General features: G+C 70.0%; 49 protein-coding genes (1 of these 49 running past the window's edge). 21 read left to right on the top strand and 28 right to left on the bottom strand.

Annotation, left to right across the window (positions count from 1 at the left end):
* Positions 1 to 920, top strand: the 3' portion of a protein-coding gene (locus JJ683_RS03030) for an NAD(P)H-dependent amine dehydrogenase family protein (protein ID WP_200171193.1). Its footprint begins 154 nt before the window's first position; the window shows 920 of its 1,074 coding nt (coding positions 155-1,074); its start codon lies beyond the left edge, outside the window; its stop codon occupies positions 918 to 920.
* Positions 921 to 965: 45 nt separating this feature from the next.
* On the opposite strand, the gene JJ683_RS03025 is transcribed toward JJ683_RS03030, so the two are convergent.
* The 4 genes from JJ683_RS03025 to JJ683_RS03010 form a co-directional block, all read right to left on the bottom strand.
* Positions 966 to 2,204 carry an alpha/beta hydrolase family protein gene (locus JJ683_RS03025; RefSeq protein WP_200171192.1) on the bottom strand — a complete coding sequence of 413 codons (1,239 nt, stop codon included), beginning with the start codon at positions 2,202 to 2,204 and terminating at the stop codon, positions 966 to 968.
* 186 nt (positions 2,205 to 2,390) lie between these two features.
* Positions 2,391 to 3,038 (bottom strand): response regulator, encoded by a 648-nt coding sequence (locus tag JJ683_RS03020; RefSeq protein WP_200171191.1) that lies wholly within the window; start codon positions 3,036 to 3,038, stop codon positions 2,391 to 2,393.
* Complete coding sequence (locus tag JJ683_RS03015) at positions 3,026 to 4,762, bottom strand: histidine kinase (protein ID WP_200171190.1); 1,737 nt, start codon at positions 4,760 to 4,762, stop codon at positions 3,026 to 3,028. The genes JJ683_RS03020 and JJ683_RS03015 overlap by 13 nt, the downstream gene beginning before the upstream one ends.
* 108 nt (positions 4,763 to 4,870) lie before the next feature.
* The gene (locus JJ683_RS03010) at positions 4,871 to 5,920 is read right to left on the bottom strand and encodes a Vgb family protein (RefSeq protein ID WP_200171189.1); all 1,050 of its coding nucleotides are present in this window, start codon (positions 5,918 to 5,920) and stop codon (positions 4,871 to 4,873) included.
* 226 nt (positions 5,921 to 6,146) lie between these two features.
* On the opposite strand from JJ683_RS03010, the gene JJ683_RS19375 reads away from it, so the two are divergent.
* From JJ683_RS19375 to JJ683_RS02975, 7 genes are all read left to right on the top strand, one after another.
* Positions 6,147 to 7,475: a M23 family metallopeptidase gene (locus JJ683_RS19375; RefSeq protein ID WP_307810651.1), complete on the top strand. Its 1,329-nt coding sequence runs from the start codon at positions 6,147 to 6,149 to the stop codon at positions 7,473 to 7,475.
* Between the two features lie 47 nt (positions 7,476 to 7,522).
* Positions 7,523 to 8,665 (top strand): NAD(P)/FAD-dependent oxidoreductase, encoded by a 1,143-nt coding sequence (locus tag JJ683_RS03000; RefSeq protein ID WP_200171188.1) that lies wholly within the window; start codon positions 7,523 to 7,525, stop codon positions 8,663 to 8,665.
* Positions 8,666 to 8,712: 47 nt separating this feature from the next.
* Entirely contained in the window at positions 8,713 to 9,363 is a 651-nt protein-coding gene (locus JJ683_RS02995; protein WP_200171187.1) for a TMEM175 family protein, read from the top strand.
* 80 nt (positions 9,364 to 9,443) lie between these two features.
* The gene (locus tag JJ683_RS02990) at positions 9,444 to 10,322 is read left to right on the top strand and encodes an LLM class flavin-dependent oxidoreductase (RefSeq protein ID WP_200171186.1); all 879 of its coding nucleotides are present in this window, start codon (positions 9,444 to 9,446) and stop codon (positions 10,320 to 10,322) included.
* 229 nt (positions 10,323 to 10,551) lie between these two features.
* Positions 10,552 to 11,724, top strand: coding sequence for an SGNH/GDSL hydrolase family protein (locus JJ683_RS02985; RefSeq protein WP_242474354.1), 1,173 nt, complete (start codon positions 10,552 to 10,554; stop codon positions 11,722 to 11,724).
* Positions 11,725 to 11,759: 35 nt separating this feature from the next.
* Positions 11,760 to 13,190, top strand: coding sequence for an amidase (locus JJ683_RS02980; RefSeq protein WP_200171185.1), 1,431 nt, complete (start codon positions 11,760 to 11,762; stop codon positions 13,188 to 13,190).
* Between the two features lie 488 nt (positions 13,191 to 13,678).
* Positions 13,679 to 13,921: a TetR family transcriptional regulator gene (locus JJ683_RS02975; protein WP_200171184.1), complete on the top strand. Its 243-nt coding sequence runs from the start codon at positions 13,679 to 13,681 to the stop codon at positions 13,919 to 13,921.
* A 24-nt stretch (positions 13,922 to 13,945) separates the two neighbouring features.
* On the opposite strand, the gene JJ683_RS19570 is transcribed toward JJ683_RS02975, so the two are convergent.
* A complete protein-coding gene (locus JJ683_RS19570) occupies positions 13,946 to 14,491 on the bottom strand; it encodes a hypothetical protein (protein ID WP_307810650.1) in 546 nt (181 codons plus the stop codon).
* On the opposite strand from JJ683_RS19570, the gene JJ683_RS02970 reads away from it, so the two are divergent.
* The 6 genes from JJ683_RS02970 to JJ683_RS02945 all read left to right on the top strand — a co-directional run bounded on the left by JJ683_RS02970 (position 14,475) and on the right by JJ683_RS02945 (position 23,039).
* Entirely contained in the window at positions 14,475 to 18,905 is a 4,431-nt protein-coding gene (locus JJ683_RS02970; RefSeq protein WP_307810649.1) for a DUF5979 domain-containing protein, read from the top strand. The genes JJ683_RS19570 and JJ683_RS02970 overlap by 17 nt on opposite strands.
* Positions 18,906 to 19,078: 173 nt before the next feature.
* Entirely contained in the window at positions 19,079 to 19,225 is a 147-nt protein-coding gene (locus JJ683_RS02965) for a hypothetical protein (protein ID WP_200171183.1), read from the top strand.
* Between the two features lie 30 nt (positions 19,226 to 19,255).
* Positions 19,256 to 20,068 carry a class E sortase gene (locus JJ683_RS02960; protein ID WP_200171182.1) on the top strand — a complete coding sequence of 271 codons (813 nt, stop codon included), beginning with the start codon at positions 19,256 to 19,258 and terminating at the stop codon, positions 20,066 to 20,068.
* A complete protein-coding gene (locus JJ683_RS02955) occupies positions 20,069 to 20,221 on the top strand; it encodes a hypothetical protein (RefSeq protein ID WP_200171181.1) in 153 nt (50 codons plus the stop codon).
* Positions 20,222 to 20,691: 470 nt separating this feature from the next.
* Positions 20,692 to 22,245, top strand: coding sequence for an acyl-CoA synthetase (locus JJ683_RS02950; RefSeq protein ID WP_200171180.1), 1,554 nt, complete (start codon positions 20,692 to 20,694; stop codon positions 22,243 to 22,245).
* Positions 22,242 to 23,039: an enoyl-CoA hydratase-related protein gene (locus tag JJ683_RS02945; RefSeq protein ID WP_200171179.1), complete on the top strand. Its 798-nt coding sequence runs from the start codon at positions 22,242 to 22,244 to the stop codon at positions 23,037 to 23,039. Before JJ683_RS02950 ends, JJ683_RS02945 begins: the two co-directional genes overlap by 4 nt.
* A gap of 11 nt (positions 23,040 to 23,050) precedes the next feature.
* On the opposite strand, the gene JJ683_RS02940 is transcribed toward JJ683_RS02945, so the two are convergent.
* From JJ683_RS02940 to JJ683_RS02920, 5 genes are all read right to left on the bottom strand, one after another.
* Positions 23,051 to 23,614 (bottom strand): hypothetical protein, encoded by a 564-nt coding sequence (locus JJ683_RS02940; protein ID WP_200171178.1) that lies wholly within the window; start codon positions 23,612 to 23,614, stop codon positions 23,051 to 23,053.
* Positions 23,611 to 23,946: a hypothetical protein gene (locus tag JJ683_RS02935; RefSeq protein WP_200171177.1), complete on the bottom strand. Its 336-nt coding sequence runs from the start codon at positions 23,944 to 23,946 to the stop codon at positions 23,611 to 23,613. The genes JJ683_RS02940 and JJ683_RS02935 overlap by 4 nt, the downstream gene beginning before the upstream one ends.
* A 168-nt stretch (positions 23,947 to 24,114) precedes the next feature.
* Entirely contained in the window at positions 24,115 to 25,569 is a 1,455-nt protein-coding gene (locus JJ683_RS02930; RefSeq protein WP_200171176.1) for a phytoene desaturase family protein, read from the bottom strand.
* A 111-nt stretch (positions 25,570 to 25,680) separates the two neighbouring features.
* A complete protein-coding gene (locus tag JJ683_RS02925) occupies positions 25,681 to 26,787 on the bottom strand; it encodes a lipocalin-like domain-containing protein (protein ID WP_200171175.1) in 1,107 nt (368 codons plus the stop codon).
* Positions 26,788 to 26,827: 40 nt separating this feature from the next.
* Positions 26,828 to 28,147: an oxygenase MpaB family protein gene (locus JJ683_RS02920; protein WP_372435224.1), complete on the bottom strand. Its 1,320-nt coding sequence runs from the start codon at positions 28,145 to 28,147 to the stop codon at positions 26,828 to 26,830.
* Between the two features lie 295 nt (positions 28,148 to 28,442).
* Here JJ683_RS02920 and JJ683_RS02915 point away from each other — a divergent pair, with 295 nt between their 5' ends.
* Positions 28,443 to 29,039, top strand: a complete 597-nt coding sequence (locus JJ683_RS02915) for a TetR/AcrR family transcriptional regulator (protein ID WP_200171174.1) — start codon at positions 28,443 to 28,445, stop codon at positions 29,037 to 29,039.
* A gap of 42 nt (positions 29,040 to 29,081) precedes the next feature.
* On the opposite strand, the gene JJ683_RS02910 is transcribed toward JJ683_RS02915, so the two are convergent.
* The 7 genes from JJ683_RS02910 to JJ683_RS02880 form a co-directional block, all read right to left on the bottom strand.
* On the bottom strand, positions 29,082 to 30,599 hold the full coding sequence (locus JJ683_RS02910; protein WP_200171173.1) for an acetyl-CoA acetyltransferase: 1,518 nt from the start codon (positions 30,597 to 30,599) through the stop codon (positions 29,082 to 29,084).
* A 98-nt stretch (positions 30,600 to 30,697) separates the two neighbouring features.
* Complete coding sequence (locus JJ683_RS02905; protein WP_200171172.1) at positions 30,698 to 32,206, bottom strand: class I adenylate-forming enzyme family protein; 1,509 nt, start codon at positions 32,204 to 32,206, stop codon at positions 30,698 to 30,700.
* An 89-nt stretch (positions 32,207 to 32,295) separates the two neighbouring features.
* Positions 32,296 to 33,474, bottom strand: a complete 1,179-nt coding sequence (locus tag JJ683_RS02900) for an acyl-CoA dehydrogenase family protein (protein WP_200171171.1) — start codon at positions 33,472 to 33,474, stop codon at positions 32,296 to 32,298.
* A gap of 6 nt (positions 33,475 to 33,480) precedes the next feature.
* Positions 33,481 to 34,266 carry an enoyl-CoA hydratase/isomerase family protein gene (locus JJ683_RS02895; protein WP_200171170.1) on the bottom strand — a complete coding sequence of 262 codons (786 nt, stop codon included), beginning with the start codon at positions 34,264 to 34,266 and terminating at the stop codon, positions 33,481 to 33,483.
* A gap of 63 nt (positions 34,267 to 34,329) precedes the next feature.
* Complete coding sequence (locus JJ683_RS02890) at positions 34,330 to 35,988, bottom strand: long-chain-fatty-acid--CoA ligase (RefSeq protein ID WP_200171169.1); 1,659 nt, start codon at positions 35,986 to 35,988, stop codon at positions 34,330 to 34,332.
* Positions 35,989 to 35,998: 10 nt separating this feature from the next.
* The gene (locus JJ683_RS02885) at positions 35,999 to 37,174 is read right to left on the bottom strand and encodes a thiolase family protein (protein ID WP_200171168.1); all 1,176 of its coding nucleotides are present in this window, start codon (positions 37,172 to 37,174) and stop codon (positions 35,999 to 36,001) included.
* Entirely contained in the window at positions 37,171 to 38,052 is an 882-nt protein-coding gene (locus JJ683_RS02880; RefSeq protein WP_200171167.1) for a CoA transferase, read from the bottom strand. The genes JJ683_RS02885 and JJ683_RS02880 overlap by 4 nt, the downstream gene beginning before the upstream one ends.
* 97 nt (positions 38,053 to 38,149) lie before the next feature.
* On the opposite strand from JJ683_RS02880, the gene JJ683_RS02875 reads away from it, so the two are divergent.
* A complete protein-coding gene (locus JJ683_RS02875) occupies positions 38,150 to 38,821 on the top strand; it encodes a helix-turn-helix domain-containing protein (RefSeq protein WP_200171166.1) in 672 nt (223 codons plus the stop codon).
* A 93-nt stretch (positions 38,822 to 38,914) separates the two neighbouring features.
* On the opposite strand, the gene JJ683_RS02870 is transcribed toward JJ683_RS02875, so the two are convergent.
* The 5 genes from JJ683_RS02870 to JJ683_RS02850 form a co-directional block, all read right to left on the bottom strand.
* Positions 38,915 to 40,159 carry a TetR/AcrR family transcriptional regulator gene (locus tag JJ683_RS02870; RefSeq protein ID WP_200171165.1) on the bottom strand — a complete coding sequence of 415 codons (1,245 nt, stop codon included), beginning with the start codon at positions 40,157 to 40,159 and terminating at the stop codon, positions 38,915 to 38,917.
* 62 nt (positions 40,160 to 40,221) lie between these two features.
* Positions 40,222 to 41,052, bottom strand: coding sequence for an SDR family NAD(P)-dependent oxidoreductase (locus JJ683_RS02865; RefSeq protein WP_200171164.1), 831 nt, complete (start codon positions 41,050 to 41,052; stop codon positions 40,222 to 40,224).
* Positions 41,053 to 41,066: 14 nt separating this feature from the next.
* Positions 41,067 to 41,483: a MaoC/PaaZ C-terminal domain-containing protein gene (locus JJ683_RS02860; protein ID WP_200171163.1), complete on the bottom strand. Its 417-nt coding sequence runs from the start codon at positions 41,481 to 41,483 to the stop codon at positions 41,067 to 41,069.
* Positions 41,480 to 41,956 carry a MaoC family dehydratase N-terminal domain-containing protein gene (locus JJ683_RS02855; RefSeq protein WP_200171162.1) on the bottom strand — a complete coding sequence of 159 codons (477 nt, stop codon included), beginning with the start codon at positions 41,954 to 41,956 and terminating at the stop codon, positions 41,480 to 41,482. The genes JJ683_RS02860 and JJ683_RS02855 overlap by 4 nt, the downstream gene beginning before the upstream one ends.
* A 1-nt stretch (position 41,957) precedes the next feature.
* Positions 41,958 to 43,142: a lipid-transfer protein gene (locus tag JJ683_RS02850; RefSeq protein ID WP_200171161.1), complete on the bottom strand. Its 1,185-nt coding sequence runs from the start codon at positions 43,140 to 43,142 to the stop codon at positions 41,958 to 41,960.
* Positions 43,143 to 43,385: 243 nt separating this feature from the next.
* Here JJ683_RS02850 and JJ683_RS02845 point away from each other — a divergent pair, with 243 nt between their 5' ends.
* From JJ683_RS02845 to JJ683_RS02835, 3 genes are all read left to right on the top strand, one after another.
* The gene (locus tag JJ683_RS02845; protein ID WP_200171160.1) at positions 43,386 to 44,915 is read left to right on the top strand and encodes a long-chain-fatty-acid--CoA ligase; all 1,530 of its coding nucleotides are present in this window, start codon (positions 43,386 to 43,388) and stop codon (positions 44,913 to 44,915) included.
* A 62-nt stretch (positions 44,916 to 44,977) separates the two neighbouring features.
* A complete protein-coding gene (locus JJ683_RS02840) occupies positions 44,978 to 46,534 on the top strand; it encodes a class I adenylate-forming enzyme family protein (protein ID WP_200171159.1) in 1,557 nt (518 codons plus the stop codon).
* Positions 46,535 to 46,537: 3 nt separating this feature from the next.
* On the top strand, positions 46,538 to 47,302 hold the full coding sequence (locus tag JJ683_RS02835; RefSeq protein WP_200171158.1) for an enoyl-CoA hydratase-related protein: 765 nt from the start codon (positions 46,538 to 46,540) through the stop codon (positions 47,300 to 47,302).
* A gap of 13 nt (positions 47,303 to 47,315) precedes the next feature.
* On the opposite strand, the gene JJ683_RS02830 is transcribed toward JJ683_RS02835, so the two are convergent.
* Positions 47,316 to 47,795, bottom strand: coding sequence for a TetR/AcrR family transcriptional regulator (locus JJ683_RS02830; RefSeq protein ID WP_200171157.1), 480 nt, complete (start codon positions 47,793 to 47,795; stop codon positions 47,316 to 47,318).
* 59 nt (positions 47,796 to 47,854) lie between these two features.
* Between JJ683_RS02830 and JJ683_RS02825 the strand changes: the two genes are divergently transcribed.
* Both JJ683_RS02825 and JJ683_RS02820 read left to right on the top strand, forming a co-directional pair.
* Positions 47,855 to 48,367 (top strand): helix-turn-helix domain-containing protein, encoded by a 513-nt coding sequence (locus JJ683_RS02825; protein ID WP_242474353.1) that lies wholly within the window; start codon positions 47,855 to 47,857, stop codon positions 48,365 to 48,367.
* Entirely contained in the window at positions 48,364 to 48,906 is a 543-nt protein-coding gene (locus JJ683_RS02820) for a DUF6036 family nucleotidyltransferase (RefSeq protein ID WP_200171156.1), read from the top strand. Before JJ683_RS02825 ends, JJ683_RS02820 begins: the two co-directional genes overlap by 4 nt.
* A gap of 345 nt (positions 48,907 to 49,251) precedes the next feature.
* Here JJ683_RS02820 and JJ683_RS02815 read toward each other — a convergent pair whose 3' ends face one another.
* The 5 genes from JJ683_RS02815 to JJ683_RS02795 form a co-directional block, all read right to left on the bottom strand.
* Entirely contained in the window at positions 49,252 to 49,464 is a 213-nt protein-coding gene (locus tag JJ683_RS02815) for a hypothetical protein (protein ID WP_207279896.1), read from the bottom strand.
* Between the two features lie 116 nt (positions 49,465 to 49,580).
* Positions 49,581 to 50,666 (bottom strand): Gfo/Idh/MocA family protein, encoded by a 1,086-nt coding sequence (locus JJ683_RS02810; protein ID WP_200171154.1) that lies wholly within the window; start codon positions 50,664 to 50,666, stop codon positions 49,581 to 49,583.
* A gap of 10 nt (positions 50,667 to 50,676) precedes the next feature.
* Positions 50,677 to 53,304, bottom strand: a complete 2,628-nt coding sequence (locus JJ683_RS02805) for a glycoside hydrolase family 3 protein (protein WP_200171153.1) — start codon at positions 53,302 to 53,304, stop codon at positions 50,677 to 50,679.
* Positions 53,301 to 54,920, bottom strand: a complete 1,620-nt coding sequence (locus tag JJ683_RS02800; protein ID WP_200171152.1) for an ABC transporter substrate-binding protein — start codon at positions 54,918 to 54,920, stop codon at positions 53,301 to 53,303. Before JJ683_RS02800 ends, JJ683_RS02805 begins: the two co-directional genes overlap by 4 nt.
* Positions 54,921 to 55,051: 131 nt before the next feature.
* A complete protein-coding gene (locus JJ683_RS02795) occupies positions 55,052 to 56,722 on the bottom strand; it encodes a glycoside hydrolase family 13 protein (RefSeq protein ID WP_200171151.1) in 1,671 nt (556 codons plus the stop codon).
* Positions 56,723 to 57,047: the final 325 nt, after the last annotated feature.

Here is a 57,047-nt window from a genome sequence, read left to right as displayed (position 1 = left end):
GAGACCTCGGCGTCCGCGCCACTACCGATAGAGACGCGTTGCTGGCGTTGCGGCCGGACTGCATCGTGCACACAGCGATGACCGACGACCGGATTTTCGAGGCCGTACAGGACCTCGTCTTCTTCCTCGACAACGGCATCAACGTCGTGTCCTCGGGCCCGGTGCTGCTGCAGTATCCGTGGGGCGTGTTGCCGGAGGACGAGGTGGAACGCATCCACGCCGCCGGGGTGCAGGGCGGCGCGAGCCTGTACGTCAACGGCATCGATCCGGGCTTCGCCAACGATGTGCTGCCACTGGTGTTGACGAGCCTGTCGCAGCGGATTGACCAGGTCCGATGCACGGAGATCGCCGACTACAGCACCTACGATCAGGCGATGACCATGACCGAGCTGTTCGGGTTCGGCCGTCCGCTGGACGAGACGCCTTTCCTGCTGCAACCCGGCGTGCTGGCGCTCGGGTGGGGCTCGGTGGTCCGCCAGATCGCGGCAGGACTGGGGCTCACGTTGGACGAGCCGCTGGTTGAACGTCACGAGCGCCTGCCCGCCGACCAGGACTTCGACACCGTGTGCTGCCACGTCGCCGAAGGCACGGCGGCCGCGCTGCGTTTCGAGGTCGTCGGCACCGTGGGCGGCGAGGAGAAGGTGGTTCTCGAGCACGTCACCCGCACGGCGCCCGCGCAGGCGCCGGGCTGGCCGAGGCCCGCACGCGGGGACGGGTGCTACCGGGTCGAGGTGACGGGGCAGCCGTCGATGACCGTCGACCTCCACCACCACGGCGAGCACGGCGACCACAACGACTCCGGCATGATCATGACCGCGATGCGTCTGGTCAACACCGTCGAGGCGGTCGTCGGGGCGAAGCCGGGGATCGTCACTGCCGTCGACCTTCCGCTGGTGACCGGGCGGGGACTCGCGTCGTGATCTCCGCTCATCGCGGGGACCGGGCAGCGTGCACGTCGAGGCCGTTCAGCCGGCGTCGAGAGTCTCGTCGAGCCAGTCGAGTGCGCGCTGGTTGTACAGCGAGCGGTTGATCATCTCGGTGTGCTCTCCAGCGCCCTCGGCGGTGGTGAATCGCAGGAGGGTTTTCGGACAGCTCAGCGCATCGAAAAAGACGCTTGTGCCTGCGGCGAGAGGGTCATTCTCGGCTGCGGTCAGCAGTGTGGGGCAACGGATGTCGCCCACTCGGTCCTTGAGCGTGAACCCGGCCAGAATACGGAGGAACCCGCGTAGGTCTGCCGCGCCGGTCGTCCAGTATCCGCGCTGAACGATCTGCCAGCGCATCTCTCTGTCCGACTCGATCGCGGTGGCGAGCCGGGTGAGCGTCGCGTCGTCGAGACTGTCGAAGGCGACGGTGTCCGCGTCCGGCACCCCGAGGACGGCCAGGAAGCGCCGCATCGAGTCGGCGATGTCCCACTGGCCGGGGTCCGCGATGCACGCGGCCAGCCGGTGTTCGCCGGAGGCGGCCCGGGGGGCGAGGTACCCGCCCAGGCTCCACCCGCTCAGCGCTATGCGGGTGCTGTCGACGATCGGAACCGTCGTTGCATAGTCGACCACGGCGGCGATCACGGCTTCCCAGTCGGGGCGCAGTGGGACTCCTCGGCGGTAGAGCATCGCGCCCTGGCCGGGTCCGTCGAACAGGAGCACGTGGTAGCCGCGTTCGAGCGCCGCCACGCCCGACGCGAAGTACATGTCGGTCATCGTCGCGTCGAACCCGTTGGTCAGGATCAGCAGCGGACGCACCTCGTCGGCGCGCCCGGCCGCGGGCACCAGGTATGCGGGCAGTTCGTCGCCCTCGAACGGGATGCCGGCGGGGCGCACGGGAGGATCCGACAGCTCCATCACCGTGCGGAACGCGCCCATCTGCTTATCGAACGCCGCGAGCAGGCGCGGGTCGACGGGACTGCCGAAGATCGGGTGGTAGGCCGCGGCGTACATGCAGCTCGCCCGCAGGAACTGGCCGCGGGCACTGTGCCGGTGCCCCGCGGACAGCAGCCGCCGCGCTGCGGCGGCCTTCGCATCCCCGGAAGAGACGAACGCGTCGTAGAACGCGGAGTCGTCGCCGTCGCCCACCGCGTTCGCGACGGCGACCACGTCACCCATGTCGGCTCCGCCGGCGGGGATGTACCCCACCGGCCACTGCCCGAACCGGTCGTGGAAGGCGCTGTCGAACAGCTGGTTGCGACGCCGTGCAGGATTGGTACTCATAGTCCGGTGTCCTCTCCTGTGACCGCACGGGCTGCGGCCGGCGGACGGGTGTCGAAGATGCGCGGAACTCGCATGGCATCAGTGTCATCGCCGCGAGGACGGCAGGCCATAGACTCAAGTCCCGTCGCGCGCCGGATACAGCGTCGACCGGACGGATGCGGGCCGCCGCCGACGTGTTTTCGGGCCCTACCCGGCGAGGTACCGCACCACTGCCAGCACGCGCCGGTGGTCGTTCGCGTCCACGGGGATGCCGAGCGCGTCGTAGATGTGCGAGGTGTGCTGCACCACGGCCTTCTCCGAGATCACCAAGTGCTCTGCGATCCAGGAGTTGCTGCGCCCCTCAGCGATCAGGGCGAGGACCTCGCGCTGCCGGGGCGTCAAGTGTGCGATGCGGCCGTCGACCATGCGGGCCCGGTGGACCATCACCTCGATCACCTCCGGGTCGATCGCCGTGCCCCCGTCCACGACTGCGCGCAGGGCGCCCAGGAACGAGTCCAGATCGGAGATGCGCTGCTTGAGCAGATAGCCCACGCGGGCGGGAGTGCCGGCGAGCAACTCGGTGGCGTAGCGGCGCTGCACGTACTGGGACAGGACCACGACAGCGGTGCCCGGGTGGCGGGCGCGGATGCGCAGCGCCGCGGCAAGTCCGTCGTCGGCGTTCCCGGGCGGCATGCGGATGTCCGTCACCACCAGCTCGGGGCGGTGCAATTCCACCGCGCCGAGCAGCGCGTCGGCGTCACCCACCGACGCTGCCACGTCGAAGCCGCCGTCCACGAGCACCGCCGTCACGCCCTGACGTAGCAGCAGGTCATCCTCGCCGATCACGACGCGCATGGCAGTTCCGCCCGCAGGTGCGTGCCGCACGAGGTGGCGCTGTCCACGCGGAGCTCCCCGCCGAGCGCGTGGACCCTGTCGGCGAGGCCGCGCAGCCCGCGGCCGCCGTGCATCGCGGCGCCGCCGATCCCGTCGTCGTGCACCTCGACGGTGAGCAGGTCGGCTTCGCGGCCGATCCGCACCGACATCCGTGCGGCCCGGGCATGCTTGAGGGCGTTGGCCAGCCCCTCCGCGATGAGGAAGTATGCGGTGCTCTCGACGCCTGGCGGCAGAGGTCCACCGGTCGGCTCGGCGTGCAGCACCGTCGGCAGCGGCATCCGGTCCACCAGGTCCTCGGCCGCCGCGCACAGCCCGCGTTCGATCAGGGCCGGCGGCATCAGCCGGTGTACGAACGTGCGCAGCTCGGCGGCCGTCTCGTCGATGCCGTGGCGCAGCGTCAGCACCCGGCATCGCACGGCCCCGTCGGGGGCGGCGGACGCGACACGCTGGGCTTCGAGAGCGAGGAGCACCAGGCTGACCTGCATGCCGTCGTGCAGATCGCGGGCGATGCGGCGGCGCTCGCGGTCCGCGGCCGTGACGATGCGCGCACGTGAGGCGATCAGCGCGCCGCGTTGTGCCAGGAGCCGGGCCAAAAGGCGTTCGCGCTCGATGGCCAGCGCCATCACCCGGCCGGCGGCCTGCACGGTCTCCGGGTCGGCGATCAGGTCGTCGTCGTACAGGATCGCCCCGATCCGCTCTCCGCCGATGGTCACCTCGACGCCGGCCCTGTCCTGCGGCAGCGGCAGGACGGCCGGGGCACCCGCGGAGTCGACCCAGGCCGATTGCTCGGGCATCCAGAACAGGACGTCTATCGAGGCGTCGCCGAGCACCTGGCCGAGGAGGAGGGGGATCCGGCCGTGCGCGCCCCCGGCGTCGCCGAGCCGCACGGCCAGCTCCTCCAATTCGCCCTCGCGCGCGAACCCGCCGCGCAGCATGGCGAGCACGAACGCCACCGGCACACCCGCGATGATCACGAACTGGACGACGGCGGCGGTGATCCCGCCGAGCGCGGGTTCGAGCACTGTCGGCCGCAGCGGCACCGACAGCAGCGCGAGCATCCCGTACGCGAACAGCGGGAGCAGGACGCGTCGGCGCCCGGCGCGGGCATGCACGATGCGGCGCGCGAGGATGAGCGCCGCCGCCACGACGACCAGGCCGCCCGCCGTCCGCTGCACCCACGCCCCCGCGTCGAGCAGTCCCGGCCGGTCGGCGACGAACAGCAGGGAAGCCGCGTCGGGGTCGAACAGGTACTGCGGCGCCTGCAGTATCAGGGCCACCCCGTAGCCCGCAGTGGCCACGATGCGCGCCGTGCGGCCGTGCACCTTGCCGGACGGGAAGGCGAGCAGCAGGTGCACGGTCACGGCCAGCACCACCGTGGCGGTGATGGCGCCGACGGCGATCAGGGCCGGCACCGACGTGTTGCCGAGGCTGCCCGCCAGCACGGCGGCACCGCCGAACGTGACGAGCATGCCCATGCTGTTGCCGGGGCGGCGATGCCAGGCCAGCAGTCCGGCGGCGGCGTAGACCCAGAATGTGAACACGAGAACCAGGTGCGCCCACCACAGGTCACCCGATCCGGGCAGCGAGAGGCCGAGCTGCAGGCAGCCCAGGGCGACCACGCTGCCGGCGGCCAGGAGGAGGGCCCGGTCCAGCGAGCGCAGTCGGGCGCCCCCCGGTCCGCTCATCTGCCGTGCTCTGTCATGCGACCAGCGTAGAACGCCTGGGATGCCTGGTCACGGCATTGCCCACTTCTTGTCGGGACCACCAACCGCCATGATCAGGTGCTTGTGTGATCATGGCGCACCGTCGTCACCCCTCACCACGCGAATCCTGCCGATGGAACCGCCGCGCTTGTTCGTGAACCACAGGTAGGCCGGGTCGGGGCCGGGTTTGATGTCGAACGGTCCTTCAACGCCCGGTGCGGTGAACCGCTCCCAGCTGCCCGCATCCGGGTGGAAGCGGACGAGCGTGTCACCGGCCGAGTCCGCCAGCCAGACCGTCCCGTCCGGTGCCGTCCACACTCCGTCCGGTGAGTGCAGCAGTGGGTCGGTATACCAGGTGACCGCCAGTATGCCGGGGGCCGCGCCGTACGCGGGCGGCGCGATCCGCAAAAGGCCAGGTTCGTTCTGGGTGGTCACCCACAGCCCGCCGGCAGGGCCCGGAGCCCACGCCCGCGGCGCGCCGTACCTCGGCCACGGACCGAACCGGGCGACGGTGGCGGCCGGGTGGTGGGACGACGGGTCGAGCCGGCCGACGGTGGCGGTCGCCGCGTTGACCCACCACACCAGGCCGCGGGCGTCGATGAACAGCGCGGACGGGTCGGCGATGAGTCCGGATCGCACGATCGCCACCGTGGTGGCAGGGTCGGCCGCGCGCGGGTCCAGCGACCCGATCGCGTCGGCCCCGCGCAGGCTGAACCAGAGCAGTCCGGTGGCGGCCGACTTGATCGCGACCGGGCCGCGCAGGTCCGGGTGGCGAACCGCGGTGATGGTGAACGCGGGATCGGCGGCGTGCGGGTCGATGCCGGCCAGGCTGTCCGAGCCCAGGCAGGTGATCCAGATGCGGCCGTACGCGTCGGGGAACAGGTTGGCCGGCAGCCGCATCCGGCCGTGTGGGTCGGCGAAGGTTTCGATCGGGGATGACGTCCCGATGGTGGAGGCCCCGATGGCGGCGGCTGCGTGGGCGGGAAAGCGGGTGTCGTCGGGCGGGCGCACACGTCCCACACGGTCGTTGGCGATGCTCGTGAACCACACGTCGTCACCCGCAGCGATGATCCCGCAGGGTGATTCGATCAGGTTCTCGGGATCGCGGTAGACGTCGATCGAGCCGATTTCCGGGGCCATGCGCTCTCCTTCCACCCGGGACTGCCATTCCACAGTCGTCCCCCGGGCACGGTGCGGCCATGGGCCTACGTCTCCAGTTCGCGAATACCCGGATCGGCGGCAGAAGCGCGACCTGGGTCTATTCCGAATACGTGCGCGAGCGCGCACGCTCGGTGGCATGAGCTGGACCCCGAAGCCTGCGACGAGATGGCCCGCGGCGAGAGTGCGACTATGCCGTCCGCGGTCCGTGATCCTTGCGGCACTCGCCCTGACGCTGCTGGTCGCGGCGGGTTGTTCCAGCGGCGGGGACGCTGCGGACGGTGCTGGAAAGGCGGATAGTGCCGTGCAGTCTGCCGGCGCCGCGTCAGGCGGTGATGCGGCGCCGGTGTCGGAGGAGTCGCCGGCCCGGACATCCGCCGGATACACCGCTCTGACCGTGCAGAACCTCGGTTCGCCCACGTTCCCGTTCATGGGCAGCGACGGGAAGGCGCACGTGGCTTACGCGCTGCAGCTCACCAACGCGGGGCCGGCGTCGGCCACCTTGCAGAAGGTCGACATCGTCGATGCGGCGGACACGAAGCGCGCGCTCGCGTCATTCTCGGGCACCGCTCTCGTCGATCCGTCGTGCGGCTACGGCGACTGCAACCGGCTACGCCTGCTTCCCTCCGCCCCGGCGAAGGACGCCGTCATCCCGACAGGCGAATCCCGGTCGCTGCTGGTCGACTTCACCGCGGACGACGTGGCGGACGTGCCGAAGCGGGTGCTGCACCGGATCACCGCCCTCGCCTCGGCGAACCCGGCTTCCGCGGCGCCGGCCCCAGTCAGCTACACGGTCGCCCCCAAGGACGTGTCGGCACGCACGGCGCGCGTGATCTCGCCGCCGGTACGGGGGAACGACTGGGTCGCGCAGAACGGCTGCTGCGGGGTCGGCTTCCCGCACGTGGATTCGCTGATGCCGTTCGACGGCGGGCTCAGGGGCAGCCAGCGGTTCGCCATCGATTGGATGCGGACCGACGATCATGGCCGCTTCTACGTCGGCGACAAGACCAGGAACGAGAGCTACCAGGACTACGGGCAGGAGGTGCACGCGGTGGCCGACGGCACCGTCACCTCGGTGCTCGACGACGTGCAGGCCAACGCGCCCGGCATTCTGCCCGCGACGGTACCGGAGCTGGCCGCGAAACTCACCGTCGAGAACGTGGACGGCAATCACGTCATCCAGGACCTCGGGGGCGGCACGTGGGCCATGTATGCGCATCTGCAGGAGGGGCCGCTGACGGTGAAGCCGGGCGACAAGGTGGCCAAGGGGCAGGTGATCGGCCTGCTCGGCAACACCGGCAATTCGAACGCCCCGCACCTGCACTTCCAGCTGATGGACGGGCCCAACCTGGACGGCAGCGACGGGGTGCCCTACGTGCTCGACGCGTTCGACTACGCCGGCTACGTCGAGCCCGCGGCGATTCTCGCGGCCGACGACTATCTCAGCGGCGCGTTCTTCGCCCACCACTTGGACGATCCGGCGCCGCGCACCGGCGAGTTGCCGCTGAACGGCGCGATCGTGAATTTCGGCAACTGACGGACCAGGCGGCCGGGGCGCCCCGGCCCGTACGGAGGAGGACCGCGATGCGGGTGGTGGTGCTGGGCGCGGGATTCGGCGGGCTGGAGCTGACGTCACGACTGTCCGAGGAGCTCGGCGACGACGCGGACGTCGTGTTGATCGACAAGGCCGACGGGTTCGTCATGGGCTTTTCCAAGCTCGACGTGATGTTCGGGCGGACCACCGCGGGGGCGGTGCGGCATTCCTACGCCGACATCGTCAAGCCCGGGGTCCGATTCGTCCAGTCCGTGATCCGTTCGATCGACCCCGGCCGCCGACACGTGGAGACCGACGACGGCGGTTTCGAGGCGGACGCGCTGGTGGTGGCGCTGGGTGCCGACCTCGACCCTGCGGCGACGCCGGGACTGATGGAGACCGGGTACGACTACTACACGCCGGCCGGCGCGTTCGCGGTGCGCGACGTGCTGGACTCGTTCCGCGGCGGCCGGGTCATCGTCGGGGTCACGTCGACGCCGTTCAAATGCCCGCCCGCGCCGAGCGAGACCGCGCTGATGCTGCACGACTTCCTCGTGGAGCGAGGCCTGCGCGAGGCCAGCGAGATCTCGCTGGTCATGCCACTCGGCAGCCCCATCCCGCCGTCGCCGGCCGCGTCGGAGGCGCTGCTGGCAGCGTTCGCCAAGCGAGGGATCACTTGGTGCCCCGACTCCATCGTGCAATGTCTCGACGTGGAGCGCAGGGTCGCGGTGTTCGCCGACGGCAACGAACTGCCCTTCGACCTGTTCCTCGGCGTGCCCGTGCACCGGGCCCCGGCGGTGGTGGCCGAGTCCGGGATGTGCGTGGACGGCTGGATTCCCGTCGACCCGCTGACACTCGAAACGACGTTCCCCGACGTCTACGCCGTCGGGGATGTGACGAGTGTCGGCACTCCCAAGGCGGGGGTGTTCTCCGAGCGGCAGGCCGGCGTCGTCGCCGATCGTTTGGTGGCGCGACACCGCGGAGTTGCGGCGCGTGCGACCTATGACGGCACGGGAGTGTGCTACACGGAGTTCGGTGCGGACCGAGTGGCCCGGGTCGAGGTGACGTTCCGCAGTGGCCACCCACCGGTGGGGAAGTTCGACGCGCCCTCCCAGGCGCTGCGAGCCGACAAAGCGGAGTTCGGTGCCCACCGCGCACGGCGGTGGTTCGGAACCGAGTGGGTGAACTACTGAACCCGAGTCGGCATGGGATTCCGGCTCTCGGACCAGGCAGGCGGAGTATGAGCGGCGACATCTCCGGCACATCGGCGCGGCCCGGACGCGCGGAGCGGGCGGGATCTTTCGGCAAGGGGCGGGTCGAGGCGTTCTCCGACGGTGTCATGGCGGTCGCCATCACGCTGCTGGTGCTGGATCTGCGCGTGCCGGAACCCGGTGGCGCGGGTGGATTGGGGCACCGGCTGGCCGCACTGTGGCCGAACTACCTGGCCTACGTCATCTCCTTCGTGGCGATCGGCATCCTGTGGATCAACCATCACACGATGCTGCGGCGGCTGCGGGACGTGGATCATTCGGTGCTGGTGCTGAACCTGCTGCTCCTGCTGTGCATCGTGGTGCTGCCGTTCACGACCGCGCTGCTGTCGAGCTACCTCGTCGAGGAGGACGGCGGGCGCCTGGCGGCAGTCGTCTACGCCGGATCGTTCCTCGTGACGTCGGCGGTGTTCCTGGCACTGCAATTCCAGATTCTGGCGCAGCGCCGCCGCCTGTTGCGCGAGCCGCTGACGGGTGCCGAGCGGCGCACCATCTTGCGGCGTGCCGCGGCCGCGCCGCCCGCATATCTGGTGGCCGGGGGGCTGGGCCTGGTGACGCCGTATCTGACGTTGGCGGTGTGCGTCGCGATGGGACTGTTCTACCTCGCGGCGCCGCCTCGGTGAAGCGTGCGGCGGGGTCATTCGGGCTGGTGGAACCTGGCGAATGCGCCCCGGCGCGGTGGCCGGTCAATAGACTCGCCGGCATGCCGGATCACGGTCACTCGCTGGAGTTCGGGGTGTTTCCCACCCCGGACGCGGACAGGCTCGACGACGTCCTCGCGCTCGTCGCGCTGGCCGAGGCGCTGGGCCTGGACGTGGCGTCGATCCAGGATCATCCGTATCAGCGACGGCACCTGGACACGTGGACCCTCCTGTCGGTGCTCGGCGCCCGCACCAGCACCATCAAGCTGGCGACGAACGTGGCGAGCCTGCCGCTGCGGCCGCCGGTGATGCTGGCCAAGGCGGCCGCCACGTTGGACCGGGTCACGTCCGGCCGTGTCGAGCTGGGCATGGGGTCGGGCGCGTTCCGGGACGCGATCGAGGCGGCCGGCGGGCAGCGGCGCACACCGGGGCAGGCCGTGGACGCGCTGATCGAGGCGATCGGCGTCATGCGGGACTTCTGGGCGGGCGGCACTGTCTTCCGCGACGGCGAGTACTACCCGGTGCGGGGGCTCAAGGCCGGGCCCGCACCCGCGCATGACATTCCGATCTGGGTCGGCGCCTACGGCCCGCGGATGCTGCGCGTGACCGGGGCGCTGGCCGACGCATGGGTGCCGAGCATGGGATACGCCGACCCGTCGCGGCTGGGGCCCTTGTCCGCGACGCTCGATGCGGCGGCGACCGACGCGGGGCGCCGGCCGGGGCAGGTGCGGCGGATCTACAACATCGGAGGGAGCTTCGGCGATGGCGGCGGACTGCTGCAGGGGCGCCCGGTGCAGTGGGTCGAGCAGCTGGCGGATCTGGCGCTGCAGTACGGGATCGGCACGTTCATCCTGGCCGTGGACGACCCGGACACGGTGCGCGCCTTTGCATACGATGTGGCGCCGGCGGTGCGGGAGGCGGTGGCGGAAGAGCGCGGCTAGCCAGCCGTGGATCTGAGGGGCATCTCCCGCGCCGCGCGCTGTTCCCGCACCGCGCGCCCAAAATCCGCCTGCGCGCGTATTGTCGACCGGCGCGCGCATTGTCCCGGCGTGTCGCGGCAATGCGCGCGCGGCGCGAGATTGCCCGCGCGGCGCGGGCACGTGAACTGGATGGGAAGCGAGCGAGCGAACCGTGCCGGTCGACATCGGCCCTGCGGTTAGCATGGGCGAAATGGATTCGTCGACACCGATGCACCGCACGCCCGTCACGGCCGACCTGCTGCACGGCGCACTGGACGTCGAGCGGGGTGAGCGCGGCGTGGTCGCGTGCCGGCTGCCGGCGTGGGCGCGCCGGCGCGCAGACCCGCAGCTGCTCTCCGCCCAGGCGCAGCCGGCCGGGGTGCGCCTGGCGTTCCGCACCACGGCGACCAGGATCGAGCTCACCGCCCACCGCACCCACATGGCCTTCCGGGGCGTGGCGCCGCGACCCCCCGGGCGGTTCGACCTGCTGGTCGGCGGAGAGCTGATGGCGCAGGTGGAGGCAGAGGGCGGCACCGCGGTGCTCATCGACGCCGCCACCGGGGCGGTGGAGTCGGAGCCAGGGCCCACGCAGACCGTCCGCGTCGACGGGCTGCCCGCGGGAGAGCACGACGTCGAGATCTGGCTGCCGCACTACGAGCGGGTCGAGCTCGGCGAGCTGCGCACCGACGAGCCGGTGGCGCCCCTGGCCGGTCCGCGGGGCCGCCGGTGGCTGCACTACGGCAGCTCGATCAGCCAGGGCTCGAACGCGGCGAACCCCACCGGCACCTGGATCGCGCGCGTGGCGCTCGAGGCGGGGCTGGACGTGACCAACCTCGGTTTCAGCGGCAGCGCGATGCTGGACCCGTTCGTGGCGCGCGTGATGCGGGACCGGCCGGCCGATCTGATCAGCCTCGAGGTGGGCATCAACCTCGTCAACGCCGATGTGATGCGGATGCGCGCGTTCACCCCGCTGCTGCACGGGTTCCTCGACACCATCCGCGAGGGGCACCCGGACACGCCGCTGCTGCTCGTCTCGTCACCGCACTGCGCCATGCACGAGGACACCCCCGGGCCCGCGGCGATGGACTTCGGCGACGGGGGCATGCGGTATCGGGCCACGGGCGATCCGGCCGAGGCGCGCGCCGGCAAGCTCACATTGCGCACCATCCGCGAGGAGACCCGATGGATCGTCGAGCAGCGGGCGAAGACCGATCCGCACCTGCACTATCTTGACGGGTTGACGCTGTTCGGCGCGGCGGACGAAGCGCGGCACCCGCTGGCCGACAACCTGCACCCGGGTCCCGAGGCGCACGCGCTGATGGCCGAGCGGTTCTCCGCGCATGTCTTCGGTGCCGACGGGCCATTCACAGCGCCATCGGAGTGACCTCGGGGTGCCCGTCACTCCGCTAACGTGACGTCATGACCGATTCCCAGACGCCCGTCCATCACGTCCACGCCTTCGCCGACGACGCACTCGGCGAGCTCGACGCCACCGGCGTCGCAGAGGCGATCCGCAGCGGGCGGGTGTCGCAGTCCGAGGCGGTGGAGGCGGCGATCCGCCGGGCGGAGTCCGTCGACCCGGCACTGGGTGCGATCGCCTGCGCCGACTTCGACCGTGCCCGGCGAGCCGCGTCATCGCCTGCGGGCGGGTTCTTTTCGGGCGTGCCGACGTTCATCAAGGACAACGTGGACGTGGTGGGCCTGCCCACGCAGGAGGGTTCGTCGGCGTTCCGCGCGCAGCCGGCACCGGCGGACGGGGAGTTCGCCGCGTCGTTCCGCCGGCTCGGGCCGGTGTGCCTGGGCAAGACGCAGCTGTCCGAGTTCGGCATCTCCGCCAGCGCCGAATCGCCGGGCAGGATCGTGCGCAATCCCTGGTGCACCGACTATTCCTCGGGTGCATCGTCGGCCGGGTCGGCGGCGCTGGTGGCGGCGGGCGTGGTGCCCTTCGCGCACGGCAACGATGGAGGCGGTTCGATCCGCATCCCGGCCGCCGCGTGCGGGCTCGTCGGGCTCAAGCCGAGCCGCGGGCGCGTACCGCAGGACGGGCTGTTCGGCCGCATGCCGGTCCGCGTGGTCGCCGACGGGGTGCTCACCCGCACGGTGCGCGACACCGCCGCCTACCTGCGGGAGGTCGAGCGCCTGCACCCCGTGCACAATTTGCCGCCGGTGGGGGATGTGCGCCGCGCGGGCGACCGGTCACTGCGTGTCGCGATGGTGATCGAGTCGCCGTTCACCCCCACCGGTGACGAGACGGCCGCCGCGGTGCGCGGGGCGGCCCGGCTGCTCGAGTCGATGGGGCACCGCGTCGAGGAGATTCCGGCGCCGGTGCCGGAGACGTTCCTCGAAGACTTCAAAACCTACTACGGGCTGCTGTTCCTCTACATGAACGCCACCGGCAAGAGCACCTTCGACCCGTCGTTCGACTGGCACCGCACCGAGTCGCTCACCCGCGGGTTCGCCGGCTACACGCTTCATCGCCTGCACCGGCTGCCGGCCGCGATCGCCCGGCTGCGCGCCTCCACCCGCCGCTCGCGGGAGCTGTATGCGGACTACGACCTGGTGCTCACGCCGACGGTGAGCCATCTGACCCCGCGGATCGGGCACATCGACCCCACGCTGCCGTTCGAGATCGCGATGGAGCGGCTGCTGGCCTGGGTGGGGTTCACGCCGCTGCAGAACGCCACCGGCGACCCGGCCGTCTCGCTGCCGTTCGGGATCAGCTCGCAGGGCACGCCCATCGGGATCCAGCTCGCGGGCCCGCTGGGGTCGGAGGCGCGTGTTCTCGAGATGGCCTACGCGGTGGAGGAGGCGCGGCCGTTCGCGCGGATCCAGGACCGGCTGGGGGAGTAGGGGTTCGAGAGCACGGCCACTCGGTGGCCTGGGCGCCCCCGCCCCGAGCGACGCACCCGTTCGCCTGGTGCGAGGTCGCCGAGATGCTGATCGTGCAGCAGGCCGATGGCATCCCATTCCAGGTGCGACAGGTAGGCGGTGTGCGCGGTGTGCTGAGGCACCGCGATTGTCAAAGTACACCGGGTCGGCGTCGCCCACCGAGGCGTCGTAGTTCAGCACCCACCGGCCCTCCCCTGGGTCGCTGGCGTGTGCCCGGGGCACCTGCGGTTCCAGCATGCGGTGGCGTGGCCGCGGGCGGCTGCACTTTGACGACGGTGGCGCCGGCCTCCGCACGGAACACCGCCGCCTACGGCCCGCGACGTATTGGGGCAGGCCGACGAGGACGAGCTCGGCGAGTGCGCCCGTCATGACCGCGTGCCGTGCATGCGGGCGGGCGTCCGCGGTGGATGCACTGGGGCCGGAACGAACGGACGTGCGGAGGGGGCGGAATGAACGTTCGGGGCGGGCCGGTACCGCGCAGCTGCCTCCCGGTGCGCGTGCCCAGGCAGGAGAGCGCCAAGCGCACCGTGGCGTCGATCCTGGACGCGACGGCGGATCTTCTCGTCGAGGGCGGGGTGGACGCCGTCAACATCAACGCTGTGGCGGAGGCGGCCGGGACGCCGGAACCCGTCAGCTTCAGCGTCGGGTCATGCGAGGCGTTACGGCAGCTCAGCGGGTTCAAAGGAGCCTAATTGTGAATATTGCACCTTGATTGGCTACTGTTCAAAACATTTCTTTTTGTGATCCGTCGTGCGACCCGGTTGTTGTCGGCACGGCGGATCGCTCTCGCTGTCTTGACCGAAAGGGGTCTTCGTGTTTGATCGTCTCTCCCGGAGTCGTAAAGGGGAGGGGGTGGTGTCTCGGTGGACGACGCTCGGGTTGATCTTCACGGTTCTGGCGTTGCTCGTGGCCTCGTTGTCGCTCGCTCCCGTTGCTTCGGCCGACGAAAGCAGGGCTTCGACCACCACCCCCACTGCGTCGCGCACTTCCAGCAGTTCGCCCACTACGACGAAGCCGAGCACTACTTCGTCCGCCCCCGCGACTACGGTGCAGCCCACGTCGACGCCGGTTGGCTCCACGCCGAAGGCTCCTGCGCCCACGTCGAAGACTCCCGTGTCCACGCCCCAGGCGCCGGTGACAGCGTCGAGTGCCCCGACCCGGTCGAAAGCACCCCCGTCCACGAAAAGCGGGCAGCGGGCGGAACGTTCAGCGGCCACAACGCGGGGAGTGAACCCCGGCATTGAAGTGAGCATCACCGACATCCAGGTCGAGGGAAAGAACGACCAGCAGATCACGGTCGGGGACTCCGTGACGGTACGGGGAACCTGGGACGCCAGTGCTGCGCAGCCGCAACCCGGCGACGAGTTCACGATCGGGTTTCCCGATGTGCTCGAACTCCAGAACAACCCTCACATCGAACTCGTGGGCGAGGACGGCACCATCTGGGGAATCTGCGATTTGGCCGCAGCCTCCAATCTCATGACCTGTGTGCTCACCGACGCCGTGACGGATCGCCCCGCCGAAGTAATGGGAGACTTCTTCGTCTACACCACAGCGGTCGAGTACACCACGTCTGACGATGTGGAGTTCGTCGTCAACGGGGAGACGGCGCTGCAGGTTCCGTTGCCCGGCGGTGGCGGAATCGGCGACGGAAAGGATCTCGGCGAAGCGACGAAGTCCGGTGTACTCACGCCGGACAAACAGGCCGTGCGCTGGACCATCGATATCCCGGGCGCCGACCTGGCAGCACTGGACGAGAACGACTCCGGTTCGGTGGTCCTGAGCGATACGCTCTCGGAAAACATGACGCTGTGTACGGATGGCCGGCTCAACGCCAAGTTGCTGTCCGGCCGCCCCGGCGATCTCGGGGAGGTCCCTGGCGGCGTCACCGTGACCCAGCCCGGCGCGGGCGATCCGGTCAGCATCGCGATCGACAACAATGGACCGTTCGCCAGCGACAAGCTCTACCGCGTTGAATATACCTCGTGCACGACCAGCGGCGAGGTGGACCTGCCCACGGAGGACGGCAAGCAAGCCGTCTACGACAACTCTGTGACGATCGGCGATAAGACGGTCGGCGCCGAAGGCGTCGAACAGGACTGGCGCCCGTCGACTGCGCCGTCGAAGAGCGGCAGCCTAGTCAAGGGGAAGCGCTATATGGAGGCCGCCTGGACCATCATGGTCCCGGGCACCTTCATCGCGGCCAGCGCGGACCACACGGTCACCGTAGAGGAGACGCTCGGTGACGGGCACGCCGTCTGCACGGATGGCCTCGACCGGATGGACATCCGGCAGAGCGACTACCTGCCAGGGCAGGACGGCGACGCACCGTCGCGCCCCGTAGTCACCGACAAGTTCACGATCGATTCCGCTGCTCTAGAAGGCGACACGGACTTCACCGTGACCTTCACGCCGAAGGACATCGACGCGTTCGACGCGGATCAGTACTACTACCTGAGCTTCCGGACCTGCTTGACCGGCGACGAGGTTCCGGACTCGTCCGATGTATTCACCAACAAGGCCGTTGTCAACGGCACGGAGGTCACTGCTTCGGTCAGGGGACCGCAGTTCACCGGCGGCAAGAGCGGCGCGCTCAACACCACGGAGAAGGACGTCGCCGGGAAAACACAGCCCGCCGGCACCACCATCGACTGGAGCCTCGAGATCCCCGGCTACGATCTCGAAGATCTCGCGGAACCGGCGGTCATCACGGATACGTTCTCTGAGACGATGACGGTGTGCGAGGCAGGTGCCGACCTCAAGGCGAATCTCAACCTCAAGGTCGTCGCGAGAGACTTCCTGGGCGACAGCGACGTCGCGGCGGAGCGCGATCTCACCGACGCCGCCACGGTCACCCGCACCGACGATGGGATCGAGTTCACCCTCCCGAAACAGGACGGCGATTACGGCCGTGAGACGCGGTACTACATCGACTACACCCTGTGCACCACCAGTGGCGGGTTGGACGAGCGCGGCACAGAGTACGGAAACACGGTTCGTTACGCGGGCCAGGAGCTTTCGAGCAGCGTCCGGCAGACCTGGGGCGGTGGCGGCACCGGCGAGGGCGTGGCGCGGGGCTCGTTCTCGCTGCTGAAGAAGATCGATTCCTTCTCCGAGGAGTTCCCGGAGGACACCGGGTTCACCGTGTTGGTCGAGGAGTTCGCCCCCGGGACGGACCCGGAGACCGACGCCCCGGACAGTTCCTACACGGTCGAGGTGAAGGCGGACGGAACACCGGTCAGCGGGGTCAATGCCCGCGGCACCGGCTGGCAGATCAGGCTGACCGAGACCGATCTGCCGACTGTCGATGGCGTCTACTTCGAGCAGGGGAAGTTCCTGCCGGCCGAGGACGTGACGCTGAATGCGGACCGCACCCAGGCGCTGGTGAAGATCACGCCGAAGAGCAACGTCGAGGTCGAGTTGGTCAACAAGGCCGTCTTGGGCTCGGCGACGATCACCAAGACCGTCATCAATGACGAGGGCGCGGTGCTCACCGGCAACGAGGCCTTCGTCATCCAAGCGGAAATCTCGAACGGTGACGACGACGACGCCGGCACCGAGCTGCGCGAGTTCACCCTCAAGGACGGTCAGCACTACGAGCTCAGCGATCTGCCCATCGGTGCGGAGCTCACCTTCACCGAGGTGCGGCCGGTGGACACCGACCTCGTGACGTGGTCGGAGCCGGTCATCGTGCCGAGCACGCTCACCATCGGCGCCGACGCGGCGGCGAACACGGTCGCCGTCACCAACGAGGCCAGGGTCACGCAAGGCACCTTCGAGCTGAGCAAGAAGCTCACTGGGCGGGAAGCATCGAATGCGGCTGTGCCGCCCAGCTTCGACGTGATCGCAACCTGGAGTGACGCGGACGGAGGCGAGCAGTCTAAGACCCTCGCGCTTCCTGCCGACGGGACCGCAGTGCCGTTCGGCGAGAACCTGCCCGGTGGCACCAAGGTCACGCTGACCGAGACCGTTCCGGCGGATGGCAACGGCCTCGCCTGGGGCGAGCCCGCATTCTCCGGGGACGTCACGATCGGTGACGACGGCACGGCCGTGGTGACCATCGGCAAGAATCCGGGCACGGTCGAGGTGACGAACTTCGTCGACAAGAACGACGGCACCCTGCGCGTGCTCAAGCAGATTGAGGGCGAGGCTGCCGACAACGTCGGTGAGGACGCGGAGTTCACTGTCGAGGCCAGCTGGCAGGACGGTGTGAACTACGAAACGACGACGCTCACCGTCACCAAGGGCGTGGCCACACCGCTCGGCGTGGAACTTCCCGTCGGCACCGTGGTTACTTTCACGGAGACAGGTCGTCCCGATGTCGCAGGCGTCGAGTGGGGCACGATCACCTGGGGCACCGATCCCAGCGGGGAGTCGTGGCTCAGGCCTTCCGGCGACGGCGCCGTGACCGGCATCGTTTCGGATGATCCGACCGAGGGCCGTCTGATCACGCTGACCAACGAGGCCCTTTGGAAGTTCGGCTCGGTCGAGTTCACGAAGTACGTTCTCGACGGCGAGGATCCGATCCCCGCCACCGAGGCCGACCTGCCGGAGGGTGCGGAGTTCCAGATACGGATCGACGGTGTCGACCCGGCGCTCCCGGCGGGGACCGAATTCCCGGCAGTGGGCGATACCGTCACCCTCAACGCCGAGAACGGCTTCAGCTGGAACTCCGGCGACGTGTTGCCACGGGACACCGTGGTCACCTTCTCCGAGGTCGAGGCAAAGCCCCTGCCCGGCATGGACTGGGCACGGCCGTACTACTGGGTGGCCGAAGACGCTGGTGACGCGGAATACCGCAACACCGTGGGAATCGTGCCCGGCGATAGTGCGGTGGTGGAGATCCGAAACCGGCCCATCCCGACGACGGATGTGGACATCGACAAGGTCGTGACCGGGCCCAAGGGCGCCCAGGTGTCCGGGGACGATTCCACGACCTTCCAGGTCACCGCCACATGGACGGACGTTGATGACGAGTCGCGCTCCTGCGTCCTCGATGTCGAGCCGGGCGCGTCGGCCACACCGACCGCCCAGTGCGACGCGGCTGTTGTCGACGGCCGGGTCCAGTTCCCACTCGACACGGAGATCTCCTTTGTGGAGACCGGTGCCCACACCGACGTGACCAACGTCAAGTGGGGCGATGTGCAATGGAGCGCCGAGAACGGCGACGCGGACGTTGTCGGAATCGACGACGAACCGACCGGAGCCGTGGTCACGTTCACCGGTGACGCGAATGAACCGGTGGTGCTGGGGCTGGAGAACAAGACCAGCAGCAACGGGATGATCATCATCCCGATCCCGATTCCGCTGCCGCCGTGGGGCGGATCGGTGATGCCGCCGGGACCGGGCACCGAGTGGCCGACGCCCCCGAGCCCCGGTGAGCCGGGAGAACCCGGCCAGCCGGGCGAGCCGGGTTCGCCGGAGCAGCCGGGTTCCAATGAGCCTGGTTCCAACGAACCGGGAACGCCGGGGCGGCCGGGCACATCGGAGCAGCAAGACAGCACCGGCCACAACGGGGCTCCGGGCAAGCCTGCGCCTGCCAAGCCGGACCAGTCGTCGTCGCTGCCCGTGACCGGGGCGGACGTCATCTGGCTCTCCGGTATATCGCTGGCGCTGGTCGCCGGCGGCACGTGGCTGATGCTGCGTTACCGCAGGCGGCTGCACGGCGAGGAGTAGCTCGCCTGCAGGCGCACGGCAGCGGGGCGGGTACGACCTCCGTGGTCGCACCCGCCCCGCACCACCATCACACCAATCGAATACCGCACACCAGCCGACTGAAATCGTCTCGCGGCCGAACTCGCCGAGTACCAAGATGAAGCTCGGCTACCGAAATACAGGAGAATAAACTCGTGCTCATCCTCCCGCTCTCGCTTGAATTCGATGTCGAGACCACCGGCTCCGCTGTGATCGACGGGCTCGGGCGGCTGTCCGTCCTGCTCTATGACCTTGTCGGCGGAACCGGACTCGGAAGCGCTGCGCTCAACGCGAACAGCTAGTTCGACACGCCTGGCGGAAGGGTCCGATCCATGAGTAAGACCACGGTCTCGTCATCGGATCGGACCCGGCTGGGGGCGGGACAAGTCATCGGCGAGGTGCTCCTCGCGGCCGGGGTGATCATCCTGCTCTTCGTCATCTACGAGGCATTCTGGACCAACATCGTCTCGGGGCGGCTGCAGGACGAGCTCAACCACAGCCTGGAGGAAACCTGGGGTACAGATCCAGGGGCGGCCGCCACTGAGCCGGCGGCCCCCCCGGTCCCGGCGCTCGGTGAAGGGTTCGCGCGCGTGCATTTCCCCTCGCTCGGCGAGGCGTACGCCGTCATCGAGGGCACACGAAGCGAGGACCTGCGGGCCGGCCCCGGACACTACGTGGACTCGCAGATGCCCGGCGAGGCAGGAAACTTCGCGCTCGCCGGACATCGCATCGGCTCCGGTCCGGTGTTCCAGCATCTCGATCAACTCGATGCGTGCGATGCCGTGGTCATGGAGACAGACTCCCAGTGGATGACCTACCGGCTGCTTCCACTCGAGACCACGGCGCCTGAACGGCGCGCCACCGCGGTGAACTGCCTCAGCCGCGCGCAAGTCGATCGGTTCTCCGACGGCGACTACTCCCAGGTCCGAGGACGGTTCATCACCGTGCCCGGCGACATCGAGGTAATCAACCCGCTGCCCGGCGTCCCATGGGTCGAGCCCAACCCCGGACTGGAACGCATCCTGACGTTGACCACATGCCATCCGCTGTTTTCGAACTCCGAACGTCTGATCGTCCATGCCGTCCTCGTCGAAACAATCCCGAAGTCGTCGGTGCGCCTTCCCACGGCATTGCAGGAGAAGTGAATGTACGCCTATCTTTGGAGCCTCCTGCCCGGGCCGCGGCCCGTGAAGGCCCTGCTGGCGATCGTGATCGCCATCGCGATCTTCCTGCTGCTCATGGAAGTGGTTTTTCCCTGGGTGTCCGAGCACATGCCCTACTCCGACGTGACCGTATAGAATGCAGCACCGGCACCGGCGGCCCGCATGCGTCGGTGTCGGATCGTCCCGGCCGGTTCCCGATACAGGGGTCCTGTCTCCAGGGTCCACCTCAGGTCGGGTTGAGTCAGGCAGGGTGGCGAATGACCGTAACCGTCCGGGGCGGACAGCGTTGTTGTAGCCGATAGCCATCCTGGAGAAGCGGCCGACGGCGGTGCACTGCTTCGGGATCGCCGTTGCGGCTACCGCCCCTCAGCCGGGGGCAGGTACGGCGAGGTAGCAGTCGCCGAATTGCTCAAACCGGGGGAGGGAAGGGCAGCAGAGCATAGACGGGAATCGTGGTCGCCGCAGGGCGCCGACAATGCGTCTGCCCGGGTCTTGAAACAAGCACACACGCTTGCTATCGACCCTTGCCGTGCCTACTGTGGGCCGCATCACGTCGTCGGTCGTTCTGTGCCGACGGGCCAGGCACCTTCGGTGATGGGATGTTGATGGACCACGGAATCGGCAGTTGGATCACGATCCACGCGCGACGCACGCCGCATCGCGTCGCGCTCACCGACGGGGACACCGGGCGGCAATTCACCTATGCGGAGCTCGACCGGCGTACGAACGCGCTCGCCGACGCGCTGCGCGCGAAGGGGGTGCGCCCGGGGGACCGGGTCGCGTTCGTGTTGTTCAACAGCCCGCACCTGCTCGAGGTGACGTTCGCGGCGGCGAAGCTCGGTGCCATCGCGGTGCCGGTCAACTTCCGGCTGTCCGCGCCGGAGATCCGCTACATCCTCGACGACGCGGCTGCGTGCGTCGTCTTCGCCTCCGAGCAGGTGATCGCCACCGTCCGCGAGGCGGCGCACGGCTCGTACGTGCGTGAGCTGATCGAGATCCCCTCGGCGGCCACGCGTTCCGGCGGCCGCACGGGCTCGGCGTACGAGGAGATGGTCTCCGCGGGCGACCCGGCCCGCGTCGAGGTCGACGTGGCGCACGATGGCGTCGCGTCGCTGATGTACACCTCGGGGACCACCGGCTTTCCCAAGGGCACCATGCTCACCCACGGCAACCACCTGTGGAATGCGATCAACAGCGTGGGCGTCGATCTGGGGCTGACTCCGCAGGACGTCTCGCTCACGGCGGCGCCCATGTTCCACATCGGTGCGTTCGGCATCTTCACGCTGCCGCTGATGTACCTGGGCGGCAGCGCGGTGATACTCGAATCGTTCACCCCCGCGGGCTGGCTCGACGCGGTGGAGCGGCACCGGCCGACGGTCGCGTTCTGCGTGCCCGCCATGTGGGCGGCGATCGCCGCCGCGGGGCTCGGCGGCCGGGATCTGGAGTCGTTGCGGTACACCATCTCCGGCGGTGCGCCTTGCCCGGTGACGCTGATCGAAAAGCTGCGTGCACAGGGGATGGTGTTCACCGAGGGCTTCGGGCTGACGGAGACGGCGCCGGTCGCCTCGGTGCTGTCGGCCGACGACGTGATCGCCCACGCCGGCTCCATCGGCAAGCCGGTGACGCACGTGCAGATGCGCGTGGCCGACGAGGACGGGTGTGACGTGCCGGCGGGGGAGGTGGGCGAACTGCTGTTGCGCGGTCCCAGCATCTTCGTCGGCTACTGGCAGAAGCCGGAGGCCACCGCCACGGCGCTGCGCGACGGATGGTTCTTCTCCGGTGATCTGGCGCGGGAGGACGAGGACGGCTACTTCTACATCGTCGACCGCAAGAAGGACATGGTCATCACCGGCGGCGAGAACGTCTATCCCGCCGAGGTGGAGCAGGTGCTCTATCGGCATGACGCGATCGCAGAGGTCGCCGTGATCGGCACTCCCGATGAGAAGTGGGGCGAGTCGGTCACCGCCGTGGCAGTGCTCAAGCCGGGGGCCGCTGTGGTGGAGTCGGAACTGATCGCCTGGATGCGGGAACGACTCGCGCACTTCAAGTGTCCGCGGAAGGTCGTGTTCATCGACGAGCTGCCCCGCACGGCCACCGGCAAGATCCTCAAACGCGAGCTGCGCGCGCAGTGGGGCTCGGGCCAGGTGGTGCATCGATGACGGGGGATCGTCCGGGGCGGGAGTTCCCCGTCGGGCCTGGCGGTGTGCGATCCGAGCTTGACGCGGACGGGATTCTGCGGATCACCCTTTGCCGCCCGGAACGCCTCAACGCCCTGGACTCGGATGTGATCGCGGAGTTGAGCACGGTGCTGCGGCGCACCGGCGACAGGGCGGTGCGCGTCGTCGTCCTGACGGGGGAGGGCCGGGCGTTCTGCACCGGGGCGGACTTGTCCACCCTGGACGGCGACGCAACGGCGATGATGGACGCGGCGAACACGGTGATCCGCGACGTGGTGTCCGCGCCGGTGCCGGTGATCGCCGCGGTGAACGGCCCCGCGGCCGGCTTCGCCGTGGGCCTGGCCTGCGCGGCCGACCTGATCTACGCCGCGGAGAGCGCGTATTTCCTGCTGCCGTTCATCACCATCGGACTCATGCCCGACGGCGGGGCCAGCGCCCTGGTGGCCGGTGCGATCGGCCGGGCGCGCGCCGCCGAGATGGCGATGCTCGGTGAACGGCTGCCGGCGGCGGAGGCCTTCGCCTGCGGGCTGGTGACGCGGACGGTGCCGGACGCCGAACTCAGCGCGCATGTCGAGCAGGTGGCTGCACGCCTGGCCGCCGGCCCGCGCAGGGCGCTGGAGCTGACCAAGAAAGCCCTTGCAGCGACCACCCTGGACCAGCTGGACGCGGCGCTGGACCGCGAGCGAGAAGGGCAGATCGAGCTGCTGGGCAGCGCCGACGCCGCCGAGGGCATCGCGGCGGCGATGCAGAAGAGGCCGCCGCGGTTCGGGGTGTGAGGGCGTGGCGGTCACCCGGGCCAGACATGGTCCATGCGACGCAGCAGGTTCGCGGTGAATGTCTGGGCGGCGTCGCAGTCGCGGGGGAAGGTTTCCGCTATCGGGCCACGAGGTCCGCCGGACACCTCGAGGAACCCGTAGCCGACAGTGGCGACCAGGTGGCAATCCTGACGTTGCCTGCCGGACGAGATGATCTCGATGTCGATGGGATAGCCCGCGAGAGTCGCCTGCGAGACGGGGCCTTGGATACCGAGGAGGTGATGCAATCGCCGATCGATCCCGTCGCCGGGGGTGGATCCGCGGGACATCACCGCGAAGCCGTCGGTGTCCGAGGTGTAGCTGCAGTTGCTGCCGATCTCGTCGAGAATAGGCTCGATGAAATCTGGGTGGTGGTAACCGCGCTGGCCGAACCAGGCGGTCATTGCGGCGTCGCACGGGTCGAAGAAGCCGGTCGCAGGAATTCCGGCCTCGGTGGTGTAGGGCGTTTGCGTATCCGTGTGTTCGGTGCCGGAGCATCCGGCCAGCAGACCTGCGAGGGCTGCAATAGCGGCCGCTTTTCCTGCGCGGCCGCTCACTGGGGATCTGATTCAGTGATCGCCGCGACTGTCGTGTGATCCGCGTCGAGGAGCGACGCGCCACCCTCGCGTACCCACGCTGCGAGACTGGCCGCTCGATCTGCGAACTCATTGAGCCTGACTACCGCCGAGCCTTTGTCGCCGAGCGCGAGTTCCTCATACATACTCTGCAACTGAAGTATGGACGGCAGCGTGCCCCACGGCTCACGGCCGTAAGTATGCGCGAAGGTCGTGGCCAACTCCCGAAGGTCCGCCGCTGCCTGTTCGTATGCCCCCGCAATGGTGTCGATGGCCTCTTGTGTGACCACGAGTTCCCCGTCGGCGTGCGTCATCGTCCCCCCGTTCGCGCGTGCCGGGCGTCACGTTACACGTCGGTCGCGTTCGCCGTCCCGCTCTTCCTGCGCAGCCCGCGCCGACTCGGTGGTTCCACGGTGCTTCCGACCGGGTGGGGCACCGCAGAACCACCAACTCGACGACGGACGGAAGGCCCAGCAGTGCGATCACCGGCGGCGCAACCAATCGAGCGCCGCCTCGGCCGCGTGGTAGCCGCTCATCCCGTGCACGCCGGCGCCGGGCGGGGTGGCCGACGAGCACAGATACACCCCCGGGATCCCGAGTGCGTAGGGGTTGACGGCCGGCCGTGGGCGGAACACCGTCTGTATCGCCGTTTGCGCCCCGGCCGCGATGTCTCCGCCGACGTAGTTGCTGTTGTGCGCCTCCAGGTCTGCGGGCCCGCGCACCGAAGTGGCCAGGATCCGCTCGCGGAACCCGGGGGCGAACCGTTCGATCTGGGCGATGACCGTCTCGGTGGCGTCGCCCGCGCCGCCGTCGTAGCCGTGTGGCACGTGCGCGTATGCATAGACGGGGTTGATCGCGGCTCCCGACTCCGTGCTGTCCGATCGCGAGGGATCGGCCACGTACTGCTGCCCCAGCAGGACGAACGGGCGCCGCGGCATCCGCCCACACGCAGTGGCGGCCTCCACGTCCGCGATCTCCCGAGCGCTGCCGCCGAGGTGGACGGTGCCGGCGCGGCCGCAGTCGCGGTTGACCCAGGGGATGTCGCCCTCGATCGCGAAATCCACCTTGTGCGCGGCCGGCCCGTATGAATACCGCTGCAGCGCGCGGCGCACCCGGACGGGCAGCGCGTCGCCCGCGATGGTGAGCGCGCCCGCCGGAGCTGTGTCGAGCAAGACTACGTCCGGAGCGGCGCCGGTGAGATCTCGCAGCCCGCCGAGCGATTCCACTCGGATGCCCGTGCGCACCCGGCCGCCGTGCGCCGCGAGCTCCGCTGTGAGAGCCCGGCTGATCGCGGCGGAACCCCCTTCCGCGACCGGCCAGCCGAAGGCGTGCGCGGCGGCGGTGAGCAGAAGCCCGACGGCGCTGCTCAGCGGAGTGTCCAGCCGGCCGAAGGCGTGCGCCGCGACGCCCGCGAACAGTGCGCGGGCGGGCTCGTCGGAGAACCGCCGCGTTTGCCACATGGCGGGTGCGAGCGCCTGGATCCCGAACCGGCCCAGCGTCACCGGGTGCCGGGGCACGTGCACCAGCGGACGGAAGACGTCGGCGACGAGGTCGTCGAATCGTGCGATGAGCGGGGTGAACATGCGCCGCCACCGGTGCGCGTCGGCACCGAGCGAATCGATGTGCCGCAGCCCGCGTGTCGCCAGGGCGGCCCGGCCGTCGTCGAGCGGGTGGGCCAGGTCGACCTCCGGCCACAACCACCGCAACCCGTGCCGTTCGAGGCCGAGCGCGGCGAAGTACGGCGACGCTGCCCCGGTCGGGTGGAAACCCGAGCACTCGTCGTGCAGCACTCCGGGCAGCGTCAACTCGGAGGTGCGCGTCCCGCCGCCAGGATGATCGGCCGCCTCGAGGACTGTCACATCGAGGCCGGCGTGCGCCAGGCGGACGGCGGCGGACAACCCGTTGGGACCGCTGCCGATCACCACCGCCGTCGTCATCCGGGCTCCTTCTCTGCGCCACGCGCCATCCCCGAGGCCGGACCGGGCCGGGATGGTTCACGTTACTGCGCGCGAGCCCAGCGGCGCCCTATCCCGTCACTGCAGATCCCGTCACTTCAGCGCCACCATCTCGTGCAGCGTTGTGCCGGTGCGCACGTGCTCCCGGCCGCCGTCGGTGACGGTGAGCGTGTAGCGGCTGCGGAAACGGAAGTAGCCGGGTCGCCCGAGGACTCTGTTGGCCAAGGCCTTGACGGGCCCGGTGCGCACCAGCGGCACGTCGGCGAGGAAGTCGTGCGCGTGCACGATGTCCTGCACTTCCAGCAGCAGGCCCACGCTGCCGGGCACCGTCATGCGCAGGGTCTCGGGGTAGGTCCGGTTCGCGGTCGCGTCGAAGCTCTCCGGGCCGGGATGCAGCGTCACCTCGCCGGAGCTGAGGATCACCTCGCCGCGGCGCCCCAGCATGAGCGGCGTCGCCCAGTGGGCTCCGTACGCCTTCTGCGTGAGCACGTTCGCATAGACCAGCGTGTAGTCCTCGGTGTAGAGCCGCCCCCAGTACCACCGGTCGATGACGCGCTTCATGTCGCCGACGCCCCAGTTGTGGTCGTGGTATCCGGTGCCGCGGGCGGTGAGGGTCGTATCGCCGATGCGCACGGTGCCGGTGACGCGTGCACGGGGCGCGCCGACGACCCACGCGAAGAACTCGCCGGTGTCGCGGCCCCCGCGGCTGTAGGTGGTGCGCCCGTCGCCGGGCATCCATCCGGGCAGCTCGCCGTCGAAGCGCAGGTCGAAGGCGAGATCGCCTTCCGCCACGCGCAGGTGGTGCACAGGCGGCGCGCCGTCGCGGTACTCGACCTCGGCGGTGTTGGCGCCGATCCGCACCCGGCACCGGTCGTCATCCGCGTCGATGTCGGCGTCGGTGTAGCGGGCGACGACCTCGCGGCGGCGCCCGTCGGGCGAGTAGACGTGCAGTTCCACCCCGGGCCTGCGGGTGACGAGTTCGCGGGCCTGGAGCATGGCGACGACGATGTGCCCGTCGTCGAGCAGCGCGTCGAAGTACCAGTGCTCGAAGGCGGTGCGCGCGTCCGACGGATGGGCGCCGTTGGCGGACGCGGGGATCGGGGCGATGGCGCCGTCGCGGCGGCCGGGCCCGTGCCAGGCCTCGGTGACGGTGCGCGGCCCGGCGCCGAGCCGGGCGCCCAGGGCGGTCAGTGCTGTCATGGCATTCCTTCTGCTGGGACGGGGGAGTAGCGCGTATGCATCAGCGGCGCAGCGCGCTTTGCGCTTCGAACTGGGCTTCGCGCCCGGCCATCTGCGCGTCGAGCCAGTTCGCCCGATGGCGGACCATGACGGCCTCGAGCAGGCGGGCGTAGCCGGGGACGATGCGCCGCGCGACCTCGGAGGCGGCCACCAGGGGGGCGCGTGCGACGGGGATGAGGACCCAGGGGAAGGCGCGCGGCATGTCGTAACGCGCCCGGGTGCGCGGCGCCATGAACAGCGCGGAATAGGCGGCGTAGATGCGCTCGTTGTAGGCGGCGCGGAGGCGTTGCAGCCCGCGGTGCTCGTCGCGTGGGCCGAACGCGCGGGGGAACGATTCGACCAGTTCGGCCCCGTGCGCTCCGGCGTCGTAGGAGCGGGAGGCGATCGTCATCGCCAGCACGCGCAGGCAGTCGCCGATGGTCTCAGGGAACCACCGGGGCTGCACGCCCAGCAGGTGGCCCATGTACTTCTGGAAGTGCAGCAGCGCGCGCATCTCTTTGCCGCTGGTGAGGTAACCCAGGGGCCACAGGGCCAGCGCGGGTGCGACGCTGCCGCCGATGAGCGTGAGCAGCATGTACGTCTGGCTGATGGGCAGGCCCCAGTCGTCGGCCCGCCACTCGGGGTGCTCGGCCACGCGCCGGCGCACCGCCACGTGCATCACCCGCACGAGCATCGCCGTGGCGCGGCCGTCGGATCCGGGGGTGAACAACGTGTCAGGGGTGGACACGTCGATCCAGAACCGCCCGGTCTCCAGGAAGCGCCGCAGGGCGTTGTCGCCGGCGTAGCCGCCGGAGAGGGACAACGGTGTGGCGACGGCGGCCTCGGTGTAGATCTCGAGGGTGATCGCGCCGGCGACGGAGTACAGCATCGTTCCCCAGCGCCGCCAGATCGCCGCGCCCTGCTCGACCAGGTCCCGGTCCACCCACGCGGGGACGTCCTCGAACTCGGCGAACAGCGCCCGCATCGACTCCGGCGCGTCGTCGACGGCGTCGATCCCCTCGGCGAGGGCCTGCTGCAGCATCCTGCGTCCCTCGGCGGGGCCGATGGGTCCGTCGAAGACGTCGGCGACGAAGCGCTCGGCCACCGGGTCGCCCGCGTACAGGTCGTCGCACAGGTCCACGGCCTGGGCGTGCGTGGGGAAGATGTCGAAGCCGGTGAGGTTCCGGATGACGCCGCGGGTTCTGCGCACGCCCGGCCGGGCGGCGTTGTGCCAGTAGCGGAAGCGCCGGGGGCACCGCTCCGGCCCCGCCATGCTGCTGCCGCCCGGCGGGGGTGCGTCGTCCGCGGCGGCGGGCTGTGCGGTCTCGGGCTGTGCAGTCATGGCGTCCTCCTTGCGGTGGGGCCTGCGGAAGAGCAGCGGGCTGCGCACGGCGTCGGGGTCCAGGCATCGGGCGTGACCCGGTGGTTGTGCGGTGTGATGCACTTCGCATCAGTCACCGTACCGTACGGTATGGTGTGGTGCCAGGTTGTGCGGAGATCGGTGATGCCCCACAACGAAGGAGGCGACCGCCGGATACGTGGGACGGGAGACGACGCGGTGTCGGCATGTCCTCAGTCCTTGACGTCCTCGGGTGCGTATCGTGCGTCTCGGGTGCGCGGAAGCCGGAGGTGAGGTCGTGGGCCGGAAGAGTAGGACGGGTGGCCCGGAGGCCGACGCGGCCGCTCCGCAATCAGGCCGCCTCGGTGTCGACGATTGGACGACGGCGGCACTCGCGCTCCTCGTCGAGGACGGCGTGGCCGCCGTGAAGATCTCCACGTTGTGCGCCCGGCTCGGCGTGACCAAGGGCAGCTTCTACTGGCACTTCGCCGACCTGCGATCGCTGATTGCCGCGACCGCCGATCACTGGTGCGGGCGCCAGAACGACGCCGTGCGCGGCCTGGACGACCTGGAGTCGGTACCCGTCGACGAACGGCTCGGAGTGATGTCGCGGATGCTGCTCGCGGAGGGCTCCTGGACGGTCGAGCGGGCGATCCGGGACTGGGCGCGCACCAACGAACAGATCGCCGAGTCCGTGCGCGTGCTCGACCGGCGGATCTTCGACGTCGTCGAGGCGACGATGCGCGAGCTCGGCTTCGACGAGCAGGACGCGCGCCTGCGCGCCGGGGTGATGGTCTACGCGGGCGTCGGATTCATCCATGCGCGCGGCAACCTGCCGGCGCCGGAGGGCGCGGACATCGACAGGCTCATCGCCATGGTCACCGCGCGGCCATAGGGAGGGGACGGCCCTTTCGTCGGCCTGGGCCGGAGCTGCGCGTCACACGGTGGTGATGAAACCTTCACCTGCGGCCGAGCCGGAGACGTGAAACGTGCCGTCGGCGGCGACGTCGACCGCCATCGCACCGTCCTCGCAGGACTGCAGCGCGTCGATGTCGGCGTCGTCCCGCGAGACGGCCAGCACCCTTTCGCCTGCGGGGGTGCGGGCGGCGAGGAAGGCGCGTTCGGGTTCGCCGGACCGGTCGTAGACGACGGTGGACGCCTCCGTGGTGGCGGGTCCGGCGTAGGTGTCGAGAGCCCGGACTGTCGGGACACGGTCGATCTCGGCCTGCACGTCGGCACGGCGGAATCCGCTCGCCGGCGGCTCGGTGCTGTACACCCCGACCGCCTGTTTGGTCAGGTAGCCGCTGTTCGCGGTGACCAGTCCGTAATTGCCGGGGTTGTCGCGGAGACGCCCGGCAATGCTCGCGACCGCGTGCGCCGAGTAGTTGCACCATGGTCCGCCGGCGAAAGACAGCCCGCCGGTGACGGTCAGCGGGCGGGCGGGGTCGTCGAGCGGCAGCCCGAGCTCGCGCGCGGCGATCTGGACCGCCGACGGGAAGCAGGAGTACAGGTCCACATACGCGATGTCGTCGAGGCCGACGCCGCTGAGCTCCAGCGCCCGTTGTCCGCCGATACGTATCGCATGACAGCGATCGAGCGCGGGCCGTTCGGCGACCGCGTACGTGTCATGGCCTTCGACGCTTGCATGAGGAAACACCCACCGGTCGCGTCCGATACCCAGCGCGTCCGCGGTCGCGGCCGAGCACATCAGCAGAGCCGCCGCCTGGTCGACCATGTTGTTCGAGTTCATCCGCTTGGTATACGGCGAGGCGATCATGCGGTTCTCGCGGCTCGGCGTGGTGATCTGCTGCGTGGACAGGGCTTCGCGTGACCAGGCGTGCGGGTTCTCGGCCGCCACGCGGCTCATTCGTGACCACAACCGTCCGAGCGCGTCGCGGTGCACGGAGCGCGTTCGTCCGAGCCGTAGGCGCAGCGCGTCGTCGAACAGCGGATATATGTGCGCGGGCCGGGTGAAGCCGATGCGTTTCTCGGCCTCGGCGCCCATCGGCACGTCCGGGACCAGGTTCTCGGCCGGGGCGATGGCTTCCGGCTGCACCGTCCACTCGGGTGTGCGGTCCTGTGCGCGCAGCTTCATCAAGGTGCGCCAGGATTCGGCGCCGCCGACCAGGACGGCGTCGCGGCGGCCGGCGGCGATGTCGTCGGCGGCACGCGCGAGGAGGACCTGCGGAACACTCCCCGCGGTGCCGCTGTAGCCGGTGTGGCGGGGGACCGCGCCGATGCGGTGCGCGACGAGGAGGCCCGGGTCGCGGTACGGCCACGAGAGGATCCGCGAGAGCCAGACCGTATCGAGGGTTTCGAGGAGCCGCGGCGATCCGGCTTCGGCGGCAGCGGCCCGGGCGGCCTCGGCGATCAGATCCACCGGTTCGATGCCGCCGTCGTGTTCCGACACCTGGCCGCCGCCGACGAGGACGGGTGTACGCGGATCGAGGGTCATGGTCGGCAGCGTATCGCCGGAGGGGGCCCGGCACGCACCGTAGGACCGTCTCGGGGGCGCCGAGTAGGTCGCGCGGGGATCATTGCGCGGGGAGCTGCTCACGCAACACGTGCTTGAGGATCTTGCCGGAGGGATTGCGGGGAATCGGCAGGGTCACCAGCACGCGGGGCAGCTATGTGTTCCCCGATGCGGTCGGCGGCGTACTCGCGCAGCCCCTCAAGGGTCACCTCGCGACCCTCGACCGGGGTGACGACGGCGACGATCGTTTCGCCGTAAGTCTCGTGCGGGCGGCCGATCACGGCCACGTCCTGCACTTCCGGGTGTCCGGCGAGCGCGTTCTCATCCTCGACCGAGTAGACGTTCATTCCGCCGGTGATGATCATGTCCTTGAGGCGATCGACGATCGTGAAGTATCCGTGCTCGTCGCGCACTGCGAGGTCGCCGGTGTGCAGCCAGCCGTCGCGCAGCGCGGCTTCCGTGGCTTCGGGCTTGTTCCAGTACCGTTTCATCATGGACGGGACGCGCAACAGGATCTCGCCGGGCGTGCCGACCTCGGGCTCGTCGCCATTCCCGTCGGCCAGGCGTACCTGGGCGTAGGGCACGGCCCGGCGTCCCGTGGTGTCCGGGCGTTCCCGTACTTCATGGGGCGCGGAGTAGATGCCCGTCGACCCGCCCTCGGTGGGGCCGCACAGCTGCGTGAACTGTACGTTCGGAAATTTCCGGGAGAGTTCGGCGACGGCGGTCGGCGGCATGGGCGCTGCCCCGAAGAAGCCGGTATGCCATGCGGACAGGTCGCGCTCGGTGATGCCCGGAACCCGCATGATCATCTGATACATCGTCGGCACAGCGAGTAGCAGCGTGATGCGGTGGCGTTCGAGCGAATCAACGACGGCTACCGGGTCGAACACGTCCATGATGTGGTTCTCGTTGCCATTGGTCAGTCCGGTCATCGTCATCAGCGCGAGCTCTGCGCAGTGGTACAGCGGCGCGGCGTGCAGCTGCCGCTGCCCGGCGGTCAGTCCCAGCGCGGTCATCGACTGGCCGACCCGCAGCATCCGGTGGTGATCGAACAGGGCGCCCTTCGGCGCGCCGGTGGTGCCGGAGGTGTACATGATGATCGCGTCGTCGTCCTCGGCCACGGCCACACCGGGGTCGTGTGCGGGCATGGTGGCGGCCAGGTGCGCAAGGTCGTCGAATCCGTCCGCGCCGTCGAGCGATACCACACGCGCGTCCACGGGAGCGAGATCGTCATGGGTGCTGAGGGCACGTACGACCTCCGCCGTGTCGCCGCCGAATGCCAGTACGGAGGCGCCGGAGTCGGTGAGCAGGTAGTGCAACTCCAACGGGGCCGAACGCGGGTTGAACGGCGAGGCGATCGCCCCGATCCGGAACGCGCCGTACAGGGCGAGCAGGAAACGGTCGGAGTTCGTCGACAGCACCGCGACGCGGTCGCCCTTGCGCACCCCCAGGGACGCCAGGGCGTGCGCATAGCGGTTCACCTCCTCATCGAACTCCGTGTAAGAGAAGGTGTGGTCCTTGAGGACAACGGCCGTGTCGTCGGGGATGCGGTGGGCATTGACGGCGAGCTGACCGTGCAGAGGTGTCATGGCGACCTCCGTAGGGGGGCGGGGGAGCGGGCGTCGGCCACCGCCCGGGCCGGGTGCGCGGCTCAGACGGCGGGTGGCGGACCGGGGACTCACAGCGAGCGCGCGATGAGCAACTTCATGATCTCGTTGGTTCCGCCGTAGATCTTCTGCACGCGGGCGGCGGCGTACATCTGTGCAATGGGGTACTCCATGATGTAGCCGTACCCGCCGAATATCTGCAGGCACTTGTCGACCACCTCGACCTGCTTGTCGGTGCACCACAACTTGGCCATCGACGCGGTGGCGGCGTCGAGGCGGCCCGCGTTGTATTCGACGATGCAGTGGTCGATCAGCGCTTTGCCGGCGAGCACCTCGGCCTTGCACTCGGCAAGGACGAAGCGGGTGTTCTGGAAATCGATGAGGGGCGTGCCGAAGGCACTGCGCTCCTTGGCATAGGCGATGGTCTCGGCGACGGCCGCCTCCGCCATCGCGACGCCGGTGACGGCGATGATGAGCCGCTCGCGCGGGAGTTGCTCCATGAGTTGCGCGAATCCGCGGCTCTCCTCGCCGCCGAGCAGGTTGTCGACGGGCACGCGCATGTCGGTGAACGCGAGTTCGCGGGTGTCCTGGCCGTGCTGCCCGATCTTGTCGAGTATCCGGCCGCGTTCGAAACCGTCGAGCCCGTCCGTTTCGGCGACGAGCAGCGAGATGCCTTTCGACCCCTGGGAGGGGTCGGTTTTCGCGACGATGACCAGTAGATTGCAGTGGGTGGCGTTGGAGATGAACGTTTTCGATCCGTTGACGACGTAGTGGTCGCCGTCGCGGATGGCCGTGGTGCGGACCGACTGCAGGTCGGAACCGGTGCCGGGTTCGGTCATGGCGATGCCGAGGACCATCTCCCCGGAGGCGAGGTGGGGAATCCACCGCTGCTTCTGGTCTTCGGTGGCGTAGGCGGCGATGTAGTGGGCGACGATCGTCGAGTGCACGTTGAACCCGAAGGCCGTGTCGTGCGCGAGGGTGCGTTCCTGTTCGACGACGGCTTCGTGGCCGAAGTCGCCGCCGGCGCCGCCATAGCGTTCGGGCAGTCCCGGGCACAGGAGCCCGGCGGAGCCGGCCTTGGTCCACAAGTCCCGGTCCACCATGTGCTGGTCGGCCCAGCGCTTCTGGTGCGGGGTGGCCTCGCGGCGGAAGAATTCTGCGGCGTGCGCACGTAACGCCTTGTGCTCCTCCGTCTCCCACGGAGCGTGGTACTCGGGGAACAGCGGGCCCGGGCGGCGGGGTGCGGTCATCGGTGTCTACCTCCCAGTGAATTCAGGCTTGCGTTTTGCCAGGAACGCCGATTGGCCTTCGTGGCTGTCGGCGGATGCGACTGCGGTGTCGAAGTTGCGTTTCTCGAGTTCGAGGCCCTGCGAGAGCGTCGTCTCGAAGGCGCGTAGCGCTGCGTCCTTGGCGAGCGCGACCGCCAGCGGAGAGTTGCCGGCGATGCGTGCGGCCATCGCGTGTGCGGCGTCGAGGGCGTCGCCGTCGTCGACCAACTCGGAGATGATGCCGTCGTCGCGGGCCTCCTGCGCGGTCACCACGTCCCCCGTGAGTAGCATCGCCATGGCCCGTGCCTTGCCGCAGGCGCGGATGAGCCGTTGCGTCCCGCCGCCGCCGGGGATCACGCCGAGTTTCACCTCGGGCACGCCCAGCCGTGCCGACCGGCCGGCGACGGCGATGTCGCAGGCCAGGACGAGTTCCAGGCCCCCGCCGAGGGCCAGCCCTTCCACCGCGGCGATCACCGGCTTGGTGAACGTGCCGAGGGCCGCCCAGATGTCGCCGCCGAGGGCAGGCCGCGGGCCGAGCAGGCTCTGCGCGCGGATCGCGTCGAATGCCGTGATGTCGGCTCCGGCGCAGAACACGCCGCCTGCTCCGGTGAGAATGATCGCGCGCACGGAATCGTCGTGGCGCAGCGCGTCGAGGCGCGCGCCGAGGGCGGTCAGCACGTCTTCATTGAGGCTGTTTTTGGCCTGGGGCCGGGTGATCGTCATGGTGACGATGGCGTCGTCGCGCGTGGTGATGAGCGCAGGGGTGTCCGTCATCCGGGTTCCGTCCATAGTGAGGGGTGAGGGAGGGCTGGGCGGGTCGAGAGCCGCCGGCGGAGCTCAGGAGTACAGGTCCTGGTATCCGCTGCGGAGCGACTTCTTGTCGAGTTTGCCGACGCTGGTGTGGGGCAACGTGTCCACGCAGATCACGGTTTCCGGCATCTGCCAGGACGCGAAGCAGCCTTCGAGCGCGCGGTGCACCTCCGCCAGCGGAAGATCCGCGCCGTCGTCGGTGACGACCACCGCCACCGGGCGTTCTTGCCACTTGGGGTGCGGCACGCCCACCACCGCGGCCTCGACGATCTTCGGGTGCGCCATGAGGGCGTTCTCCATGTCGATCGACGAGATCCACTCGCCGCCGGACTTGATTACGTCCTTGATGCGGTCGGTGAGCTTGAGGTAGCCGTGCCGGTCTATGCGGCCGACGTCCCCGGACTTCCACCAGCCGTCGTCGAACCGTTCGTCGTTGTCGTCGAGGGCGTAGTAGCTCTCGATGATCCAGGGCCCGCGCACCTGCACCTCGCCCTGCGCGGTCCCGTCCCACGGCACTTCCTCGCCGTTCGGGTCGACGATTCGGATGTCGACGCCGCTGAGCGGGAGGCCCTGGCAGCGGCGCAGGTCCCATTGTTCGTCGTCGCCGAGCCGTCCGCGCAGGGTGGGCTTGAACCGGTTGACGGTGACCAGCGGGGTGGTCTCGGTGGCGCCGTAGGCGTGGATGACATCTGCGCCGGTGAGGTCGTGGAATCCGCGCATCAGCGACAGGGCGGGCTCGGTGGCCCCGGAGACGAGCCGCGCGCGGGACAGATCCGGCTTGTCCGCCAGCGTCGCGATGTAGTCCAGCATCGGCTGGAAGATCGCCGGCGCTCCATTGGCGACAGTGACCTCCTCGGCGAGCATCGCGTCGACGAGCACGCTCGTATCCTCGGCGACGTACCGGCCGGGCAGGACGACTTTCGCGGCGGCGAGGACTGCGGACTGAGGCAGACCCCAGGATTGTCCGTGGAACATCGGCGTGATGAGCATGACCGTGTCCGCCGCGTTCAGGCCGAGGGACTGTGCCTGGGCGTAGGAGTGCAGGTAGATGCCCCGGTGCGAGTAGTAGATGCCCTTGGGCCGGCCGGTGGTGCCGGACGTGTAGCAGGCGCTGTAGGCAGAGGTCTCGTCGATGACGGGCCAGGCGTGCCGGTCCGGCGCGGCCGCCATGAGATCCTCGAAGTGCACCGCGTTCGGCAGCGTCGTTGCGATCTGCTCCATCGGGTTGTCCGAGAGGATCACCCAGGTGTGCACGCCGGGGGCATGGGGGGCGAGCGCTTCGGCGGCGGGCAGCAAGGATTCGTCGACCAGAACCACCGACGCGCCGCTGTGGTCGGTGACGTACCCGAGGTCCGCGGGCGCCAGGCGCAGGTTCATCTGGAGCATCACGGCCGCGAGCCCCGGGATCGCCCAGTACAACTCGAAGTGCCGCTTGCTGTTCCAATCGAGGATTCCGACGACGTCGCCCGGGCCGACGCCGAGGCCCTCGAGTACGTTCGCGGCGGACATGATGCGCCGGTAGGCGTCGGCGTAGGTGTACCGGTCCCAGCCGCCGTCCGCGGTGCGGTACACGATCTGCTGTTCCGGAAAGGTGCGGGCGGCGTGGCGGATCAGCGTCGTGGTGTTGAGCTGGAAATGGTCGCCGTGGGTGGCGGGCCGCCCGCGTACGGGGGTGTGGTGGGGCATGGGGGGTTCCTCAGATTCGCTCGATGATGGTGGTGTTGGCGGTGCCCGCGGCCTCGCAGATGGTCTGCAGTCCCAGGCGCGCGCCACCCTGGTCGAGTTCGCAGAGCAGGTCGGCGAGCATGCGCGCACCCGTCGAGCCGAGTGGGTGCCCGATGGAGACCGAGCCGCCGTTGACGTTGAGCTTCTCGTCGGGGATGGAGAGTTGCTGCTGGAACATCAGCGGCACCCCGGCGAACGCCTCGTTGACCTCGAATCGGTCGATCTCGTCGACGGACAAGCTCGCGGCCGTGAGGGCTTTGCGGGTGGCGTCGAGGATCGCGGTGAACTGGATGACCGGGTCGGCGGCGGCCACCGTCATCGCACGGAACCGGGCCCGGGGCCGGAGCCCGTGGCGTTCGGCCCAGGCGCGGTCGGCGATGAGCAGTGCCCCGGCACCGTCGCTGAGCTGCGATGAATTGCCGGCCGTGGTCGTGCCATCGGGCCCGAACGCAGGCTTGAGTGAGGCCATCTTGTCGGCGTCGAGCGAGGTGCGCACGCCCTGGTCCGCTGTGACGGGGGCGCTGGCCGGATCGCTCGGATCCTCGGTCAGCGGCACCAGCGCGTCCCGCAGGCGCCCGTCTGCGGCGGCCGCGGCGGCGCGTTCGTGGCTGCGCGCGCTGAAAGCGTCGAGCGCCGGGCGGGTGAGGCCGAAACGAGTGTTGAGCAGGTCCGACGACGGGCCTTGCGGGGTGAGGGCGTCGCCGTAGCGGGCGAATTCACGGGGGCTGTACTGCGGCCCCAGGGGTGCGCCGGGCCGAAGCGACGGGGGAAGGGGCACTTGGGACATCGATTCGACGCCGCCGGCGATCACCAGATCGTAGGCGCCGGCGGCGACGCCCTGGGCCGCGAAGCTCACCGCCTGCTGTCCGGAGCCGCACTGGCGGTCGATGGTCACCGCGGGGACGGACTCGGGGAAACCGGCGGCGAGCACCGCGTGCCTGCCGAGGTTGCCGGTCTGCTGGTCCTGCTGCAGCACCGCCCCGACGATGACGTCGTCGACGTCGGCCGGGTCGATTCCGGACCTGTCGACGAGGGCGCGCAGAGTCTGCGCGAACAGGTCGGCGGGATGCCAGCGGTGCAGGGCGCCGCCCCGCTTGCCGACGGGGGTCCGCACGGCATCGATGATCACGGGCTCACGGTGTGTCATGAGGTCACTCCTGATGGGGGTTTGGTGTTGTGCGCCGTGCCGGGTCCGTCGGCGGGGGACGGGACACGGACGGCAGCGAGGGGGACGTCGTGGGCACCGGCCCACCGCTCCCACTCGGCGGTGGTGCGGGAGGCGAAGGCGGCGGCGAGTCCGGAGTGCGTACCGGGCACCGTGAGTGCGGCACACGTGCGTTCCCAGAAGTGCGGTTCCAGCGCACCGAGGGCGAGGTGCCCGTCTGCGGTGGCGTAGATGCCGTAGCCGGGCAACGCGCCTCCCAGCGGGGCGCCGCCGCCGGTCAGCCCGTGACGGACGGCCGCGCCGGCGTCGGCGGCGGCGTCCTCGAGCGCGACCCGGTGTCGGCCTCCGGCGCCGGTGGCGTCGCGGTGGCGCAAGGCCAGCAGTGCCGCAGCCACGGAGCGCTCGGCCCCGAGCAGGTCCGCCACCGGCACTGTAGGCATGGCCGGCGGTGCGAGGGTGCCGTGTGCGGCCTGGTAGGTGAGGTCGTGGCCGGGCCGCTCGGCGCCGTCGCCGTCCGCGCCGACGATCTCGATGTGGCACAGGCGCGGGAAGCGCTCGTGGATGTTGCCGAGTCCGAGGCGTTGCAACGCCGACGGCCGCATCGCGGTGATGAGCAGATCCGCGTCGGCGAGGAGTGCGTGCATCCGTTCGGGGTGCGCCTTGACGTCGATCGTCAGAACGTCCTGCCCCTCGGAGAGCTCCCGATACCAGGTGGGGCTGACGGAGGCCAGCGGGTCTCCTGCCGGCGGCTCGATCTTGGTGACGCGGGCGCCGAGTGCGCGCAGCCGTGCGGAGGCGAGAGGACCGGGAAGATTCACCGCCAGGCTGACCACCGAGATTCCGTTGAGATCGTGAAACATGCACCACTCCTTTGCCAATACAACTGTATCGTAAACATGTCAGTTGTAAAGAGGAGCCGGCAAGGCGCTACTCTGCACGGCATGGAGGCGGATGACGATGGCTGAGCCGATCGGTGGTGACGGCGACCTGACGGCGAAGGCACGCGTGCGCAATGCGGCGCTGGAACTGTTCGGCGAGCAGGGCGAGCAGCGCGTGTCGCTGCGCAAGGTCGCCTCGCACGCCGGCGTCACCCTGGGCCTGGTCCAGCACCACTACAAGACCAAGGACGGGTTGCGCGAAGCTGTCGAACAGCTCGTGGTGGACTACTTCGCGCGGGCGATCGCCTCGGTTCCCGATGACTGCGCGGATGCGCCCCGGGACGGTGCCCGCGGAGCGCATGTCCGCCGGGGCGGGCCGGTCGCCTCAGCGGGCACCGGGGCGCGCGTCGCGGCGGCCCGCGACGACGCCGTGCGCGCGATGCTGCGCGACAATCCCTTGATCGTGGACTACGTGCGGCGCGACGCGCTCGACCCGGCCTCGGGCGGGGGACTGCTGCGCAGGCTCACCGAACTCACTGCGCGGGAAGTCGCGCACGCCCGCAGCGCAGGTCTGGCATCGACCCAGCGACCGGAATCCGCGCAGGTGGTCGCGGTGATGGTCCGTCAGCTCGGGGAGCTTCTGCTGGCCCCCATGGTCCAGGTGATGTGGGAGCAGCTCGGCGAGCGCGACGAAACGCGCAAACCTACCGTGCGTGTCGCGGTCGAGGACAGGTCGGGCGACTGGACGTAGGCCGGACGGCTCAGCGAGGAGGGCGCGAGCAGCCGCGGGTGGGGTGGCGCGTACTCGGTGACATTGGCGCGGCTGTAGTGATACGCACCGCCGTCACCGCGAGTCAGCACCGCCGCCCGCGTCGATGCCGAGCATGCGCAGGCACAGCGGTTCCAGCGTCCCGCCCGGATCGCGGGCGGATCCGAACCGTCGCATGCGCGCGGCGGAGTTGATGACGTCGATTGTGGTGCTCACGCGGATGCGGCAGGCCGCTTCGCCGGCATCGGGGTGCAGCGCGCACAGCAGGTGCGTCCACTCGCGCAGGTAACCGCGTTGCGCGTTCTCGCCGAACTCGCGCTCCTCGGGCGACAGGTGCTCGATCTCCGTCGCGAGCAGGCCCACGAGGTGGGGATTGCCGCGGGCGAATTCCAGATACGACGACAGCAGCGAGCGAAGAGCGTCGCCGGCGGTCGCGGAGGTCGAATACGCGGCGGACACTCCGGTGAACAGCGTGCCGGTGCCCCGGTGGAATGCGGTGGTCAGCAGCGCCAGCTTGCTCGGGAAGTGGTTGTACACGCTGGGCCCGCTGATGCCTGCGGCGGCGCCGATCTCATCGAGGCCGACCGCCGCGTATCCGTCGCGCGCGAACAGCCGTACCGCGTGGATCAGCAGTTCCTCACGCCGGGACGCGGGGGTGGGCAGCGGCGGCTCCGTCAGAGGCACGAGGGCGCCGACGGCTCTGTCGGATCCGTCGGTGCCCTCGGCTCCAGCACGTGACGGGTACGGGGCCTCCAGGACCACGGTGAGGACCTCGGCGAGCACCCGGGCGTATTCGGCGTCGTCGACGGCGAAGTTGTGGAGTCCGGGGCTCGCCAGCGCGGAGAGCAGCATCGCCGCGGCGAGACCGGCCGTCTCCGCGTCGAGCTCGTCGCGGGCGTCCTGCACCCGTCGTGTGAACACGGCGGTGAGTTCCCGCAGCCGCGCGCGGAACAGCTCGCGCTCGGCGGCCGGCAGGTGCCGGACCTCGCGCTGCCACAGCGCCCCGATCAGCCGGTGCTCCAGCGCGTGCGCGGCCAACCGCTGCAGCGCATCCGGGTGCTCACCCAGGCGGAACTCGTCGTCCATGCGGTGCATCGGCTCGAGTCCGGCGTCGATCACCTCCGCGAGCAGCTGCTGCTTGCCCGGGAAATGCCGATACAGCGCGGACGGGCCGATGGCCACCGATTCGGCGATGTCCGTCATGGAGGTGTTCGCGTAGCCGCGCCGTGCGAACAGCTCCGATGCGGCGGCGAGGATCATCGCCCTGCGGTTGCGGGGCCGGGTGTTGGGCGGCGGAGCGTCGGCCGCGGTGCGGTCCATGGCCCGTCCTTTCGCGTGGCGATCCTGGTGCACTCCGGCCCCGCCCGCAGAGGTCTTCCTGGTCAGAGGTAGAAGCCGCCGCCGCAGATCACCGTCTGCGCGCTGACGTAGTCCGACTCCGGGATGCACATCAGATATACCGCACCGGCCGCCTCGGACGGAGTGCCCGCCCGGCCCAGGGGGATCATCTGCTCCATCGTGTGGAGCAGATCAGGGTTGACGCCGACCTTGATCTCTCGACCGGCGACGTCGATGGTGCTGTCCCCGTCGGCCGGGGTCTCGGTGAGCCGCGTTTTGATGAGCCCGAAGGCGACGGTGTTGACCGTGACGTTGTACCGGCCCCATTCCTTGGCGAGGGTCTTCGTCATCCCGACGATCCCGGCTTTGGCCGCCGCGTAGTTGATCTGCCCGGCATTGCCGCCGAGTCCGGCGATGGAGGAGATGTTGACGACCTTGCGGCACGGCACGGGGGAGCCGTCGGCCTTGGCCGCCTTGGCGGCCTGGGAGATCACCGGCTGCGCGGCCCGCAGGATGCGGAACGGGGCCTTGAGGTGCACGTCGAGGATCGCGTCCCACTGCTCGTCGGACATCTTCTGCACCACGGAGTCCCAGGTGTACCCGGCGTTGTTGACGATGATGTCGAGCCCGCCGTAGGTGTCGGTGGCGGTGGCGACGAACCGCTCGGCGAACTCGGGGTCGGTGACGCTGCCCGTGCAGGCGACGGCGCGGCCGCCGGCGGCCTTGATGTCGGCGACGGTCTGCTCGGCGGGCTGCGCGTCGAGGTCGTTGACGACCACCGACGCGCCGTCCGACGCCAGCTTGAGGGCGATCTCACGTCCGATACCCCTGCCGGAGCCGGTGACGATCGCGGTCTTGCCGTCCAGTTTGCCCATCGTTCGGTGCCTTTCTAGTGGTGGGTGTCGATGGTCGCGTCGCCTGCGAGCGTCACGGTGCCGTCGGCCAGGGTGGCCGCGAGTTCCACGGTGAGCAGGCCGTCGTCGTTGCCGGTGACGACCCCGGTGCACGTCGGTTGCGCATGCACCGGGGTGATCGCGGAGAACCGCACGCGCAGAGAACGGATCCGCTCCTGGGGTGCCCAATCGGTCAGCATTCGGCCCAGGTAGGCCATCGAGAGCATGCCGTGGGCGAACACGTCGTCCAGGCCGGCCGACCGCGCGTTGTCGAGGTCGATATGGATCGGGTTGTGATCACCCGAGGCGCCGGCGAACAGCGCCAGCGTGGTCCGGGAGATCGGCGGGACCGGCAGCGGCGGAAGCGCGGTGCCGGGGGCGGTATCGCGGGAGATGCCGGCGGGGACGCTCATCGCTGCTCCTCTCGGGGATGTGCGGGGGCGGGTTCGCGCACCACGATCAGCGATTCCAGGTCGGCGACGGCGGTCCCGTCGACGCGTGTGACGCGCGTGTGCTTGGCGATGAACTGCAGCGTGCCGGACTTCTTGCTGTACACCTCGGCGATGTGGGGCCGGGCCGTCACTTCTTCGCCGGCATAGGCCTGCGCGTGGTAGGTGAAGGACTGTTCGCCGTGCAGGACGTGGCGCAAGTCCACGCCCAGATCCGTCAGCCACCCGAACGGCTCCGGCTGGTCGAGCTCGATGCCGAACAGGAACGTGGGCGGAACCGGCACGCCCGGATGCCCCGCGGCGCGGGCCGCGGCCGGATCCGAGTAGACGGGGTCGTCCTGGCCGGTCGCCGTGGCGAACAGCGCGAGACGACCGGCCTCTATTACGGCGGTCACCGGCGCGAGCTCGCGGCCGACGACGGACGGGTCGATCGCCATGTCAGGCCACCTTCTCGTAGAGCGTCACCACGGCGGCGCCACCGAGGCCGATGTTGTGCTGCAGCGCCACGGAGGCCCCGTCCACCTGCCGGGCGCCGGCATCTCCGCGCAGCTGCCACGTCAGCTCCGCGCACTGGGCCAGCCCGGTGGCCCCCAGTGGGTGCCCCTTCGAGAGCAGCCCGCCCGACGGATTGGTCACGACGGCACCTCCGTAGGTGTTCTGCCCGTCGCGGATGAACTTCTCCGCGGTGCCCTCCGGCGTGAGCCCCAGGGCCTCGTAGCTGAGGAGCTCGTTGGTGGTGAAGCAGTCGTGCAGCTCCACCACGCCGATGTCCTCCGGGCCCACCCCCGCGGCCTCGTACACCTGGCGCGCGGCCGCGGCCGTCATGTCGTAGCCGACGAGGCGGAGCAGATCGCCGTCGAACGATGCGGGCTTGTCGGTGGTCATGGCCTGCGCCGCGATCGCGACGTCGGTGCGCAGGCCGTGCTCCCGCGCATACTCCTCGCTCACGATGACCGCGGCGGCCGCCCCGCACGTGGGCGGGCAGCATTGCAGCCGCGAGAGCGGGCCGTAGATGTGCGGGGAGCCGAGAACCTCGTCCACGGTGACCGGATCCCGGAAGACCGCGTAGGGGTTGTTGGCGGCATGCCGGCGCGCCTTGACCGCGATCTCGGCGAAAACGGCGGGATCCATGCCGTAACGGTCGGCGTAGGCCTGGCCGGCGCCGCCGAAGTAGCGGGGGGCCATAGGGACACCGTCCTCCGGCCCCAAGGTCTCGTCGAGGACGCGGTCGAAGCGGGCGAAGGGGCTGGGGCGGTCGTCCCAGTGCGAGCCGAGCGCGCCGCGCTGCATCTGCTCGAAGCCCACCGCCAGCACGCAATCGGCGGCGCCGGACGCCACCGCCTGACGTGCCAGGAACAGTGCAGTGGACCCTGTCGAGCAGTTGTTGTTCACGTTGATCACCGGGATACCGGTCATGCCGACGCCGTAGACGGCGTTCTGGCCGCAGGTCGAGTCGCCGTAGACGTACCCCGCGTAAGCCTGCTGAATATGCGGCATCCCCACACCCGCATCCGTGAGAGCGGCGGTGATCGCGCCTTGCGCCATGACGTCGTACGACTCGCTGCGGCGGGGCGTGGCGAACGGGACCATCCCCACGCCGGCCACCTGGACCCTGTCGACCATCGTTTCGCTCCTGACCGTCGTGATGTCTGCCTGATCGCAATAGAGAACTAATAACGGTTCACATAAAGCACTTTGAACCCTTGACAGTGGGTTGTCAACTGATGATAGTGATACATGACACAATCATAACGATTCACTTGAGGTGTTCTGGGGCGTTCCTCCGGGTAGCTGTTCCGGTGCTTCCTCCGGCGCACCCTGAGGATCGATCAGCATCGGCGGCGACGCCGGGACGGAGTGGGCACGATGTACATGACGCAGGGTCTGCACCGGTCGGTGCAGCAGAATCCGGATGCGCCGTCGACGGTGTTCGGTGATCGCACCCGCACCTTCGCCGAGACGGCGGACCGGGTTGCGCGGCTGGCGGGCGCACTGCAGCGGTACGAGGTCGCGCGCGGCGACCGCGTCGCCATCCTCGCGCTCAACTCAGACCGCTATTCCGAGCTGTTCCTGGCCATCCCGTGGTCGGACGCGGTGTTCGTGCCTGTCAACGTCCGGTGGTCCAGCGCCGAAATCATTTACTCGCTCAACGAATGCGGTGCGCGCGTGCTGTTCGTCGACGAGAACTTCGCGTCGTTCGTCCCCGGCTTGCGGGCCGAGTGCCCGCAGCTCACCACGGTGATCCATTGCGGTGAGGGGCAGGCGCCGGAGGACATGCTCGACTACGAAGACCTCATCGCCTCCGCGGCGCCCGTCCCCGACGCGCGCCGCGGAGGCGACGCGCCGGCCGGCATCTACTACACCGGCGGCACCACCGGCACACCCAAGGGCGTCATGCTGAGCCACGACAACCTCGCCGCTTCCGCCATGGGGTCGGCGGCGACGGGGGACTTCGTCGACCCCGGCGGGCGATTCCTGCATGCCGCCCCGATGTTCCACCTGGCCGACGGGGCCGCGTGGTGTGCGCAGACGGTCGTCGGCGGCACCCACGTGATGGTTTCCTCGTTCAGCCCAGCGGCCGTGCTCGAAGCGATCAGCGCCGAAGGCGTCACGAGCACCCTGCTTGTGCCGACGATGATCGGCATGCTCGTGGGCCACCCCGGCGCGCACGAGTACGACACCTCGAGTGTGCGGCACATCGTCTACGGGGCGTCGCCGATGTCGGAATCCGTGCTGGACAAGGCGATGGCGCTGTTCCCCAACGCGGGCTTCACCCAGGCGTACGGGATGACGGAACTCTCGCCCGTGGCGACGCTGCTGCTGTCCGAAGACCACCACCATCCCGTGCGCCGCACGTCGGCCGGGCGTGCCGCGCCGCACGCGGAGGTGCGGATCGTCGACGCGTTCGACGAGGAGGTGCCGCGTGGCACGGTGGGCGAGGTGGTCAGCCGGGGCGACCACGTCATGCTCGGCTACTGGAACCGGCCGGAGGCCACGGAGGATGCCGTGCGCGACGGCTGGATGCACACCGGCGACGGCGGCTACATGGACGACGACGGCTACGTCTACATCGTCGACCGGATCAAGGACATGATCGTCACCGGCGGAGAGAACGTGTACTCGGTCGAGGTCGAGAAGGCGCTCGCCCAGCATCCTGCGGTGCAGTCGTGCGCGGTGATCGGGCTGCCGGACGAGACCTACGGGGAGCGCGTGCACGCCGTCGTCGTGCCGACGGCGCCCGGCGCGGTGAGCGAGGCGGAGCTCCGCGAGTTCTGCAGGGAGCGGATCGCCGGCTACAAGACCCCGCGCACCGTGGAGTTCCGCGATGCGCTGCCCATGTCCGGCGCGGGCAAGATCCTCAAGCGCGAACTGCGCCGCAGCACCGCGCCCGCGTGATCTCCGGGTGGCAGGCGCCGCACAGATCACGCACGTGAGACCCGACGGGAAGGACGATGAGCATGGACACGACGGCCAGGGCCACCGGTGACATGGTGGTGGGCAGCATGCTCGCGACCGCGGCACGCACGTACCGCGATCGCGAAATGATCTACTGCGCGACGACCGGGCGGCGGTTCACCTTCGGCGAGGTGGACACGCGGGTCAACCGGCTCGCACACGGCCTGATGGGCCTCGGACTGGCGAAGGGCGACACGGTCGCGTACCTGTTCAACAACCGCGCGGAGATCGTCGAGGTCTTCTTCGCGCTGGCGAAGGCCGGCCTGGTGGGGGTGCCGCTGAACTACCGGCTCGCTGCTCCGGAGGTGGTCGATCTTGTGCGGTCGTGTGAAGCGAAGGCACTGATCTGCGCCGAGGGGTATGTGGACGTGGCGGCCGAGGTGCATGCGGCAGACACTCCGCTGCGGCACGTCGTCGCCGCAGCGGAGGGGGCCGTCCCGGACTTCGCCGCGCGGTACGAGGACATCGTCGCCGCGGGCAGTGATGCTGCGCCGGATGTGGATGTGCGCGAAACCGACACCCAGTATTTCAACCTCACCTCCGGCACCACGGGGTTGCCGAAGGCGTACCGGCTCAACCACTACAACAACGCGTTCGCAGCGCTGACGATGCCCCTGGAGTTCGACGTCACGCGCGCCGACACGATCCTCACCGCCTTTCCCATGTACGGGAGGGTCGGCGCGGCATGGCTCATGATCGGCACGTGCATGGGCGTCCGCAACGTCATCACCGACTACGAACCGCAGCGTATCGCGGAGCACATCGAGGCGGAACGGTGCACGATCACGAACTTCGTGCCCACGATGGCGGCGATGCTGTTGCAACTGCCGAACATCACGGACTTCGACTTCGGGTCGCTGCGCGCGATCGTGTTCGCCGGTTCGCCGCTGCCCGCACCGGTGCGTGAACGCACACTCGCGACGCTGTGCCCGAACCTCTACGAGTTCTACGGAATGCAGGAGACCGGCCTGGTAGCGGCGATCGGTGCGGCGGACAAGAGTGAACGCCCCGACTCGGTGGGGCAGGCGAGCATCTTCAGCGACATCCGCGTCGTCGACGACGAAGGGGGGCGGGTTCCGGCCGGCGAGTCGGGCGAGATCATCGTGCGTAGCCCCGCCTCCACCACCGGCTATTTCCGCAACGAAGAGAAGACGTCGGAGACCTTCCGCGACGGCTGGATCCACACCGGCGACATCGGCCGGTTCGACTCCGACGGCTTCCTGTACGTGACGGGGCGGAAGAAGGACGTCATCGTGACGGGCGGGCAGAACGTGTTCTCCGTCGAGGTGGAGGCCGTCCTGCTGCAGCACCCGGATGTGGCCGACTGCGCCGTGATCGGCACGGCGGACCCGGTGTGGGGCGAGGCCGTCACCGCCGTGGTGGTTCCCCGCGGGGGCACCGCGGTCGACGAGGCCGCGCTGATCGACCACTGCAAGCGGACGTTGGCCGGCTTCAAGGCGCCCAAGCGGATCATCCGGCGGGGCGAGGCCATCCCGCGCACGCCGACGGGCAAGATCACCAAGTACGTGCTCGAGGAGCAGTACCGGGTGGTGGTCTGACGCATGGGCGGGAACATCGGGGTGGACCGCGACGGTCCGCAGCTGCGGATCACCATCGCCCGCCCGGAGCGCCTCAATGCCCTGGATCTGCCGACGTTGCGTGAGCTGACCACCGCAGTGCGGCTCGCGCACGGCGATCCCGGCGTGCGCGTCGTGATCCTCGCGGGGGAGGGCAGGGCGTTCTGCACCGGTGCCGACCTCACGGCGGTGGACGAGCCGCCCGCGGTGCTGCTCGACGCGGCGAACGAGCTGATCCGGGCGGTGGTGCAGACGCCCGTGCCGGTCATCGCAGCCGTCAACGGCCCGGCGGTGGGATTCGGCGTAGGGCTTGCGTGCGCAGCGGATCTGGTATTCGCCGCGGAGAGCGCGTACTTCTACATGTCGTTCACGGCGATCGGCGCCATGCCGGACGGCGGCACCACAGCGCTTCTCGCCGCGTCGGCAGGCCGCGCGATCGCGCTCGACATGGCCCTGCTCGCCGAGCGGCTGCCCGCAGCCGACGCCGCCGCAGCGCATCTGTTGACGCGGGCGGTGCCGGACGCGGAGCTGCACGCGCGTGTCGACGAGGTGGCGGAACGACTGTCACACGGTCCGCGACGAGCACTGGAGCTGACGAAGAAGGCGGTGAACGCCGCGGCCCTTGCGGAGCTGGATGGTGCCCTCGAGCGCGAACGCACCGGGCAGATCGAACTCCTGCCGGCAAAGGACTTCGCCGAAGGCGTTGCGGCGTTCCGGGACGGGCGTGTGCCGCGGTTCGGAGCAGACTAGCGGGCCGGCTCCGTCACTCGGCGCCGATCAAGCGCAGGTAGACGGCGGTGAGTTCGTCCACTCGTCGCGCGAATCGGCCCGTCGGGTCGGCGGCGTCGATCGTGTCCACGGCGAGCTCGGCGCCGAAGCGGCGGAACAGGGCGAACATCGACTCCGCGAGCATTTCGGGCTCGGCGACGGGATCGGCCTGGTCCTGCGCGGCGAGGTCGCGGACGTACCGGGCCATCCGCCGGGCCGGGCGCCTCTGCATCTCGTGCCAGATCGCGTCTATCTCGGAATCGGCTCCGGCCTCGTGCTCGATGACGGTGAGCAGCGCCGAGTACTGCGCATGGGCGGTCAGGAATGCCGCAATCGATGCCCGACCCATCGCCCGTGGATCGAGATTGCCGGGGAGCTCGTGAGCGTGCAGGAAATCGTCCCTCACCTGGCCCGCCACAACGACGAAGGTCTCGTGCTTGCTACGGAAGTAGGCGTAGAAGGCCGTACGTGACACGAGTAGCGCTGGGCCATCCCCCTCCTCGCCGGGCCGTTGCGTTTATGGTGTTTAGGGCTATGATGGATGCTGTGCATAATGGGTGGCTGACTACGAGCGAGGCGGCGGGCATGCTCGGCGTCTCACGTCAGCATGTCGTCGATCTGTGTGACCGCGGCGAGCTGAACTGCACGAAGACGGGGACGCACCGTCGGATCCGACGGTGCGATATTGACCACCTTCTGGCGCCTGGTCTCACTCGTGAGCAGGCGAAGAGCCTGTGGCTGCATCGTGCGCTGCTGGCCCATCTGGTGACCGAGCCGGACCGCATGCTCGAGACAGCGCGAGAGAACATCCGCGTGGGGAAGCCGCGGCAGCGTCCTGACGGCATGGCTGCGCGCTACCTGCAGCAGTGGGAACATCTCATCGACGGTGGGGTCGAGGAAGTCGCAGCCGTGCTCACGGGCACCGATGAGCGCTCCAGGGAGTTACGGCAGAACAGCCCGTTCGCGGGCGTGCTTGCCGATCCCGTTCGCCGGCAGGTGCTGCGCTCGTTCCGTGAGTACTGGGACCACAGACACGTGGCCGCGTGACACGTGACGAGCTCGGCCATCTTCTTCGGGCCGCGTGCACGATCACAGGCGATCGGGATGTCCTTGTCGTCGGTTCCCCGTCCATCCTGGGGACCTTTGACGAGGCCGACCTCCCGCCCACGGCGACTGCTTCTATTGAGGCCGACATCGCGTTCCTCGACGACGCCGATCGGAGCAAAGCCGATGACGTCGAAGGGGCCATCGGCGAGCTGTCCGCGTTCCATCAGACCAACGGGGTGTACGCGGAAGGTGTGCACATCGACACGGCGATCTACCTGCCACCTGGCTGGCGCGACCGTCTGATCAGTTGGCCGCTGAGGGCTGCTGAGCCTGCTGACCCGCGCTTTTTGGAACCCTACGATCTCGCGGTCGCCAAACTCGGTGCGAGGCGCGAGAAGGACCTCGTCTTCGTCGACGCGCTCATTCAGGCGAACCTGTTGATTCTCACGGTGCTTCGGGAGCGGTGCGCGCTGTTGCCGGAGAAGCACGCGCTCGTGCAAAGGAGGGTCAGCGGCTTCTTGGCGAACTATTCGAAGTGACGAACGACACGATGAGACGCGCCGCGCGGACGGGGAACCTCAGTGGTCGACGGTGACGCGCGGGACCTGGCGATGAACGTGAATTGAAGGCAGTGTGCTGATGTTCGAGCCTAAGGATTGAGGAAAGGAACGGGTCGGCAGCGGTAGAGTCCGTGAGCTGCGCAAACTGTCGCCGACCTGGCAGTGTTCTGCGGCTGGGCGACGCGCTTGACCGGCTGAAGTTCTTCCGCGATTCCTAGGCTGGGCGGGAGAGTCGCCCGGCGGCGGCTTTCTGCCTGTCGAGCGCGCAGCAACTGTGCATCGAGCTTCTCGAGCACGCGGGCGATCAGCTGGTGGTGCCGGCGCCTATACAAGGAGCACACCGTTGCCGTACGCGTCGGCGAGGTGGTGGACGAAGCGTCGCTCACGGTCGGTCAGCGGGCCGACGTGTCGCCAATTGCGTTCATAGATCGCCAGCGCATCGGCTTCCGGGATGTGTGCGTCCGGCCCGCGCTGCCAGCACAGGTAGGCGAGTTCGGGGTAGTCGCCGACGCGTACGCAGCGGTCGGCCATCGTCACTCCCTTCCTCGTTTACAGGGTATCGCCGAGGGCTCACTTCCGTGCCGTCGTGCCGGAACGGCGGCGTGAACATGGAGGTGCACTCGGCACCGCGGCCCTGCGATGAAACGCCGACCCTATTCCAGTTCCATCGCGGCAGGCCGCGCGACGGTGCTGCGGATCTTCCGGCTGCCCGAGTCCATCGAGCACTCGCCGAGGGCGGTGAGCACGTCGAGCACGTGCAGCCCCAGCGCCGCGTCCGTGCGGTGCTCCCCGCCGCCGGCGAGGCGGCCGGCCATCTCCGCCACCCCGAGCCCCCGGAACTCCCGCAGCTCGCCGCGCAGGAGCCGGGGCATGACGGCAGGCAGCGCGGTCCAGGCGTCGGCGCCGCGCGCCCGGAACTCCACGGTCCCGTGCAGGCGCGTGGGGTCCGGCAGGCGCAGCGTCCCCTCGGTGCCGTAGATCTCCAGGTGCGGCAGCGTCGTCTCCCACACGTCGAAGCTGTACATCGCGGTGACCAGGCACGGCCCCGGGAACTCGAGCACGGCGCTCACGTGCGTGTCCACGGCCACCGGCACCACGTCGCCGGTCCGGCCCGGCGCCGAGACGGCCACCTCGTCGCGCGCCCGCACGCCTGCGGCCATCACCGAGCGCACCGGGCCGAGCAGGTTCACCAGCAGCGCGACGTGGTACGGCCCCCAGTCCAGCACCGGCCCGCCGAGCGGCCCGAAGTATCCGGCCGGGTCCGGGTGCCACGTCTCCACCCGCGACGAGCGGACGAAGGATGTCGCGGCGAACGGCCTGCCGATCATGCCCGCGTCGAGCGCGGCGCGGGCCGTCTGACCGGCCGGCCCCAGGAACACGTCCGGCGCGCACCCCAAGAGCCGGTCAGCCGACGCGGCGGCGTCGATGATCCGCTGCGCGGCGGCGACGTCGGGCGCGAACGGCTTCTCCACGAACACGTGCTTGCCGGCCTCGAGCAGCCGGAGCGTGGTCCCGGCATGCGCCGCGGGCGGGGTGAGGTTCACGACCAGCTCGACATCGTCGTCGGCGCAGAAGTCGTCGAGCCCGCCCCACCTCGGCACGCCCGCGGCCTCCGCGGCCGCCCGGGCACGTTCGGGGTCGCGCGACGCGAGCCGCAGCACCGGCAGCCCGGCGACGGCGCGGAGCCCGCGCATGTATGCGCCGAACACGCTGCCGACGCCGAGGATTCCGATGTTCACGGCGATGGCCTCATCCGCGCACGGTCACCATGACGCGGCCGATGATGTCGACGGCGGAGGTGCCCAGCAGGATCTCGACATCGCCGTTCTCATACCACCATTCGCCGCCGCGCCAGGCGGCCAGTGCGCGGGCGGCGATGGGCACCGTCACCACCGATTCCTCGCCCGCGGCGAGGCGCACCGGGGCGAATCCGGCGAGCCATCGGCGCGGCCGGTCCACGGCGCTGCGCGGGCGCGACGCGTAGACCTGCACGACCTGTTTGCCGGGGCGTGCGCCGACGTTGCGGACGGCGCACTTTACGGCGAAGCCCTCTCCCGCCGCGACGATCCGCGGCGCCTCGACCTCGCCGATACGCCATTGCGTGTAGCCGATGCCCTGCCCGAACCAGCAGGCGGGGCGCAAGCCGGCGCGCAGCCAGCCGCGGTGCCCCACATGGATCGACTCGTCGTAGGCGACGCGCCCGTCCACCGGGGCGTCGGGCCCCATCAACTGGGCTTCCTCGGCGGGCCACGTGGTGGGCATGCGGCCGCCGGGCTCGTCGTCGCCCGCGAGGATCCGCGCCAGCGCCTCGCCCGTCCGCCCGCCGCCGAACCAGCTCACCAGCAGCGCCCCGGCCTCGTCGCGCCACGGCATGAGCACCGGGCCGCCCGAGTTGACGACGACCACGGTCCGCGGGTTGGCGGCGCAGACGCGGCGCACCAGTTCGTCCTGGCGGCCGGGCAGGCGCAGGGTGGTGCGGTCGAAGCCCTCGCTCTCCGTCTGCGACGACGTTCCCACCACGACGACGGCCACCTCGGCGGCGCCCGCCGCACGCTCCGCGTCGGCCAGCATCTGCTCGGCCCCGCCCTCGTAGGGTGCCCAGCCGAGCGTGAGCGTGTGAACGCCGGGGATCGGCGCGGTGCGCAGGTCGCACGTCACGGCGAGATCGTACGGCAGGCCCGCGGTGAGCGCCCTGGTGACGGTGTGCACGGGCGGCGCGAAGATGTCCTGCTCGGGGCGGCGCTGCGGGGCGTCGTCCGGGGCATGCTGTCCGTCGGGTGCCAGGACCTGCTCGCCGTCGAGGTCCATGCGGAAGCCGCCCGCGCACGCGACGCCGACGACCGTCTCGCCGGTCCGGTCGGGCGTGACCACCGCGCGCACCGTCAGCGTGGCGGCGTCCGGGGGGAGGGTGCCCAGCCAGGTGAGTTCGGCCGTCGCGCGGGTCTCGTCGGCGAGCACCGTGCCGTCGTCGCCGGTGAGGGTGACGCGCAGCCCGCGGTCGCCCGTCACGGGGTTGCGGACGGCGTCCGGCGGATACGGGAAGATTCCGGTGTGCGGCTCCACGCCCAGGCGGAAGTCGACGCGCGCGGTGCCGAACCGGAGGCGTATCCCCTCGAGCGGGGAGACCGACGCGTCGGGCAACACCGTGGCGCTGCCGCCGCCCTGGATGCGGGCCGACGCCGCGTTGGGGCCGATCACCGCGATCGACGCGGGGCCGGTTGCGGCCGCCGAGCCGGCAGCAGACGCCGGGCCGGAGTCTGCCGGGCCGGGACCCGGCGCCAGCGGCAGCAGGCCGCGGTTGTGCAGCAGCACCGTGCCCTCCACCGCGAACCGCACGGCGTCGGCAGCGGCAGTGGCAGCGGCAGTGTCAGCGACGACGGCCGTGTCAGCGATGCCGGTGGCCTCGCCCGCAGGGGGGCCGGCCGGGGCCGACGGTTCTTCGATGCTTAGCGCCCCGACGCGCCCGGCGAGCCGCAGCACGCGCAGAAGCTTCGCGTCCACCGACTCCTCGGGGACGTCCCCGGCCCGCACGGCGGCGACGAGCGCGTCGCCCCAGGGGCTCGACACCGCGGGCATCACGAGGTCGAGCGACGCCCTGCCGCAGGCAACGGTGGAGCGGGCGGCGAGCCAGTCGGAGACCGCGACGCCGTCGAACCCCCACTCGTCCTTCAAGGGGACGTCGAGCAGCGGATGCTCGGTCATCGGGGTGCCGCCCACGCGGTTGTAGGCGGCCATCACCGTCCAGGCCCCGCCGTCGCGCACCGCCTTCTCGAACGGCACGAGATACACCTCGCGCAGGGTGCGGTCGTCGATGTCGGAGCTGGCGGTGTGGCGCTGCACCTCGTAGTCGTTGCCCACGTAGTGCTTCACGCACGTGGCCACGCCGTGGGATTGCACGCCGTCCACGTATGCGGCGGCGAGGACACCGGTGAGCAGCGGGTCTTCGGACAGCGCCTCGAAGTGCCGCCCGCCGTAGGGGGAGCGGTGCAGGTTGACGGTGGGGCCCAGCAGCATGTCGACGCCCCGGTCCCGTGCGATCGCGCCGAGCACGGAGCCGTAGGTGCGGGCGGCCTCGGGGGCCCACGTGGCGCCCAGTGCGCTGCCGGAGGGGAGAACGGGGGAAGGCTCCTCGGCGCCTCGCGCGGTTCCGCGCACCCCGGCCGGCCCGTCGGACATCACGACGGGCCGCAGGCCGATCGCGTCGTCGCCGGGCAGCGTCCAGAAGCCGGCGCCGGTGAGCAGCCGCACCTTCCGCTCGAGGGGCAGCGCCGCGACCAGGCGGCGCAGCTCCTCCTTCGCGGGTGCAGCATCGGCAGGCGCTGCAACGACGGGCGCAGTGCCCCCGGGCCCCGGCGGTACGGGCGACCCCGGTGTCACTGGATCCACGTGCCGCCGAGCAGCACCATGCCGTCGGCGCTGGGGACGGTGCCGTACACGTTCGGCGCCCACGCAACGAAGTTGCCGCCCGCCGCCCACGGCATCAGCGGTACGTCGTCGTGGATGATCTGCTCGACCTGCTTGAGCGCCGCCTTCTCCGCCTCGGCGGTGACGGCCTGGTGCGCGGCGTCGAGAGCCGCGTCCATCTCGGGGTTCTTGTAGCCGCGCACGTCGGACTTGTCGGTGGACCTGAGCCCGGCCAGGCGCAGGTTCGGCACCGCGTCCGAGATGCTCATGGAGCTGTGGGTGAGGTCGAAGTCGTGGTTGACGTATAGCCGCTGGATCATGTCGGTGACTGACGCGGTGTACTGCACGTCCACGTCGAAGCCGACGTTCTCGAGCATCGCCTCGACGGCGGTGGCAATGGCCTGGGAGGTGGGGCTGTTCACCGTGACGTAGTCGATGTGTCCGTCATAGCCGCCGGCCTTCGCCTGTTCGAGCAGCGTGCGCGCCTGGTCGGGGTCGTGTTCGGTGGCGGGGACGTCGTTGTGCCACTTCGACCACTCGGCGAACACCTTGCTGGTGGCCATCGCCTTACCGTCGAACGCGCGCTGGTTGATCACCTCCGGGTCGATGGCCAGCGCCATCGCCTTGCGGACGTTCACGTCGGCGCCTGGGCGGCCCGGGCGGCTATTGATCGCGCCCGCGCTCGCGACGCTCAGCGGCTCGTAGTAGCCGGGGTACTTCGCCTTGGCCGCGTCCACCCACTCGGGAGAGCGCAGGTAGGCCATCTGGATGCCGCCGGTGTCCATCGCTTGGAGGCGGGGCTGGCCGCCGGCGAGGCTGACGAACTTGAGCTGGTCCAGGTGCGGCGTGCCGTTCCAGTAGTCCTCGCGCGGTGCGAGGTCGATCGACTGGGACGGGGCGAAGTGGGTCACGGTGAATGGCCCGGCGCCGATGGGCTTGAAGTTGTCGGGGTCGGCGTAGGCGGCGGGGGCGAGGATCATCCCGTGGCCGAAGGCGAACAGCGCCGGGAACTCCGACCACGGCGCGTTCAGCCGGAACTCGACGGTGAGCGGGCCGGTGGCGGAGACGGAGGCGACCGCCGGGAGGAACTGGTCGCTGTTGGCGCCGCCGGCGTCGTTGTAGCGGGTGATGCTGGCGACCACGGCGTCGGCGTCGAGGGGCGTGCCGTCGCTGAAGGTGACGCCGTCGCGGAGGGTGAGCGTCCAGGTCAGGTGGTCGTCGCTCTGCGTGAACGACTCGGCCAGGTTCGGCACGAACTCGCCCTTGGTCGGGTCATACCGCAGGAGCAGGTCGTAGATGCTCGCCATCTCCGTGCCGCCGTTGGACCCGGCCGCCTGCGTCTTCGCCGGGTCCAGGCTCGACGGCATCGAGTATCCGGCGAAGCTCAGCGTCCCGCCGTCGACGGGTTCGCCCGGCTCGGCCTGATCGCCGATGATCCCGGCCGCGCTGACGGATTCGGTAGTCCCGTCCCCGCCGGAGCCGCCTCCGCCCGAGCCCGTGTCGTCGGAACTCGCGCAGCCGGCGACGAGCGCTGCGCTGGTGGCGAGCGCCGCGGCGAGAAGAGTGAAACGGCGGGTGGTCGGGGACATCGCGGCCTTTCGGGAACGAACAGAGATGTGACACGAATTACACGCTCTGCATCGAGTCTGTGACGGGGAACACTGGTGAGGCCCTGCTGTCCCAGTAAACGGGACTGCATTAAGCGGTGGTCGCCGGTGTGTCAGCGCGCCCACACGGCCGTGTCCGGCGGTACGGTGCCGTCGTCGCGCAGGGGGCCGCTGGCCAGGAGCACCTCGCCCACGGGTGCGGCGACGGCGTCGCCGGTGAGGTTCACCAGGCAGCGCAGCGCGTCGCCACGCGAGAAGTGCAGGACGCCGTCGGGCGCGGGCAGCCACCGCAGCGGCGCGTCGGCGGGCAGCGTGCGCCGGAGCCGCAGTGCCGTGCGGTAGAGCTCGAGCATTGAGCTCGGATCCCCGTCCTGGGCGGCGGCGGTGCGCGGTGCCCAATCGTCGGGCTGCGGCAGCCACGGCGGCACGGCGGCGCCGTCGGGGCTGAAACCGTAGGGCGGGCGGTCCCCGGACCACGGCAGCGGCACCCGGCAGCCATCGCGCCCGCGCTCGGTGTGCCCCGAGCGCTCCCAGATGGGGTCGCGCAGCGCCGCGTCGGGCAGGTCCTCCACCTCGGGCAGCCCCAGCTCGTCGCCCTGGTAGATGTACACCCCGCCGGGCAGGGCGAACATGAGCAGCGCGGCGGCGCGTGCGCGGCGCTCGCCGAGCGCGAGGTCGGCGGGGTCGTCGCGCACCTGGCTGAGGAACGCGACGCGCGTGTCGGTCTGCGGGCGGGCGAGCTTGGACACGTGTCGCATGCCGTCGTGGTTGGACAGCACCCAGGTGGGCAGGGCGCCGACGGCGGCGTGCGAATCGAGGGAGCGGTCGATGACGGCCTTCAGCACGTCGGGCTTCCAGGGGGCGAGGAGGAAGTCGAAGTTGAAGGCGCCGTGCAGCTCGTCGGGCCGGACGTAGCGGGCCAGGCGTGCGGGGTCGTTCACCCACGCCTCGGCGACGAACACGCGCGGGGGGTCGTAGGAGTTGGCGAGGGTCCGCCACTCGCGGTAGATCGCGTGCACCTCGTCGCGGTCGAAGAACGGGTGTGCCGACGGGGGCGAGCCGTCCTCGGGGCGCGGCACCGGGTACGGCAGGCCGTCGAGGTCGGGCAGGCCCGGTGCCTTGTGCAGGGCGTGCGCGACGTCGATGCGGAAGCCGTCCACGCCCCGGTCGAACCAGAAGCGCAGCGTGCGCAGGAACTCCGCGCGGACCTCGGGGTTGTTCCAGTTCAGGTCCGGCTGCTCGGGGGTGAACAGGTGCAGGTACCACTGGCCGGGCGTGCCGTCGGAGTTCGTGGTGCGGGTCCAGGCGGGGCCGCCGAACGGGCTGACCCAATCGTTGGGGACGGCGTCGCCGGAGCGGAAGTGGAAGCGGTCGCGGGCCGGCGAGCCGGGCGGGGAGGCGAGCGCCTCGCGGAACCACGGGTGCTCGTGGGAGACGTGGTTGGGAACCAGGTCCAGGATCACCCGGATGCCCAGCGCGTGCGCGGCGTCGATGAGATCCTGCGCCTCGTCGAGGGTGCCGAACAGCGGGTCGATGTCGCGGTAGTCGGCCACGTCGTAGCCGGCGTCGTGCATGGGCGAGCGGTACCAGGGGTTGATCCACACGGCGTCGATGCCGAGCTCCGCCAGGTACGGGAGCCGGCGCCGCAGGCCCGCGATGTCGCCGACGCCGTCGCCGCTGTCGTCCGCGAAGCTACGGATGTAGACCTGGTAGATGGCGGCGGTGCGCCACCAGGCGGTGGTGTTCCCGTGTGCGGGGTCGGTGACGCGGGCGGCGGTGTCCATGGGGCTCCTCGGCTGTGCGGCGGCTCTGTGAAGCCGGTCACTCAGTCGTAGCAGCACGCGGGGCGTACCGGGCGGTCGGTCCCAGTGGGGATGTGTCGCCGATGAGGGGCGCGCTGCCGCCGGAGCCATCGAAGTATACGGGTCATGCCTCGCGGTTACTTCCCCGCACGCACTCGGTCGCCGTCGCGGATCAGCCTGTGATGGCGCTCATCGATTTTCCCCAGAGTTGCTCGGTGAAGTTCCCCAGGGTCGCGAGGCTAGGTTAGCCGAGGTTGGTGCCGGTGGTGGCGCGGCGGATTTCTTCTGCGGCGGCGTGGTGGTTGCG

The organism is Tomitella cavernea (assembly GCF_016599145.1).
GTDB lineage: Bacteria > Actinomycetota > Actinomycetes > Mycobacteriales > Mycobacteriaceae > Tomitella > Tomitella cavernae.
Note: the sequence above shows the minus strand (reverse complement) of the source record. Positions and strands in the feature narration are given on the sequence as shown.

Bases quoted from the DNA above. Each gene is read 5' to 3' on its own strand.
- JJ683_RS02840 (WP_200171159.1), top strand. From the start codon at position 44,978: ATGGACACGACGGCCAGGGCCACCGGTGACATGGTGGTGGGCAGCATG.
- JJ683_RS02925 (WP_200171175.1), bottom strand. From the start codon at position 26,787: ATGACAGCACTGACCGCCCTGGGCGCCCGGCTCGGCGCCGGGCCGCGC.
- JJ683_RS02945 (WP_200171179.1), top strand. From the start codon at position 22,242: ATGACGGGGGATCGTCCGGGGCGGGAGTTCCCCGTCGGGCCTGGCGGT.
- JJ683_RS02880 (WP_200171167.1), bottom strand. From the start codon at position 38,052: ATGTTTCACGATCTCAACGGAATCTCGGTGGTCAGCCTGGCGGTGAAT.
- JJ683_RS02885 (WP_200171168.1), bottom strand. From the start codon at position 37,174: ATGACACACCGTGAGCCCGTGATCATCGATGCCGTGCGGACCCCCGTC.
- JJ683_RS02835 (WP_200171158.1), top strand. From the start codon at position 46,538: ATGGGCGGGAACATCGGGGTGGACCGCGACGGTCCGCAGCTGCGGATC.
- JJ683_RS02855 (WP_200171162.1), bottom strand. From the start codon at position 41,956: ATGGCGATCGACCCGTCCGTCGTCGGCCGCGAGCTCGCGCCGGTGACC.
- JJ683_RS02860 (WP_200171163.1), bottom strand. From the start codon at position 41,483: ATGAGCGTCCCCGCCGGCATCTCCCGCGATACCGCCCCCGGCACCGCG.
- JJ683_RS03010 (WP_200171189.1), bottom strand. From the start codon at position 5,920: ATGGCCCCGGAAATCGGCTCGATCGACGTCTACCGCGATCCCGAGAAC.
- JJ683_RS02985 (WP_242474354.1), top strand. From the start codon at position 10,552: ATGGATTCGTCGACACCGATGCACCGCACGCCCGTCACGGCCGACCTG.
- JJ683_RS02905 (WP_200171172.1), bottom strand. From the start codon at position 32,206: ATGACACCTCTGCACGGTCAGCTCGCCGTCAATGCCCACCGCATCCCC.
- JJ683_RS02990 (WP_200171186.1), top strand. From the start codon at position 9,444: ATGCCGGATCACGGTCACTCGCTGGAGTTCGGGGTGTTTCCCACCCCG.
- JJ683_RS02895 (WP_200171170.1), bottom strand. From the start codon at position 34,266: ATGACGGACACCCCTGCGCTCATCACCACGCGCGACGACGCCATCGTC.
- JJ683_RS02975 (WP_200171184.1), top strand. From the start codon at position 13,679: ATGAACGTTCGGGGCGGGCCGGTACCGCGCAGCTGCCTCCCGGTGCGC.
- JJ683_RS02890 (WP_200171169.1), bottom strand. From the start codon at position 35,988: ATGCCCCACCACACCCCCGTACGCGGGCGGCCCGCCACCCACGGCGAC.
- JJ683_RS02845 (WP_200171160.1), top strand. From the start codon at position 43,386: ATGTACATGACGCAGGGTCTGCACCGGTCGGTGCAGCAGAATCCGGAT.
- JJ683_RS02825 (WP_242474353.1), top strand. From the start codon at position 47,855: ATGATGGATGCTGTGCATAATGGGTGGCTGACTACGAGCGAGGCGGCG.
- JJ683_RS19570 (WP_307810650.1), bottom strand. From the start codon at position 14,491: ATGTCGGTGATGCTCACTTCAATGCCGGGGTTCACTCCCCGCGTTGTG.
- JJ683_RS02930 (WP_200171176.1), bottom strand. From the start codon at position 25,569: ATGACGACGGCGGTGGTGATCGGCAGCGGTCCCAACGGGTTGTCCGCC.
- JJ683_RS02795 (WP_200171151.1), bottom strand. From the start codon at position 56,722: ATGGACACCGCCGCCCGCGTCACCGACCCCGCACACGGGAACACCACC.
- JJ683_RS02850 (WP_200171161.1), bottom strand. From the start codon at position 43,142: ATGGTCGACAGGGTCCAGGTGGCCGGCGTGGGGATGGTCCCGTTCGCC.
- JJ683_RS03015 (WP_200171190.1), bottom strand. From the start codon at position 4,762: ATGAGCGGACCGGGGGGCGCCCGACTGCGCTCGCTGGACCGGGCCCTC.
- JJ683_RS03000 (WP_200171188.1), top strand. From the start codon at position 7,523: ATGCGGGTGGTGGTGCTGGGCGCGGGATTCGGCGGGCTGGAGCTGACG.
- JJ683_RS02920 (WP_372435224.1), bottom strand. From the start codon at position 28,147: ATGACTGCACAGCCCGAGACCGCACAGCCCGCCGCCGCGGACGACGCA.
- JJ683_RS02910 (WP_200171173.1), bottom strand. From the start codon at position 30,599: ATGACCCTCGATCCGCGTACACCCGTCCTCGTCGGCGGCGGCCAGGTG.
- JJ683_RS02800 (WP_200171152.1), bottom strand. From the start codon at position 54,920: ATGTCCCCGACCACCCGCCGTTTCACTCTTCTCGCCGCGGCGCTCGCC.
- JJ683_RS02980 (WP_200171185.1), top strand. From the start codon at position 11,760: ATGACCGATTCCCAGACGCCCGTCCATCACGTCCACGCCTTCGCCGAC.
- JJ683_RS02900 (WP_200171171.1), bottom strand. From the start codon at position 33,474: ATGACCGCACCCCGCCGCCCGGGCCCGCTGTTCCCCGAGTACCACGCT.
- JJ683_RS03020 (WP_200171191.1), bottom strand. From the start codon at position 3,038: ATGCGCGTCGTGATCGGCGAGGATGACCTGCTGCTACGTCAGGGCGTG.
- JJ683_RS02955 (WP_200171181.1), top strand. From the start codon at position 20,069: ATGTACGCCTATCTTTGGAGCCTCCTGCCCGGGCCGCGGCCCGTGAAG.
- JJ683_RS02995 (WP_200171187.1), top strand. From the start codon at position 8,713: ATGAGCGGCGACATCTCCGGCACATCGGCGCGGCCCGGACGCGCGGAG.
- JJ683_RS02870 (WP_200171165.1), bottom strand. From the start codon at position 40,159: ATGGACCGCACCGCGGCCGACGCTCCGCCGCCCAACACCCGGCCCCGC.
- JJ683_RS02875 (WP_200171166.1), top strand. From the start codon at position 38,150: ATGGCTGAGCCGATCGGTGGTGACGGCGACCTGACGGCGAAGGCACGC.
- JJ683_RS02865 (WP_200171164.1), bottom strand. From the start codon at position 41,052: ATGGGCAAACTGGACGGCAAGACCGCGATCGTCACCGGCTCCGGCAGG.
- JJ683_RS02950 (WP_200171180.1), top strand. From the start codon at position 20,692: ATGGACCACGGAATCGGCAGTTGGATCACGATCCACGCGCGACGCACG.
- JJ683_RS02960 (WP_200171182.1), top strand. From the start codon at position 19,256: ATGAGTAAGACCACGGTCTCGTCATCGGATCGGACCCGGCTGGGGGCG.
- JJ683_RS02935 (WP_200171177.1), bottom strand. From the start codon at position 23,946: ATGACGCACGCCGACGGGGAACTCGTGGTCACACAAGAGGCCATCGAC.
- JJ683_RS03025 (WP_200171192.1), bottom strand. From the start codon at position 2,204: ATGAGTACCAATCCTGCACGGCGTCGCAACCAGCTGTTCGACAGCGCC.